Raw genomic sequence first — 57,038 nt, forward strand, 5'->3', positions numbered from 1 at the left:
TAATAAAACGAAGTCTGTCATCTTCACCGAAGAAGGATTACGTGAGTCCGAGCGGCTCTTTAAGCAGCACTTCGTCATCGCTGACAGTACAGGACGTTAATACAACGAACTTCCAACTCACGACACTAGATAAGTACATGAAAATGCTATGACAGCATTCTAATAGAGCCAGGTAGTCGTCGAAATACGCTTGCGCCCGAATGCGCCCGAAGAAAAGCCAGCGGCGCTGCAACGCCCGCTGGCTGTCACCTCGAACCTCCACCAACACACTTTCAATGTGTTGATTAATTTTTTTAAAAACAAAGACTTGAGTCGTTTTCCATGCCGAGATATATTCCGCTCAATGAGGCGCGCCGGCCGACCAGCACGAGCCAGCAAATAACGGATTGATACTCGGAATATTTGATGAAAGGACAACCAACTACTACGACAGACGAACAGGAAATCGGCGACCTTCAGAACTCCATTATCAGCGCGTTCAGCTATGCCGGCTTCGCCATCACTACAGCGAGCGGCGAAACCGCCACACTGGCCGTACTCGACAAAGACGGCAACGTGATCGACTCAGGCGCAAGCGTGTCGATCGCGGCCTGGAACGTAGCGATCAAGGCGTATCGAAACTTTCTGCAGGGGCAGTCACATCTACGCGTACACTCGAGCCCACCAGCCGGAGTCAAACCATAAAGCATCTGTACTTGACGCAAAAGACTGAGAGCCCACAAATGACGTGGGCATTTTTGTTTTGGGCGAACACGTACGTAGGGATTCGATGTTTTATTTCGAATTAGCGCAGGCGTCAGCGCCTACGCTGAAGTATCATCGCGGGCCGCCCCCATTGACGTTCAGAAGCACCCGCCAATGACCGACCAGAACTATCAAGCGATCCTCGAACAGATTCATCGCGACATCAAACCGTGGCGCACCGCAGGCCGCGTCGCCGATTACATTCCCGAACTCGCGAAGGTGCCCGCCGAACGCTTCGGCATGGCGGTCGTCACGCTCGACGGCCGCGTGTTCTCGGTCGGCGATGCGCAAACGCGCTTTTCGATCCAGAGCATCTCGAAGCTCTTCGCGTGCACGCTCGCGTTCCAATTGCTTGGCGACGCATTGTGGGAACGCGTCGGCCGAGAGCCGGCGGGCACCGCGTTCAATTCGCTCGTCCAGCTCGAAAGCGAGCGCGGCAAACCGCGCAACCCGTTCATCAACGCGGGCGCGCTGATCGTCACCGACGTGTTGTGCCGCCGTTTCGTGCAGGCTGAAACGGCACTGGTCGAATTCATGCGGCGGCTGACCGGCGAATCCAGCATCGACTACGATTTGCGCGTTGCGCAATCGGAGTTGCAGCATGCTCACCGCAACCGCGCGATGGCGCATTTCATGGCGAGCTTCGGCAACATGGAAATGCCCGTTGAGGCGGTGGTCGACGCGTATTGCCGGCAATGCGCAATCTCCATGAGCTGCGTCGAGCTGGCGAAGGCGGCGCTATTTCTGACCAATCACGGTGTGGTGCCGGCCACCGGCGAGCGGATTCTCGACACCAGTTCCGCCAAACGCCTTTCCGCGCTGATGCTGACCTGCGGCACCTATGACGCGGCGGGCGATTTTGTCTACCGGGTCGGCTTGCCGGCGAAAAGCGGTGTGGGCGGCGGCATCGTCGCAGTGCTGCCGGGCGAGATGGCGGTCTGCGTGTGGTCGCCCGGGCTCGACGCGAACGGCAACTCACTTGCCGGCGCCCAGTCATTGGAATGGTTGACCACGCTTACAGGGCAGTCGATTTTCTGATAGCACTTGCTGCGCACACCTCAAAAGGTTGATTTTCACTTAGTTCAAGCGTCCTCGTGCGCGAATTGAAGGCCATGTACAGGCTCTAGAACCGACCCGTTAAATCGACGCTTGAGCCCCGCCCCGCGCGGGGCTTTTGTTTTCCGCGCCAACTCAACGCAGTTTATTTCGAGTGACTTTCGGGCAGCCGAGAGAGACGAAGCCGACTTTCGGCGTGGCGCCCGGCACGGCCGGAGCGTTCGAGGGGCTGGAAGACATGGGGAACCGCTTGAAGACGTTAAACCCTGAATTGTAGCGGTTCGCCACCGCCACCGCTCGTAAGTCTTTGAATTCTAGTCTTCAACCGGGGATGGGTTCGGCAGGATCGGGTTGATTCAGCTCGCTATTTTCGTCGCTGGAAACGTGCTGACGCGTCGGCGCCGACGCGGCTCCGGCCGCCAGCGCCTGGCCGATTACCGTAAGAATTTCGTCAGAGTCCTGCACTCGCCGGATCGCCGCATGCAGTTCGGCGGCTTGCGGCCAGGTCCGCTGCAGGTAGCTGAGCCACTTCTTGACGCGGCCGTGCTCATGGGTCAGCGTGCCATGCGCCCGCAGCTTGTTCATGTAGCCGACGATCGAACCCAGCACCTGCTGCCATTCGTCGGCAGATGGACACGGGTCGAGGAGCCCGCGGATTCGCTGCGCGAGGAACGGATCCGACACGGCGCCGCGCCCGATCATCACGTCCGCGCAGCCGCTGACCGAGCGGCAACGCTGCCAGTCCGCCACCGTCCAGACTTCGCCGTTCGCGATGACGGGCACGTCGACGGCGTCGTCGATGCGCGCGATCCACTCCCAGTGCGCAGGCGGCCGATAGCGGTCGTCGCGCGTGCGCGCATGCACGACGAGCGAGGCCGCGCCGCCGTCCGCGAGCGCCTGCGCACATTCGATCGCCCGCGACGTGTCGGACACGCCGAGGCGCATTTTTGCCGTCACCGCGATATCGGCAGGCACCGCGGCGCGCACGGCCGAGACGATCTGGTTCAGCAACTTCGGGTTCGCGAGCAGCATCGCGCCGCCGCCGTGGTGATTGACGACTTTGGCGGGACAGCCGAAGTTCAGGTCGATACCGTAGGGCGATAGCATGGCCGCGTACGCGGCATTGCGTGCCATCCACTCGGGATCGCTGCCGAGCAGCTGGATCACCATCGGCGTGCCGCTGGCGGTCACGCTCGCGTGCAGGATTTCGGGCGCCTCGCGCTCGTAGACGCGGGTTGGCAGCAGCGAGCCTGTGATGCGGATGAACTCGGACACGCAGCCGTCGAAAGCGCCCGCGCTCGTCAGCACGTCGCGCAGCACATAGTCAGCGAGCCCTTCCATTGGGGCGAGAAACAGCCGGCTCATGAGCGGTGTGGGTGAACGGCGGGTCAGAGCAGAATGATCCGCGCGGCCTTCGCAACGGAAGACGCTGACGCGATCAGGGAGACGGTCTGAAACATAGGACGGGCCCAGCGGAAGAAAAACGGTAACGGCGCAAGCAGCGGTGTGCCGGCAGTGGACGCAACGGATATCGAGCCGCGGCCGGAATCCGGTTCCGACGGAAAAGCGTCCCCACGCGCGGGCCGCCATTGTAGCGCGTCGGCGGCTGCACTCCCGCGAGCTCGCCGCCATTCAATCCTTCACTTCTTCTCCGTCTCCGGATTGGCCTGCGGCGTGGCCGGCGCATTGCTCGCATTGCTCGCATTGACCGCGCCGCCCGGCGTAAACGGGAACGTGGCGAACATGGTCTTCGCCTGATTCTGCATCTGCTCCTGCATCTGCACGAACATGTTCTTCGATTGCTCGATGTAGCTGGTCATCATGCCCTGCATCATCGGCGCCTGCATGTTCATGAACTGCGACCAGACTTCGGGGTTCATCGCCTTGCCTTCATAGAGATTCTTCGACTGGTCGGCAAGCTTCGCCTGAATGTCGATGAAGGCCTGGATGTTCTTTTCCAGATACGTGCCCATCATGCCTTGCATCGCATGACCGTAGAACCGGATGATCTGCGACAACATCGACGACGAGAACATCGGCAGGCCGCCGCTCTCTTCTTCGAGAATGATCTGCAGCAGGATCGAGCGCGTCAGGTCCTCGTTGCTTTTGGCATCGATCACCTTGAAATCTTCCTGATCGAGCACGAGTTGCTTCACATCAGTCAGCGTGATGTAGGTACTCGTCTCGGTGTCGTAGAGCCGACGATTCGGATATTTCTTGATCAGTCGTTCGGCCGTTTTCTTTGTAGTAGTAGTCATGTAACGCCTTTAAGCTCGAGTTAAGCAAACGCGGAAACGGCGTCCGGGCTGTGCAACGGAATCCATTGCGCAGCCGGGACGCCGGCGAAACCATCTGAGCCGAAGCGCGCCGCCTTCCGGTCCGGCGCGCCGATGGCTCAGCCCATATGCAAGCCGCCGTTCAGCGAAAAATCGGCGCCCGTGGCGAAGCCCGATTCTTCCGACGCAAGCCACGCGACGATCGAGCCGATTTCGTCCGGCTGACCGAGGCGGCGCACCGGAATCGTCGCGACGATTTTTTCCAGCACGTCCGGGCGGATCGCCTTGACCATGTCGGTGCCGATGTAGCCCGGCGACACGGTGTTGACCGTCACGCCCTTGGTCGCCACTTCCTGCGCGAGCGACATCGTAAAGCCATGAATGCCGGCCTTCGCGGTCGAATAATTGGTCTGGCCGAACTGGCCCTTCTGGCCGTTCACCGACGAAATGTTGATCACCCGGCCAAAGCCCCGCTCGACCATGCCGTCGATCACCTGCTTGGTGACGTTGAACAGGCTGGTCAGATTGGTGTCGATCACCGCCGTCCAGTCTTCGTGCGTCATCTTGCGGAACACGACGTCGCGCGTGATGCCGGCATTGTTGACCAGCACGTCGATCTCGCCGACTTCGGCCTTGACCTTGTCGAATGCGTCCTTGGTCGATTGCCAGTCACCGACGTTACCCTCGGAGGCGACGAAGTCGTAGCCGAGTACCTTCTGCTCGTCGAGCCACTTCGCACGGCGCGGCGAATTCGGGCCGCAGCCGGCGATCACCCTGAAGCCTTCCTTGTGCAGACGCTGGCAGATGCTGGTGCCGATGCCGCCCATGCCGCCCGTTACGTACGCAATTCGCTGTGTCATAAACCACACTCCGTTATCGTTGTCGAGGCGCCTGCCGGCGGCCTCGTGCCTCGCCTGATGCTGGTTCGCGTTGCCGCCGGGCGACCGTCTGGCAACGCGCACTGCCGACACGAGTCACCTGTTGCAACGCGCCGCACCGCCAGTTGACGTGCCGCGCGGCCAGATGCCTGTGCCGGCGAAGACCGCGCGCGACCGGTCGCGAGTGCGCGCGGCGTACCCAGCGTACTTTAAACGCGCTCGACCGCGAGCGCGACACCCATGCCGCCGCCGATACACAGCGACGCCAGACCCTTCTTCGCATCGCGCTTCTGCATTTCGTGCAGCAGCGTGACGAGAATCCGGCAACCGGACGCGCCGATCGGGTGGCCGATCGCGATCGCGCCGCCGTTCACGTTGATCTTCGACGTGTCCCAGCCCATCTGCTTGTGCACGGCGAGCGCCTGCGCGGCAAACGCTTCGTTGATTTCCATCAGGTCGAGGTCGGCCGGCGTCCAGCCCGCGCGCTCGAGGCAACGGCGCGAAGACGGTACCGGGCCCATGCCCATCACCTTCGGATCGACACCCGCGTTCGCGTATGCCTTGATGCGCGCGAGCGGTGTGAGGCCGAGCGCTTCCGCTTTTTTCAGCGACATCACGAGCACCGCGGCTGCGCCGTCGTTCAGACCCGATGCGTTGGCCGCCGTGACCGTGCCTTCCTTCGAGAACGCCGGCTTCAGGCTCGCGAGTGATTCGGCCGTCACGCCATGACGCACGAATTCGTCGGTGGTGAAGCGCAGCGGCTCGCCCTTGCGTTGCGGAATCTCGACCGGCACGATTTCGTCGTTGAAGCGCCCCGCCTTCTGCGCGGCTTCCGCCTTGTTCTGCGACAGCGCCGCGAACGCGTCCTGCTGTTCGCGCGTGATGCCGTGCTCCTTCGCGACGTTCTCGGCCGTCACGCCCATGTGGTACTGGTTGTAGACGTCCCACAGGCCGTCGACGATCATCGAGTCGATCAGCTTCGCGTCGCCCATGCGGAAACCGTCGCGCGAACCCGGCAGCACGTGCGGCGCGGCGCTCATGTTTTCCTGGCCGCCTGCCACGACGATGTCCGCGTCACCGGCGATGATCGCGTTGGCCGCGAGCATCACGGCCTTCAGACCTGAGCCGCAGACCTTGTTGATCGTCATGCCCGGCACGGCCGCCGGCAAACCCGCCTTGATCAGCGCCTGACGCGCGGGGTTCTGACCGGAGCCCGCCGTCAGCACCTGGCCCAGAATAACTTCGCTCACCTGTTCCGGCTTCACGCCTGCCCGTTCGAGCACGGCGCGCACCGCGATCGCGCCGAGTTCAGGTGCGGCAATCTTCGCCAGCGACCCACCAAACTTGCCCACTGCAGTACGAGCGGCCGATACGATCACAACATCAGTCATTTCCATATCCTCCGGGCATCCCGGCCAACTGCGCCACAGCCCGTTACGTTAAAAATTGCGTTGCAACTTGCGTTGCTCTCACGCCTTCATCAACCAGACGCTCATTCACCTGCCAAACACCTATGCACCGGCCGACTGCGCACTATGCCGACGTCGACAGCAATGCCGTCCGCGCGCGTCGAGCCTGTGCGTGAACCTACTCCCGTTGCCGCACGTAGCGGCCCGGCGCCGGCTCGATGACCGGGAATTCGTCGGAGCCCAAATTGGCGCGCGGCTTCACTTTCTTGCCGCCGTACTGATCGAGCCAGTCGGTCCATTCCGGCCACCAGCTGCCGGGCACTTCGGTCGCCGCGTCGAACCATTCGTCCGCGCTTTCGGGCAGCGTGTTCGCGTCGGTATCGAGCTTCCAGAAGCTGCGCTTTTTCTTCGCGGGCGGATTGATCACGCCGGCGATATGGCCCGACGCGCCGAGCACGAACTTCAGCGGCCCGGTGAGCAGCGGCGCCGACGCATACGCGGTTTGCCACGGCACGATATGGTCTTCGCGCGAACCGTAGATGAAGGTCGGCACGTCGATCTTCGACAGATCGATCGGCTCGCCGCAGGTGGTCAGCGCACCGGGCTCGCGCAGCTTGTTCTCGAGATACGTGTTGCGCAGATACCAGACGTACATCGGCCCAGGCAGACTGGTCGAGTCGCTGTTCCAGTACAGCAGGTCGAACGGTACCGGCGTGCGGCCCTTCAGGTAACTGTCGACGACGTAGTTCCACACGAGGTCGTTCGGGCGCAGGAACGAGAACGTGTTCGCGAACTCGACGCCGCGCATCAGTCCCGGCGGCGCGCCGTTCTTGCCGCCGATGCTCTGCTCGCGCATCTGCACGTGCGCCTCGTCGACGAACACGTCGAGCACGCCCGTGTCGGAGAAGTCGAGCATCGCGGTGAGCAGCGTCATCGACGCGGCCGGATGTTCGCCGCGCGCCGCAGCCACCGCGAGCGCGGTGGCGAGCATCGTGCCGCCGACGCAAAAGCCGAGCGTATTGATCTGCTCGCGGCCGCTGATCTTGCGCACGGTGTCGATCGAGGTGAGCACACCCTCGCCGATGTAGTCGTCCCACGTCTTGTGCGCGATGGACTGATCCGCGTTGCGCCACGAAATCAGGAACACCTGATGGCCCGAATCAAGCCCGTGCGCGACGAGCGAGTTTTCGGGTTGCAGGTCGAGAATGTAGTACTTGTTGATGCACGGCGGCACGATCAGGAGCGGCCGCTCGCGCACGGTCGCCGTGCGCGGCTTGTACTGGATCAGCTGCAGCAGATCGTTCTCGAACACGACCGAGCCTTCGGTGTTCGCGAGGTTCTCGCCGACCGCGAAACGCGATTCGTCGGTTTGGGAAATCTTGCCGCGCTGCATGTCGGCGAGCAGGTTCATCACGCCCTGGCGCAAGCTCTCGCCTTTGCTGTCGAGCAGCGTTTTCTGCGCTTCGGGATTCAGCGCGAAGAAGTTGCTCGGCGAGGCCGCCGCGGTCCACTGCTGGACCGCGAAGCGAATGCGCTCGCGGGTTTTCGGCTGGGTGTCGAGCGCGTCGACCAGCTGCTGCAGATAGCGCGCGTTCAGCAGATACCACGCGGCGGTGAACGCGTAGGCGGGCGCCGCGCTCCAGGCGTCTGCGCTAAAGCGCCGGTCCTTGAGCTCGGGCGCCTTGATCGCCGACGTGGTGGCCTGCTGGATCAGCTCCATCGCCTCGCGCGAATAGTCGGTCTGCAGCTTCTGCAAACGCTCGGGCGGAATCGCGGCGGTGGGAATGCTCAGCCCCGGCAACGACGGCAACGCACCGGCGGCCAGCTTGCTGAAGTCGGGCATACCGGGAAACGCCGGTATTTGCGGGAAGCCCGCCGTTATCTGTGCGAGGTCCGGCATCTGCGGCATTAAGGGCATCTGAAATGCCGTGCCATCGGGCTGCGCACCGAACGAACGCCAGGCGTTCATCCAGGCGTCGAGAAATTGCTGCATGCCTGCGGCTGACGATACACCGCTCGTACCGGCCTGCTGCGTCTGCTCCTTCGAGGAGTCGGTGCTGGGGGAAGCTGAGGAATGAGATGCTGCCATACCTGCTTTTGACCGGTAAGTCCTTGCGGACGGGTTGAGAGGCAGGTCCGTGCGCACGTGGCGATTGCTCGCGACTTCGTCACGCCCTGTCCCATGAACGACGAGGAGCTTAGAAGGAACATTCTTGCTCCCCATCACAAGGCATGTCAATGCTTGCTCCCGATTTTGCCGCAGTGCGATAGTTTTTTAATTATCGTTTTCCCTGTATGGCAAATCGCGCTTTAACGAATCAAATGATGCCTGCCTCGGGTAAATCCGAAAAACTCCTAGGGCGCATGGCACTTAAGCATATTTATTCGTTCGGTCGCCCACACAGCCGGCGGGCGATTCGCGCTATCGGCGGGCCTTCCGGCAGCGCAACAAAAAATGCGTGTGAAGGCCGGGGAACGGGCCCGTCAGCGACGGGTCGGCAGTGGGATTCGCGAATAACGACCCGGTGCGCATTCACGCGAAATAAAACCACGGCTCGATTTTAAAAGTATGACGAGATGCGCCCGCGCGCCATCCCGAATTAATCGGCAATTGATTGCGCCTGTTCGTCGATCCAGATCAACGCGGCCATGCGACCGGTCTCGCGATCACGGCGATACGAATAAAAACGCTCGCGCAACGTGACCGTGCACAGATCGCCGCCGCTGATGCGCGTAAGGCCGAGCCGCTGCAGGCGCAGGCGCGCCAGCGCCGGCAGATCGGCGAGATATTTGCCGGCATTCGCGGGATGCGCGACGAATGCCTGCCCGGTCGCGTCGCGTTGTGCATCGTCGGCACCGGTCATGAAGGCGTCACGCACGTCTGCGCCGACTTCGAACGCGGTGGGTCCGATCGACGGCCCGAGGTACGCATGCAGCTCGCTCGCCCGCGCACCCGCCAGCGCCGCGACCCGCGCGGCGGTCTGCTCGACGATGCCCGCCGCGAGTCCGCGCCACCCGGCATGCGCGGCGCCGACCGCGCGCCCCGCTTCGTCGCACAACAGCACCGGCATGCAATCGGCGACCATGACGACGCACGCGATGCCCGCGCCATCGGTGACGCTCGCGTCGGCGCGCGCCGGCGCACCATGCTCGCGCGCGTGCGCGATCGCATCCTCGGCGCGGACGATGCCGGCGCCATGGATCTGTTCGAGCCACGCGGCCTCGCGAACACCGGCAAGCGCGACGAGCCGTGCGCGATTGCTCGCGACCGCGGCGGGATCGTCGCCGGTCTTCATGCCCAGATTCAGCCCGCCAGGCTGGTCGGCTCCCTCGCGCCAGCGGCCGAACGGCGCGTCGCTGACGCCGCCGTCGCGGGTGGTCACGAGCGCGCGCACGCGCGGCGACACGTTCCATGCGGGTTGCACGACATCGGCAAAACCCAGCTCCGGGAGATTGGTGCTCATGCGTGATCGTCCTCGTCGTGGTCGCTGTCTTCATCGTACGCGCCGTCGTCGAACGATGCATCGTAGTCCTCGTCCTCGCCATACGCATCGTCGAACTTGCCCGCGTCGTCGCGACCCAGACCGAGCGCGGTCGACAACGCCTCGATGTCGGCCGGCACCTCGGCGCGCCATTGCATCGAGCGGCCGGTCTTCGGATGAATCAGGCCGAGCCGCCACGCGTGCAGCGCCTGGCGCGCGAAGCCGTCTGGCAGCGGCGTGACCGAGCGCTTGCCGCGCGCGCGTCCGTACACGGGATCGCCGAGCAACGGATGACCGATGTGCGCGCAATGCACGCGAATCTGATGCGTGCGCCCCGTCTCCAGATCGCAGTGAATCGCCGTGACCGGCTGACGCTGCCAGATCGCCGAGGCGACGCGCCGGAAATGCGTGCGCGCCGGCTTGCCGGCCGCGCCCGTCACCACGGCCATGCGCGTGCGCTCGCGCGGATCGCGGCCGATCGGCGCGTCGATCGTGCCTTCGTCGGGCAGGTTGCCCCACACGAGCGCGAGGTAGCGGCGCTTGACCGTGCGCGCCTGCAACTGGCGCACGAGGTCAGTCTGCGCCTCGAGCGTGCGCGCGACCACCATCAGCCCCGAGGTCTCCTTGTCGAGCCGATGCACGATGCCCGCGCGCGGCAGACCCGCCGCGGACTCTCCATAGCGGTAGAGCAGCCCGTTCAGCACGGTGCCGCTCCAGTTGCCAGCCGCCGGATGCACGACCATGCCGGCCGGCTTGTTGATGACGACGAGCGTGTCGTCCTCGTAGACGATGTCGAGCGGCACCGGCTCGGGCGTGAAGGCGAGCTGCTCGGGCAGCAGATCGGGCACGAGCTCGATCGTCGCGCCAAGCGGCACCGGCTGGCGGATCTTCGCCGCCTTGCCGTCGACGCGCACCCGCTGCGCCTCGATCCAGCTTTGCAGACGGCTGCGCGAGAACTCCGGGAATACTTTGGCGAGCACCTTGTCGAGGCGCTCGCCGGCCAGTTCGTCGGGTACCACGACGCTGCGCGGCGCTTCGTCGGCCGCGCGCACGGGCACGGGTGCCGCCGTGGCCGCAGAGCCTTGCGGGCTGCTTGCGGCGAGCGCGTCGCTGGAGAAATCGTCGTCGAGGGAATCGACGCCCAACGCGTCGGCCGGGTCGGCGCTTACGCTATAATCTTCGTTGCTATTCCCGGCGCCTGCGGCGCCTGCGGCACCTGGAGTATTTGAGCGGGTCATTGAATCTGGGTCACCTGGACGTAAAGCTAGACTGGAAAATGCGAGCCTTGAACACCATCACTGAAGCGGCGATCAATTTGGCGGCCATCAAGAAGGCGGCCCGGAAAGTGGCCGGATACATTGCGTGCGCCGCGGCCGTCGTCGCTGTTGCGGCTTGCCACGGCCTGCCGGAGAAGACCGACGAAACGGCAGCGTGGAACAACAACAAATTATATACGGAGGCGAACGACGCCCTGACCGGTGGTGACTGGGGCAAGTGCGCGAAGTATTTCGAGCTGCTCGAGGGCCGCGACCCGTTCGGCCACTTCGCCCAGCAGGCGCAGATCAACGTCGCGTACTGCAACTGGAAAGACAACGAAAACGCCGCCGCCGACCAGGCCATCGACCGCTTCATCCAGCTGCACCCCGATCATCCGGACATCGCCTACGCGTATTACCTGAAGGGCATGATCCACTTCAACGACGACCTCGGTCTGTTCGGCCGCTTCTCGGGCCAGGATATGAGCGAGCGCGATCCGAAGTCGCTGCGCGAGTCGTATGACGCGTTCAAGGTCGTGGTGGACCGCTTCCCGAACAGCAAGTACGCGGCGGACGCCGCGCAGCGCATGCGCTACATCGTGAATGCGCTTGCATCGCACGAAGTCCACGCCGCGGACTACTACTATCGCCGCGGCGCCTATGTCGCCGCCATCAACCGTGCGCAGCTCGCATTGCGCGAGTACAAGAACGCGCCGGCCATCGAAGACGCGCTGCACATCATGATCCTGTCGTACGAGAAGCTGAACAACCAGCAACTCGCCGACGACACTCGTCGCGTGCTGGCCGGCACCTTCCCCGACAGCCCGTACGTGACCGGCCACGCACGGCCCGGCACGGCGAAGTCGTGGTGGCAGTTCTGACGCCTCGCGCGCCGACGGCACTCTGATCGTCGCCTGAAAACGAAAACGCCACGACCTCGGTCGTGGCGTTTTCGTTTATGCGCGCCGCGAGACTCAATCGCGCTCGAACAGCGCAATCGATTCCACGTGCGACGTATGCGGGAACATATTGACGACGCCCGCGCCCACCAGCCGATAGCCGGCCTCATGCACGAGCAGCCCGGCATCGCGCGCGAGCGTGGCCGGCGCGCACGACACATAGACGATGCGCGTCGGCAGCGGCCCGTTGCCGCTCTGCGCGATCTCCGCGAGCGCCTTCGCGATCGCAAGCGCGCCTTCGCGCGGCGGATCGACGAGGAACTTGTCGAAGTGGCCGAGCGCGCGCAAGTCGTCGGCGGTGACTTCGAACAGGTTGCGGCACGCGAACGACGTATGCCCGGCGACGCCATTCAGCTCCGCATTCGCGAGCGCGCGCTGGGTCAGCACTTCGCTACCCTCGATGCCGACCACTTCCCGCGAGATTCGCGCGAGCGGCAGCGTGAAGTTGCCGATCCCGCAGAACAGGTCGAGCACGCGGTCGGTGCGTGCCGGCGCCAGCAGGCGCAGCGCGCGGCTCACCAGCACGCGGTTGATCGCGTGATTGACCTGGGTGAAATCAGTTGGCTTGAATGGCATACGGATGCCGTATTCGGGCAGCGTGTAGTCGAGCTGCACGTCGAGAGGATAAAGCGGCGTGACCGTGTCGGGACCGCCCGGCTGGATCCAGAACTGCACCTTGTGCTCGTCCGCGAACTCGCGCAGCACCTGCTCGTCCCCGGCCGTCAGCGGTTCGAGGTTGCGCACGACGAGCGCCGTGACCGACGAGCCGACCGCGAGCTCGAGCTGCGGCATGCGGTCGTAGATAGACAGCTTGCGGACCATGAAACGCAGCGGCATCAGCATCGCCGACACATGCGGCGGCAGCACCTCGCAGGTCTTCATGTCGGCGATATAGCTGCTCTTCTTCTCGTGAAAGCCGATGCGCATGCCGCCGCGCTCCGGCAGGTAGCGCACCGCGAGCCGCGCGCGATAGCGATAACCCCAGGACGGCCCGTGAATCGGCCGGAACACCGTTTCGGGGCGCAGCTTCGCCAGATGCTGCAGGCTGTCCTCGAGCACGCGCTGCTTGACCGCCACCTGCGCGCGCATGTCGAGATGCTGCATCGAGCAGCCGCCGCAGATGTTGAAGTACGTGCATTTCGGCGTCGTGCGGATCACGCTTTCGCGGAACACCTGGACGACTTCGGCCTGCTCGAATTTCGGCTTGCTGCGATGCGTCGAATAACTGACGAGTTCACCCGGCAGCGCGCCTTCGACGAACACCACCTTGCCTGGCGTGCCGTCTTCGCTCGTGGTGCGGCCCACGCCGCGCGCTTCCATATCGAGCGAAACGATTTCGATGAGCGGTTCGTTGCCGGTAATGACGGGCGCCGGCGCCGGGGCGTGCGCCCTGGCATGCTTCGATGAGCGCCGCGGCGAGCGACGTGGGGGGGCAGTTCGGGACACCTGCGGACTTCCTGACAAACTATGGGGGAAAGGCGAGATTGTAGACGAAGCGCCGGGCTTGCCTGCGATGCGGTGCGGACCACACGCGGAGCGAGTGCGGATCGCGGCCCGGATTGCGGCTCCCCGGCGCAGGCTCTGCTCGCGCGCGCTTACTGCACGAACGCCGCCAGATACTCGGCCCACTGCGGCGCGCTTTCCAGCGCGAGCGCGTTCTTCACGAGGTTGATCTCGTCAGCATACTCCGACGGCGAAAAGCCACCGCGCATCAGTTGGAAGCGGCAATACAGCAGGTACGTATTGACGACGTCGGTCTCGCAGTAATTGCGGATTTCCTCGATACGCCCTTGCTGGAACGCCTGCCACACCTGACTGCCGTCCATGCCCATCTTGCCCGGAAAGCCGCACATCTTCGCGAGCGCGTCGAGCGGCGCGTTCGCGCGCGCCTGGTACATCGCGAGCACGTCCATCAGATCGGTGTGTCGCGCGTGGTAGCGGCTGATGTAGTTGTTCCACTTGAAGTCGCGGTCGTCCTCGCCGAGATCCCAGAACCGGTAGGCGGGGATGCCGTTGACGAGCGCGCGGTAGTTGAGAACCGGCAGATCGAAACCGCCGCCGTTCCACGACACGAGTTGCGGCGTGTACTTTTCGATCACGCGATAGAACGACTGCACGAGCGTCGCCTCGCCGTCCTCGGGCGTACCGAGCGAGCGCACGCGAAAACCGTTGTTGTCACGGAACACGCAGGAAATCGCCGCGACCCGCTGGAGGTGATGCGGCAGAAAATCGCTGCCAGTTTTTTCGCGGCGTGCGGCGAACGCGTGCTCGGCGACGTCGGCGTCGCTCATCGACGCGGGCAAATCTTCAAGCCGGCGGATGCCGGCGACATCGGGAATCGTCTCGATGTCGAAAACAAGAATCGGTGTCATCAGGTCAGAGAACGGCGTCTTTGCGGACACCGTTTGAGGCAAAGAAGCGCTTCAGTCGCACCAGCGCTTCCTGTTGGATCTGGCGCACACGCTCGCGCGTGAGGCCCATTTCGTCGGCCAGCTCCTCGAGCGTGGCGGGCTCGATGTGATTCAGACCGAAGCGCCGCTCGATCACATGGCGGTGCTTGTCCGACAAACGCGCGAGCCATGCGCGTGTCAGTGTTTCGAGCTCGCGATGCTGCACTTCGGCGTCTGGCGACTGGCTCTGGTCGTCCGACAGCAGATCGAGCAGGCTGCTCGCCGGATCGAGATCGAGCGGCGCATCGAGCGAGGCGGTGTGCTCGTTCAGCGCGAGGATGTCGGTGACTTCGTCGGTGGTCTTGCCGGTCAGATAAGCGATGTCGTCGATGCTCGCGTCGCGGCGCTCGGCCGCCTCCCCCGAATTCATCGAGTTCTTTTCCAGATGGCGCTTCGCGCGCAACACCTGGTTGAGCTCACGAATCACATGGACGGGCAATCGCACCGTACGCGCCTGGTTCATGATCGCGCGCTCGATGCTCTGGCGGATCCACCACGTCGCGTAGGTCGAGAAACGGAAGCCGCGCGTCGGATCGAATTTTTCGATTGCGTGCATGAGGCCGAGGTTGCCCTCCTCGATCAGATCGAGCAGCGGCACGCCGCGATTCAGATAACCCTTGGCAATGCTGACGACCAGCCGCAGATTGCGCTCGATCATCACCTGCCGCGCTTCGAACTCGCCGGCCTTGGCAAGGCGCGAATATTTCTGCTCTTCCTCGACGGTGAGCAACGGCTTCACGCTGATGCGATTCAGATAATGCTGGATCGTGTCGGCCGTGAGCTCGGCCTGCAGCAGTGCGCGGAAATCGTCGGCGTCGGGCGGCGCCTCACTGGTGGTTTCGCGCGCGTCAGCGCTCTCGCTGTCGTCGAGGCCGCTCTGGCGTTCGTCGAGATCGCGCTCCTCCGCGACCTCTTCTTCCACTTCCGAAGCGCCGCTTTCGTCCACTGCGGCAGACGTGACTTCGCTGATCGTCTCAGACTCGGCTTGCGGCGGGCGGCGCTTCGATTTCGGCATGGTCGTATCGCTTATTGCGGCGGCAAATACTTCAGTGGGTCGACTGGTTTACCCTGTCGGCGAACTTCGAAATGCAACATCACACGGTCGGAATCGCTATTGCCCATCTCTGCGATCTTCTGCCCCTTCGTAACCGCGTCCCCCTCTTTTACCATCAAAGCGCGGTTGTGTGCATACGCGGTGAGATAAGTTGCATCATGCTTGATGATAATGAGATTGCCGTAACCACGCAGCCCATTTCCGGCATAGACGACGCGACCATCGGCTGACGCTTTAACCGGCTCGCCCGCGGAGCCGCCGATATTGACGCCCTTGTTGGTCGAGTCGTTGAACGTGTTGAGCAGCGGACCGCGCACCGGCCATGCAAATGCTACGTTGCCTGCCGCGGCGCTGCCGATGTCGGCGCTCGCCGCAGAGGGATTGGCCGGAGGCGCAGCTACCGCACCATTCGCGGGCGTACCATTCGTCGCGCCGCCGTAGAGCGGCGGCATCGCGGCGCCGACCACGGCCGGCGCGTTGTTGTTCAGCGGTGCGCTTTGCACCGCGCCCGTGCTGCCGATCGGCGCGGTCGACACGCCCGGCGTCATGGCCGCGGTATTCGCGCCCGGCGGCACGACGCGCAGCAGCTGGTCGACTTCGATCTGATTCGGGTTGGTCAGGTTGTTCCACGTCGAGATGTCGCGGTAATTCTGGCCGTTTTCGAGCGCAATGCGGTACAGCGTATCGCCCGGTTTCACGCGATAGTAGCCGGGCGGCGGCGGGCCGAGCGGCACCGCCGGTTGCGCTGCGCCCTGCGCGGTGGCGAGCGTGCCGCCGCCGGAGCGGTCGACGACGGGCGCCTGGTCGAGCCGGGATGCACAGGCCGTCATCAACAGGGACAAGGCGAGCACGCACACGCTGCGCTGGGTTACGGTCAGGGGGGTATTCGGGGTGGTTCTCTGCATCGCGCGCAACATACTCATCGGTGTCAAATCACTCCGGATTTTAAGGGTACAAAGAAAACGCGATCAAGCCGCGACTCGCGCCATTGCGCGGGGCCGAGGCGCTCGATCAGCGTCAGCACCTGGCTCTGTCCTTCCTGCGAGCCGACCGGCGCAACCAGACGTCCGCCGATCGCAAGCTGCTCGAGCAACGCCTGCGGCACGTCGAGCCCGGCCGCCGCGATCACGATCGCGTCGAACGGGGCCGCCGACGGCAAACCAAGCCGCCCGTCGCCGTAATGCAGCCGGATATTCGGAATGCGCAGCGGACGCAGATTCGTCTTCGCGCGCTCGGACAGCGGCTTGATGCGTTCGATCGAATAAACCTCGCGTGCGACCTGGCTCAGCACCGCCGCCTGATAGCCGCAACCGGTGCCGATTTCGAGCACCGTGTTCAGCGCGCGCCCGGCCGCCGCGAGTTCGATCATTCGCGCAACCACCGACGGCTTCGAGATAGTCTGGTGATGACCGATCGGCAGCGCGGCATCTTCGTACGCCTGGGCCGCAAGACCCGGATCGACGAACATGTGGCGCGGCACCGCCGCCATCGCGTTCAGCACACGCTGATCGCTGACGCCATTGGCTCGCACGCGTTCGACCATGCGTTCGCGAACCCGTTCCGAGGTCAGCGCCAAGGCGTTGTTCATCGCGCCGCTCATTGCACCGGCCAACGCGGCGTTCGGCGCGGGTTTCGCGCTTTGCTGCAGTTGCGACTGGAGTAATGGCGTCGCGCGTGCGCTGTGGCCAGACGCATGCGTCGAGTTTTTGCCTGGCTTGACCGACGACTTTGGTGCTTGCTTGACAGGCTGCCCCGCCAATGCACCAGCCAACGAGTTCGCCGTTGTCTTAGCGACTGGCGCGGCCTGCGGCTTTGGCGGCATTACACCGGTCGCCGCCGTTGACGTACCGAACGAAGCACTTTGCGTCTTCGCCTGGGGAATCACCTGGGGTCGCGTCGCCGGCGTAGATTGCGCAGCAGCTGAGGTCCTCGCTTGCGCCCGTGCGGCCGCGCCGCCCTGCGTCGGTTTCGCCGACTGCTGCCGTGCGTTCAACGCCGCGCTCGCCGCGAGCGCCGCCGCGCGCATCTCACCCGGACGTCCCTCGGGCCGGCGCGGTTCGCGCACCAGGTCCTCGAGACCTAACGGAAAGCGCTTCGCGCGCTCGCCGGTCATGAACTGCCGCTCCCGGCGCGCAGCCAGTCGCGCGCCGCGGGCAGCATTTGCGTGTAGGTCAGATCGAGCTGCAGCGGCGTGATCGACACGGCGCCGTTGGCCACCGCATGGAAGTCCGTGCCTTCGCTCGCGTCGCGCGCCTGGCCCGAGGCGCCGATCCAATAGATCGGTTCGCCGCGCGGATTGGTCTGGCGGATCACCGGCTGCGACGGATGACGTTTGCCGAGTCGCGTGATCTGCCAGTCGCGCAGTTCGTCATACGGCAGGTTAGGAATATTGACGTTCAGCAGCGGATGTCCCGGCAACGGCCGCGCGAGATAATGCGCGACGATTTCGGCGGCAACGCGGGCCGCGTCTTCGAGATGCGCCCAGTCCTTGTCGACGAGCGAGAACGCGATGGCCGGCACCCCGAACATGATGCCTTCGGTGGCGGCTGCGACGGTGCCGGAATACAGCGTGTCGTCGCCCATGTTCTGGCCGTTGTTGATACCCGACACGACGAGGTCCGGTGTATGGTCGAGCATGCCGGTCAGTGCGATGTGCACCGAGTCGGTCGGCGTGCCGTTCACGTAGTAGAAACCGTTCGCCGAACGCAGGACCGACAGCGGCCGCCACAGCGTCAGGGAATTCGACGCGGCGCTGCAGTTCTGTTCGGGAGCCATCACGGTGACGTTGGCGATCGGCTTCAGCGCTTCGTAAAGCGCGGCGAGGCCCGGCGCCAGATAACCGTCGTCGTTGCTGAGTAGGATTCGCATGCGCCGATTGTAACCGAGGAAAGATGGCACGCGAACGACATGGACGGCGTGTCCGCGTGGCGTGCACAAGCGTCGTGCGAGCCAGTATTTTCCAGTGCGCGGATGCTTGTATCGAACGCAAAGATGCAGCTTCGCACTGAACGCGCGGCCGTGCGCGCTCGTCGATGAATCGGCATCCTGTGCGTACTTCGCGCTGTGCAATGCAATACGGCTTGCGCGAGAAGCGCGCGCGACGCATCAAAAGCGCGCTGCACGTTGTAACCCGCAGCGCAATAAATCGCACGGTCGTGCGCTTTACTTTACACTCGAAAACAGTGCAAACCCTGAACAATACGGAGACACGATGCGCGCGATTCGCTGCAAGCAGTACGGGCCGCCCGAGAGCCTGGTCGTCGACAACCTGGCGGATCTCGAAGCGCCGCCTGGCCACGTCGTGATCGACGTGAAGGCCGCTGCCGTCAATTTTCCCGACGTGCTGATCATCGAGAACAAATACCAGTTCAAGCCGCCGTTGCCGTTCACGCCCGGTTCGGAAGCCGCGGGCATCGTGCGCGCGGTGGGCGAAGGCGTCACGCAGTTCAAGCCTGGTTCGCGCGTGGCCGCGTTCACCGGCTCCGGCGGTTTTGCCGAGCAGGCGCTTGCGCCCGCCGCGGCCTGCGTGCCGCTCGACGATGACGTGTCGTTCGAACTCGCGGCCGCGTTCACGCTCGCGTATGGCACCTCGCATCACGCGGTGGTCGATCGCGGCGCGCTGCAGCCGGGCGAGACGATGCTCGTGCTCGGCGCGGCCGGCGGAGTCGGGCTGGCGGCGGTCGAAATCGGCAAGGCGCTCGGCGCGCGCGTGATCGCGGCGGCATCGAGCGACGAAAAGCTCGCGACCTGCATGAAGCACGGCGCGGACGCGACGATCAACTACAACACCGAGGATCTGCGCGAGCGCATCAAGGCGCTCACCGACGGCAAGGGTCCGGACGTGATCTACGACCCGGTCGGCGGCATGTATGCGGAGCCGGCGTTTCGCAGCATCGGCTGGAGGGGGCGTTATCTGGTGGTCGGCTTTGCGAATGGCGAGATTCCAAGGCTGCCGCTGAACCTGATGTTGCTCAAGGGCGCAAGCGTGGTCGGCGTGTTCTGGGGCGACTTCGCAAAGCGTGAGCCGCAGCGCAATCGCGCGGCATTCGAGCAGATGACCGGCTGGATTCGTGAAGGCAAGCTCAAGCCCTACGTGTCGGCCCGCTACTCGCTCGACGACACCGGCCGCGCGTTGCGCGACATGGCCGAGCGCCGCGTGATCGGCAAGGTGGTCATCACGCCGTAGCACAACCAATAAAGCAGCATCAAAAACGGCGCGGCGGCCGACTGCGATTTCGGCCGCCGCGCCGCTTGCGATCCACGTTCACAACTTCTCTGTATCCCCGGTGCGCGGCTGCCACTTCATCAAACGCCGCTCCGCGGTCCCGACGATCGCATCGAGAATCAGCGCGAACGCGGTCAACACCAGAATCCCCGCGAACACCGTGTTGATATCGAAGGTGCCCTCGGCCTGCAGGATCAGATAGCCGACGCCGCGCGCCGAGCCCAGATACTCGCCCACCACCGAGCCGACGAACGCAAGCCCCACCGACGTATGCAGGCTCGAAAACACCCAGCTCATCGCGCTCGGCAGATAGACGAAACGCAGCAGCTGTTTGCGGTTCGCGCCGAGCATGCGCGCGTTCGCGAGCACGACCGGGCTCACTTCCTTCACGCCCTGGTAGACGTTGAAGAACACGATGAAGAACACCAGCGTGACGCCGAGTGCGACCTTCGACCAGATGCCGAGGCCGAACCACACGCCGAAGATCGGCGCGAGAATCACGCGCGGCATCGAGTTCGCGGCCTTCACGTACGGATCGAACAGCGCGCTCGCGGTCGGCGCGAGCGCGAGCCACAGGCCGACGCCGAGCCCGATCGTGGTGCCAAAGACGAACGCGAGCACGGTCTCGACGAGCGTGATCCACAGATGCAGATAGATCTCGCCGCCCGTGAACCATTCCCAGATCCGCTGCAGTACTTTCTGCGGCTCGCCAAAGAAAAACGCCGCCTTGTTCGGATCGTCGAAATAGAACGGCGGTATCAGCGTCGGGCTCGTCAGCACGTACCACAGCACGAAGCACAGCACGAGCAGCAGCCACTGCCAGATCACCAGATTCGCCCGGCTCGGGCGCAACGTCTTCCACATGACTTGGTTTGCCTTGGACGATTATTGAACACGTCTTCTTTTCGATGCGCAGGCGGGGATGCGCTGCACATTTAAACAGCGGTCAGTTGCTGCTGATAACCCTTGAGCACCTCGTCGCGCAGCACACCCCAGAGCTGCGCATGCAACTCGACGAAGCGCGGATGCGAACGGATTTCGGCGACATCGCGCGGCCGCGGCAGATCGATCCGGAACTCGCCGATCGGATGCGTCGCAGGCCCGGCCGACAGTACCACCACGCGGTCCGACATCGCGATCGCTTCGTCGAGATCGTGCGTAATGAACAGCACGGCCTTGCGCTTCGCGGCCCAGAGATCGAGCAGCTCGTTTTCCATCAGCTGCCGCGTTTGAATATCCAGCGCGGAAAACGGCTCGTCCATGAGGATGATGTCGGGGTCGAGGATTAGCGTCTGCGCCATCGCGACGCGCTTGCGCATGCCGCCCGACAGCTGATGCGGATAGCGGTCGCCGAAGCCGCCGAGACCGACACGCTTCAACCACTCTTCGGCCTTCGCGCGCGCTTCCGAGGCCGGCACGCGGTGAAACGACAGGCCGGCCATCACGTTGTCGAGCGCCGAGCGCCACGGCATCAGCGCATCTGCCTGGAACATATAGCCCGCTCGGCGATTCAGGCCGCTGAGCTGTTCGCCGAACACGCTGACGCCGCCCGTCGACGGCTGGAGCAGCCCCGCGCCGATGTTCAGCAGCGTGGACTTGCCGCAGCCAGTCGGCCCGACGACCGACACGAACTCGCCGGGCTCGATACGCAGCGTCGTGTCCTTAACTGCTGTGTAGCGCTGTGCGCGGTTGTCACGCGCGGCGAACGTGCAGGTGATGTTTTCGAACGCCAGGGCAGCAACGGTCATCGTACGTCTCGCTTCGGGAATCGGGTTAGCGGGGAGTTGTCGCGGCGACGCTGGGGCGACGGCTGTGGACGCGGCGAATCGCCCTGTCCACGTCCCATTCGATGCGCCTGTGCGCGCGCCGCGTCGTTTATGCCTTGACGGTCGCGAGTGCCTTCTTCACGAACTCGTTGGTCCACGTCTTCGACAGATCGATCTGCGCGTTCTGGATCACCGGATCGAACGCCTTCAGCGTCTTCAGCGACGTCGCGGGACCGTCGGCGGGCATCAGGCCGTCGGGCGACATCGCTTCGCGCACGTGCTGCCACGCGTCGAGATAGAGCGCGCGGTCGCCGAGCAGATAGCTCTCCGGCACCGTGTTGATCAGTTCGCTGCCGCTCGCGTTCTGCAGCCACTTGAGCGCGCGCACCATCGCATTGGTCAGCGCCTGCGTGGTGTTCGGGTTCTTCGTGATGAACGACTGCGATGCGTACAGGCAGCCCGCCGGCATGTCGCCGCCGAACACGATGTGCGTATCGGTGAGCGTGCGGGTATCCGACACGACGCGCACGTCGCCGGCGCGCTCGAGGCGCGTGACGACCGGATCGAGATTGGCGATCGCGTCGATCTGCCCGGACTGCAGCGCGGCGATCGCGCCGGCACCGGCGCCCACGCCGATGAACGCGACGTCCTTCGGACTGAGCCCCGCTTTCGCGAGGACGAAGCTCGCCATGATCGACGTCGACGAACCCGGCGCGGTCACGCCAATCTTCTTGCCCTTCAGATCGGCGATCGACCTGTAGTTCGGCATCGTCTTCTTCGACACCGCGAGCACGATCTGCGGCGCGCGGCCCTGCAGCACGAATTCGCGGAACATCTGCTTTTGCGCCTGCAACAGCAGCGTGTGTTCGAACGCGCCGGAGACCACGTCGGCGCTTCCGCCGACTGCCGCCTTCAACGCCTGCGAGCCGCCCGCGAAGTCGGAAATCTCGACTTCGAGCCCCTCGTCCCTGAAGTAGTTGCGGCGCTCGGCGATCGTCAGCGGCAGGTAGTAGAACAGGTTCTTGCCGCCGACCGCGATGGCGACCTTGGTGGTCTCGGGCTTGCCCTGCGCGAAAGCGAACGGCGTGGCCGCGAGCGAGGCGCCCGCGAGCGCCGCACCGCCGGCGAGGAAGGTTCTGCGTTGCATGGTCCGTTGTCTCCAGATTTTTTGTAGTCCGGCTTTTTGACCGCCCGTGTGCGCGTTGCGCGAGCGCATGGCCACGGTGTGGGGCTGCCGGTCGCAAGGCGCGAATCGTGCATCAGCGCCGCGCTTTACGCGCCTTTCTCTATGCGTTGCGCTGTGCGCATCAGACGATCTGTTGCGCCCGCAACCGCGCGATGCCGTCAGCATCATAACCTAGCGATTGCAGGACTTCATCGGTATGTTCACCCAGTTCTGGCCCCAGCCAGCGCGTCTCACCGGGCGTCGCCGACAGCTTCGGCGTAACCGCGGGCAACGTGATTTCCTTGCCGTCCTGCCACTTGAACCGCTGGATCATCTGCCGCGCGATGAACTGCGGATCGGTGAACATATCGGCGACGCTGTAGATGCGGCCCACCGGCACGTCGGCCGCGTTCAGCACCGCGAGCGCTTCGTCGATCGTGCGCGTGGACAGCCACGCGCCGATCGCGGCGTCGATTTCCTGCGTGCGCAGCACGCGGCCATCGTTATGCGCGAGCGCCGGATCGTTGGCGAGATCGTCGCGTTCGATCGCGATCATCAGGCGCCTGAAGATCGGATCGCTATTGCCGCCGATCACGATGCTGCCGTCGCGGCACGGATACGTATTCGACGGCACGATGCCCGGCAGAGACGCGCCGGTACGCTCGCGCACCATGCCGTAGACGCCGTATTCGGGCACCACGCTTTCCATCATGTTGAAGACGGCCTCGTACAGCGCGACGTCGACGACCTGCCCCTTGCCGCCGTTCACCTGCTTGTGATGCAGCGCCATCAGCGCGCCGATCACACCGTGCAGCGCGGCGATCGAATCGCCGATCGAAATGCCGATGCGCGGCGGCGGCAGATCCGGATAGCCGGTGATATGGCGCAGACCGCCCATCGACTCGGCGATCGCGCCGAAGCCGGGCCGGTCGCGATACGGGCCCGTCTGGCCGTAGCCCGACAGACGCACCATCACGAGGCCGGGGTTCTCGGCGGACAGCACGTCGTAGCCGAGCCCGAGCTTTTCGAGCAGACCGGGCCGGAAATTCTCGACGACGATATCGGCCTCTTTCGCGAGGCGCCGCACGATCTCCTTGCCCTCCTCGGCTTTCAGGTTGATCGTGACGGACTTCTTGTTGCGCGCCTGCACGGCCCACCACAGCGACGTACCGCCGACTTCCGGGTACAGCTTGCGCCATTTGCGCAGCGGGTCGCCGCCTTTGGGGTCTTCGATCTTGACGACGTCGGCGCCGAACTCGCCGAGAAAACGCGCGGCGAACGGCCCGGCAATCAGCGTGCCGAGTTCAAGCACCTTGACGCCGGCGAGCGGACCGCACGCGTCATGCGGTGCGGCGCTCGCGCCTGATTCGGGGGTGGCGCTCATGAGTCTCCCTGGTTCTGCATCGTTGTGTACCCGGTCTGTCTGGTTTGCAACGACTTGCGACGATGCGTGCCTGGACGGATATGGCGGCGGCCAACGAAAGCCGCCTGACTACATCGAACGACGGTCGAGCATCGCGCGCGCGATCGTGCCCGCGTCGACATACTCGAGCTCGCCGCCCACCGGCACGCCGCGCGCGAGACGCGTCACGGCAAGGCCGCGCGCCTTCAGCGTCTGTCCGAGGTAATGCGCGGTGGCCTCACCCTCGTTGGTGAAATTGGTGGCCAGCACGACTTCCTTGACGACGCCATCCGACGCGCGCTTCACGAGCCGGTCGAAATGGATTTCCTTCGGGCCGATGCCGTCGAGCGGACTCAACCGCCCCATCAGCACGAAATAGAGGCCGCGATAGGTCATCGTCTGTTCGAGCATGATCTGGTCGGCCGGCGTTTCGACGACGCACAGCAGCGACGGATCGCGCTCCTCATCGAGGCAGACCTCGCAGATCTGCGCTTCGGTAAATGTGTTGCACTTTTCGCAGTGACGCAGATGCTCGGTCGCGAACAACAGCGAGCGCCCGAGTTTTTCGGCGCCTTCGCGATCGTGCTGCATCAGGTGATACGCCATGCGCTGCGCGGACTTCGGCCCGACACCGGGCAGCGCGCGCAGCGCTTCGACGAGCGCCGACAGGGCGGAAGGTTGTTTCATGCGGATCGGCGTCGACGTGGGTGGTGCTCGGGTGGGCGAATCGGGATGCGGGGGTGTTGCTCGAACCGGGCCGCGCTTTCACGCCGTGACGACGCTTTCACGCGCGGCTGCAGGTTCGATGTTTCCAGCCTGCGCGCGGCGCGCGGCGGCGAGCGTCTGCGTTCGCACCGCGGCAATCAACCGCCGCGGCGCTCACCCGCTTCAGCCCGTTCTCAATCAGAACAGGTTCAGAACGGCAGCTTGAAACCCGGCGGCAGCGGCAGGCCGGCGGTCATGCCGCCCATCTTTTCCTGCGCGGTCGCCTCGGCCTTGCGCACGGCGTCGTTGAACGCGGCGGCGACGAGATCTTCCAGCATGTCCTTGTCGTCGGCGAGCAGGCTCGGGTCGATCGACACGCGGCGCACGTCGTTCTTGCAGGTCATCGTCACCTTGACGAGACCGGCACCCGACTGCCCCTCGACTTCGATCAGCGCGAGTTGCTCCTGCATCTTCTTCATGTTTTCCTGCATCTGCTGGGCTTGCTTCATCAGCCCGGCGAGTTGGCCTTTCATCATGGACGTGCTCCTTCTAGATAGCGTGGAATCTGGCATTCCGGCGCCGCGCCGCGACGACGCCGCGAACGATGGATCAGTGGGCCGGCGACGCGCCGTTCGGGGCGGCGTCCGGGGTAATCGGGCGGATCGAGCCCGGCACGATGCTCGCACCGAACTCGCGAATCAGCGACTGCACAAACGGATCGGCGCTGATCTCGCGCTCGGCTTCCTGCTGGCGCTGCGCGCGCAGCTTCGCGTCGTGCGCGGCGGCGGTACGGCGCGCCGGGCCGACTTCGACCTGCACGTCGACGTTCTGGCCGAGCCGCTCGACGAGCGCTGCCTTCAGTTTAGCGACCTGCGACGCTTCTGCGTATTGCGGCACCGGCACGTTGAGCTTCAGCGTGCTGCCGTCGAGCGCCATCAGTTCGCTGTTGAACGCAAGCTGATACGAGATGCCCTTCAGCGGCAGATCGACGGCGAGCGCCGGCCAGTCGCCGGTGAAACCTAGCGGATCGAGCGGCACGGCAGGCGGCCGCGGGCGCGTATCGGCGAGCGGCGTCGGCGCGGCGGCCTGCGCGGCCGCGCCGTCCATGCGGACGTCGTCGGGGCCGCGGTCGAACACCGGCACGAAGTCGTCGTCTGGCGGAATGAAGTACGCGTCGTCCGCGGCCGACAACGGCAGGTAGTCGTCGGGCGGCATGTCGTCCCATGGTGGGATCGACGGGCTGTTCTGCTGCGCATTGCTGCTCGCGCCGCTATTTGCGTCGCGAGTGGGCGCAGCCTGCGCGGCGGTGTCCTGCGACACGCGGCGTGACGCACCGGGCGTCGGCACCGGCACGACCACACGCGGCGCGGCGGGTTTCGGTGCGGCCGGCTTCGGTGCGGCCGGCTTCGGTGCGGCCGGCTTCGGTGTGGCGGGTGCGGCCGGCTTCGCGGACACGTCCGTGTTAGCGCGGCCACGGTCGGACGCTACTTTCATGCCGGCGTTGCGCAGCACGTCGAGCGCGGCGCTGGCGCCGCCCGCGCGGCGCGGTACGGAGTCGGCTGCGGCCGCCGGTGCCGCCGTTGAAGCGGGCGCCGCCAATTCCGGCCGCGCTTCCGGTTCCGGTGACGTGGCCCCTTGCGCGCGACCAGGAGCGGCAGTTGCAAGCGCGCTCGGTGCGGACGAAGGTGCGATGTCGGAAACTTCGTTCGAGACCGGCGCGCTCGAGCTGGCGATCGTGGCGACGGCATTCGCGGGCGCGTCTTCCCACGGCGCCAGCGGGGGTGCCGTAATGGCAGGCGCTTCTGTCACGCGGGCGACTTCGGCGTTGGGCGATTGCGGTGCTTCTTCAGATTGCGCGGAGTCGGCTGTGGGCTTCGCGATCGGCTGTGCAGTCGGCGCGGTCGATTTCATCGCGTCGCCCTGTTCGTCGCCGGCAACGCCTACCTGAGGTCCACGAACGGGCGCAGCAGTTGCCATGGCCGTCGCGGACGACGGTGACAGCGCGTGCAGCGCGGCAACCGTCGGTGCACCCGAGCGCTGCGCACCGGCGCCGGCTCCGCCCGCACCGCTCTGCGTGCCAGCGGCTCCCGCCGCTCCGCCACCGCCGCCTGTCGGCGCCGGCTCGAACGCGAGCATGCGCAGCAGCGTCATCGTGAAGCCCGCGTATTCGTCGGGCGCGAGGCCCAGTTCGCTTCGGCCGATCGTCGCGATCTGATAGAACAGTTGCACCTGCTCGGCGCTCAACGCGTCGGCGAAACGGCGCAAGTCGGCCGCCTCCGGCCATTCGTCGAGCACCGACGAAGGCGCGAACTGCGCCCACGCGATCCGATGCAGCAGGCTCGCCAGGTCTTGCAGCGCCGTCGAGAACGACAGGCTTCGCAAGGCCATCTCGTCGGCGACCGCCAGCACCGCCGCGCCGTCGCCCTGCGCGAGCGCGTCGAGCAGGCGGATCAGATAGCTTTGGTCGAGCGCGCCGAGCATGCCGCGCACCGCGTCTTCACTGACCTGGTTCGCCGAATAGGCGATCGCCTGATCGGTCAGCGATAGCGCGTCGCGCATCGAACCGTCGGCCGCGCGCGCGAGCAGGCGCAACGCCTGCGCCTCGTGAGGCACGCTCTCTTCGCCGAGAATGCGTTCGAGATGCGACACGATATGGCCGGCCGGCATCTGCTTCAGATTGAACTGCAGACAGCGCGACAGCACGGTGACCGGAATCTTCTGCGGGTCGGTGGTCGCGAGGATGAACTTGACGTGCGGTGGGGGCTCTTCGAGCGTCTTCAGCATTGCGTTGAACGCGTGGTTCGTCAGCATGTGCACTTCGTCGATCATGTAGACCTTGAAGCGCGCATCGACGGGCGCGTACACCGCGCGCTCGAGCAGCGCGGCCATTTCATCGACGCCACGATTACTCGCCGCGTCCATTTCGACGTAATCGACAAAGCGCCCTTCGTCGATCTCGCGACACGCACGGCATACGCCGCACGGCGTCGACGTCACGCCGGTCTCGCAATTGAGCGCCTTCGCGAAGATGCGCGACAGCGTGGTCTTGCCGACGCCGCGCGTACCTGTAAACAAATAGGCATGGTGCAGACGGCCGCCGTCGAGCGCATGGGTGAGCGCGCGCACCACGTGCTCCTGTCCGACGAGCGAAGCGAAATCCTTCGGCCGCCATTTGCGTGCGAGAACTTGATAGGTCATCCGGAAATTGTATCAGTAACAATGGCGCGCAAAACCGATTCGGGAAGACGCGTGAAATGAGCGAAACGGCCACGACGACGCTCCATCCGAAGACGGCGAACGATCAATACAAAAGCTGGGAATGACTGAGGAGAAACTGCGGAGAAGCCGTGAAAACGGCCGCGGAGAAAAAAGCAAGGAAAGGTGACGAGCCCGACCCTCGGCACTGGTGGAAAACGGCTGTGGCTGCTTCGTTCCCGACCTGACCAGGTTGACCATCCCTCCATGCGAGGAGGCCCGTCACGAAGGATTCTATCATTGCCGCGCGCATTGTGCGACTGTTGACATGAGCAAAACGCGAACGACGCTCCGCTTCGAACGGCTTCGCGCGGTTTGCGGCCGCTTTCTGCACGCCGCCAGACGCCCTCCCGGCCACCGCGGCGACGCCCGCCACGCGCGGCACTTGAGTTCGCCGCGCGCGACACCATTTAGATCGCAACGCGGTCGCCGTGAGCCGCAGAAACCGGCCGACGCTGCGGCGGCGGCCTATTAGCCCCACTGTCTTGATGAGTACTATCGCCATCGGCAACGCATAGCGAATTAAGCTACACTGCCAGTTGAAAGACCCGCATACGCGACTCTTTCCGCGCATTGCGTGAAAATCCGGCGTTTTTTCAGACGGTTTTTCTGATTTTCACAGGCATGCGCGGCGAGGCTCTGGATGCGGCAAAGCGAACGGAAGTTTTCCCAGTTTTTGACGTATCGTGGCGAGCAATTCAGGCGGGCCTCGAACCGACAGAGGTATTCATAAATGAGCGAACAAATCAAGCATATTAGCGACGCATCGTTCGAACAGGACGTCGTGAAATCCGATAAACCCGTGCTGCTCGATTTCTGGGCCGAATGGTGCGGTCCGTGCAAGATGATCGCGCCGATCCTCGACGAGGTCGCGAAGGACTACGCCGATCGCCTGCAAGTCGCGAAGATCAATGTCGACGAGCATCAGTCCACGCCGGTCAAGTTTGGCGTGCGCGGCATCCCCACATTGATCCTGTTCAAGAACGGCGCCGTTGCCGCTCAGAAGGTCGGAGCTCTGTCGAAGTCGCAACTCACCGCGTTCCTCGACGGCAACCTGTAAAGCAAGCAGTACGCCGCGGCGCTCGCGGGTCCATCGCGCGCCGCAGGCAGTTGGAGAATCGGGCGCATCGGGTGAGCAAACCGCCGCGCCCGCTGGTCAAGCGTGTTGTCAGCCGGCAACACGCTTTGCAACAAAGATGCCACGCTGCCGCACTGGCTTAAATTGGCGTGTGCTATGCTAGAATCCACAAAACGTCGAAAAGACGTGTAAGTCTTTGAGCGGTTCCGCTCACCCTCCTCCCAGATTTCATTTCGTCGCACCTTCTCCTGCGGGTTCTCCGTATGCATTTATCCGAGCTTAAGACTCTGCACGTGTCCCAATTGATCGAGATGGCCAATGGCCTCGAGATCGAAAGCGCGAACCGCCTGCGCAAGCAGGAATTGATGTTCGCCATTCTAAAAAAACGAGCCAGAGCGGGCGACACGATCTTCGGCGACGGCACCCTCGAAGTGCTGCCGGACGGTTTCGGCTTCCTGCGCTCGCCGGAGACCTCCTACCTCGCCAGCACGGACGACATCTACATCAGCCCGTCGCAAATCCGCCGCTTCAATCTGCATACGGGCGACACGATCGAAGGCGAAGTGCGCACGCCGAAAGACGGCGAACGCTATTTCGCGCTGGTGAAGGTGGACAAGGTCAACGGCCAGCCGCCGGAGGCCTCGAAGCACAAGATCATGTTCGAAAACCTGACGCCGCTGCACCCGAACAAGGTGCTGCTGCTCGAACGTGAAATGCGTGGCGAAGAGAACGTGACCGGCCGCATCATCGACATGATCGCGCCGATCGGCAAGGGCCAGCGCGGCCTGCTCGTCGCGTCGCCGAAGTCGGGCAAGACCGTGATGCTTCAGCACATCGCGCACGCGATCAAGCAGAACCATCCCGACGTCGTGCTGTTCGTGCTGCTGATCGACGAGCGTCCGGAGGAAGTGACGGAAATGCAGCGTTCGGTGGCCGGCGAAGTGATCGCCTCAACGTTCGACGAACCCGCCGCGCGTCACGTACAGGTCGCCGAAATGGTGATCGAGAAGGCCAAGCGCCTCGTCGAAATGAAGAACGACGTCGTGATTCTGCTCGACTCGATCACGCGTCTCGCGCGCGCTTACAACACGGTGGTCCCGGCCTCGGGCAAGGTGCTGACGGGCGGTGTCGACGCGAACGCGCTGCAGCGCCCGAAGCGGTTCTTCGGCGCGGCGCGCAACATCGAGGAAGGCGGATCGCTGACCATCATCGGCACGGCGCTGATCGAAACCGGCAGCCGCATGGACGATGTGATCTACGAAGAGTTCAAGGGCACCGGCAACATGGAAGTGCACCTCGAGCGCCGTCTCGCCGAGAAGCGCGTCTACCCGTCAATCAACCTGAACAAGTCGGGCACGCGCCGCGAAGAGCTGCTGATCAAGCCCGAAGCGCTGCAGAAGATCTGGGTACTGCGCAAGTTCATTCACGACATGGACGAAGTCGAGTCGATGGAATTTCTGCTGGACAAGATCCGCCAGACGAAGAGCAATTCCGAGTTCTTCGACATGATGCGTCGTGGCGGCGGCAGCTAACGCGCGACGTTCGTGCTGGCCGTATTAGTCGGCAACTGCAAGTCGGCAACTGCAACGCATGAAAAACCGCTCGCAAGCTGCGAGCGGTTTTTTTTCGTCCATCGTCCGCAGAGACAATGCGCCGCCTCAACATCAGCGTGAACGTACACGCGGTTTCTCGGAGGGGCCTCGGCTGTCCCGTCGAGAACACCGGGCGGCTCGTCGGCGCCACGTCGCTGATTTCGGCGAGCGCGCTGTTCGTCTATCTGCGTTTTGCGAAGCTGCTGCCGCGCAAGAAGTGGATCATCGTGCCGGGCTTCGGGGTGGCCGCGTTCGCCACCGGGTGGACGACACGCATGTCACCGGACGTCGGCGAGGCGGCGCTCGCCCTGCCGCTGCTGCTGCGCGGCCTGCTGTTGCTGTTCATCGTGCCGCCGGTCGCGAATCTGACGTGCCGCATCTGCTTGATCGAGGAGGGGTTCACGCACGGCTACCGGCTGAAAAACATCGTCCGGCAGTTGACCATCTCCTTCGCGACCGCCTCGGTGATCATCGTCGAGCAGCACCGGCTCGCGCTGCATCAAAGTCGCCTCGCGGAGTCCGTGAATCCGTACAATCCGGTCTACCAGAACACGCTCGCTACGCTGGCGCGCGGCTCCGCCGCCGCCGGTCATGCGGTGAGCGAAGCGCACGCGCTCGCGATCGCGTCGATCAGCCGGTCGATTGGGCAGCAGGCCAGTTTGCTCGCGTCGCTCGACGGTTTCTATTTTCTGATCGGCGTCGCGATATGCGGCGCCCCGTTCGCCGCGTAGCAAAAACAGATCGACTGAAGGTGGGCTCCAAGCATGCTGTCGAAACTCACGAACTGGCTGGGCGCACGGCGTCGCGAGCGCACGCTGCGCGACTACGCGATCGACGATTCCTTGTGGCAGGCGACACTCGCCGGCCTACCCTTTCTCACGCATCTGGAAGCGCCCGATCTCGCGCGACTGCGCGAGATGACGAGTCTCTTCCTCGCGCAGAAGGAGTTCTCGACCGCGCACGAGCTCGAGCTGACCGATGCGATGACGGTCGGCATCGCCGCGCAGGCATGCCTGCCGGTGCTGAACCTGAGCCTCGATCTGTATCGCGGCTGGGTCGGCGTGATCGTCTATCCGGGCGAGTTCGTGATCCGCAAGACCGTTGAGGACGAAGATGGCGTCGTGCACGAGATCGAACACGACGCCAGCGGCGAGGCGTGGGAAGGCGGCCCGGTGGTGCTGTCGTGGGAAGACGCGCAGATGACCGATGGCAGCGACGCATACAACGTCGTGATCCACGAGTTCGCGCACAAGATCGACATGCTCAACGGCGAAGCGGATGGCCACCCGCCGCTGATGCGCCGCTGGCACGCGCCGCTCGATGCGCAGGCATGGGCCGATGTGTTCGACCATGCATACGATCACTTCTGTGCGAAAGTCGACGCGGTGCCCGAGCGACGCTGGGCGCGTTTCGAACGCGAGTCGCTGATCGATCCGTATGCGGCGGACCATCCGTCGGAGTTTTTTGCCGTATGCAGCGAGGCGCTGTTCGTGCGGCCCCAAGCGTTCGAGGCGGAGTATCCGGAACTGTACCGACTGCTCGCGCGCTACTACCGGCAAGATCCAGCGCGCGTCGGTTTGACGTTCACGCCCATTTGAGACGCCGCGAATGGGCGCCGCTTGCGCCGCAATAGAATCCGCTGGCAGATAAATCGCCAAGCGACTGATTTTCTGGCATAATCGCGGTTTTTCGACCGTAGGCAAGTGGCTCGCGCCTGAAGGCAGTCCCATTCGAGGCTGCACGCGGGTTGGCTACCGCCAGATTAAAGGAAAGACCATGAAAGAAGGCATTCACCCGAATTACCGCGAAGTCCTGTTCGTCGACATGTCGAACGACTTCAGGTTCGTGACGCGCTCGACCATCCAGACGCGCGAAACCGCGGAATTCAACGGCAAGACCTACCCGCTCGCGAAGATCGAAGTGTCGTCGGAATCGCATCCGTTCTACACCGGCCAGCAAAAGATCATGGACACGGCCGGCCGCGTCGAGAAGTTCAACAAGAAGTTCGGCGCACGTGCTTCGGGCAAGGCAGTAAAGTAATACCGCCACGGTGCCGGCTTCCGGCCGGCAACGGAGCAAACAGAAAGGGCAGCGCGAGCTGCCCTTTTTTGTCGCCTGCGCATGTGCGCCCGCTGGGTCGCACGCCGCGCTTTCGCGACACTGTGTTAAAGCTTGTCCATTGACGTTGCCGGGCGTTACCGGCCGTGACGTGCATCGCACGGCACGACTACAATGCCGGATGCTCGAAACGGGCCCTCGCGCCCTGACCTGCCGGGCCGCTCCGGCTGCATCGTTTATCCAGACTCCACACACCGCATGAGACCTGTCGTTCGCCTCACCGCCTCTGCGACCAGTGCGTTGCCGCGCTGGCTGCTGCTGGCCATCTGTATCGTCTACGCCTCGTTCGGCCTGTTCGGCCGCGATCCGTGGAAGAACGAGGACGCAGCCGGCTTTGGTGTGATGTGGACGATGGCGAACGGCGGCGCGCACGATTGGCTGCTGCCGAATCTGGTCGGCAAATATCTGACCGAGGACGGCCCGCTCGGCTACTGGCTCGGCGCGAGTGCGATCCGCATCCTCGCACCGTGGGTCGACGCGAGCAACGCGTCGCGCGTGTTCACGGGCCTGCTGTTCTGCGCGGGCTGTGCGTTCGTCTGGTACGCGGCGTATCTGCTCGGCCGGCGTGCTGAAGTACAGCCATTCAAATATGCGTTCGGCGGCGAGCCGGAACCGCGCGACTATGGCCGCACGCTCGCCGATGGCGCACTGCTGATCCTGCTCGCGTGCTTCGGCCTCGCCGAGCGCGGTCACGAGACCACGCCGCAGCTCGCGCAGTTCGTCTGCATCGCGATGCTCGTGTACGGCCTCGTGCGCATGATCGACAAGCCGATTCAGGGCGCGCTGATCTGGGGTCTCGCGATCGGCCTCGTCACACTCGCGAGCAGCCCGGTGCTGGTCGGCGCGCTGCTGCTCGGCACGCTCGCGATGACGCTGATCGTACGCGAAACGCGATCGCGCTGGCTGCTGCTCGCGGGTCTGCCCGTGGCGCTCGTGCTCGCGGTGTCGTGGCCGATCATCGCGCTCACCGCGTTCCCGGACGACGCTGTCTGGTATCTGAACCAGTGGCTGCACGTGAGTCTGAGTTCGTTCGCGGGCCCGCCCGGCTCGGTCGCCGCGTATGCGCTGAAAAACCTGCCGCTCTTCACATGGCCCGCCTGGCCACTCGCGCTGTGGTCGTGGTTCAGCTGGCAGGGACTGCGGCGCGCGCCGCACGTGGCGATTCCGCTGTCGGTGATCGGGCCACTGTTCGTGCTCGTCGTGCTGCAAAGCCATCAGTCGAACCGACTCTACATGCTGCTGCTGCCGCCGCTCGCGGTGCTCGCCACTTTCGCGCTGCCGACGCTCAAGCGCGGCGCGATCAACGCGATCGACTGGTTCGCGCTGCTGAGCTTCACGATCCTCGGCAGCTTCGTATGGCTCGTGTATGTGGCAGGCCTGACCGGCTTTCCGCATCCGCTCGCGCGCAATCTCGCGCGACTGGCGCCCGGCTTCGTGCCGCAGTTCAAGATTCTGTCGTTCGTGTGCGCGGTCGCGGTGACCGTGTGCTGGTTCCTGCTGGTGCGCTGGCGCCTCGCGCGTCATCCGAAGGTGCTGTGGCGCAGCGTCGTGCTGTCGAGCGCCGGCACCACGCTGATGTGGGTGTTGCTGATGACGCTGTGGCTGCCGGTCGTCAACTACAGCCGGACCTATCGCGACGTCGCGCAGCAGATCGCCGCCCACTTGCCCGATGACTACACGTGCATCGCGCCGGTGCGCCTGGGCAATGCGCAGATCGCGACATTCGCGTATTTCGGCGACATGCATTTCTCGTTCGACCAGGACTGCGACGTAATCCTGCGTCAGGACTCGCAGGACTACGGCAACCCGAGCGCGATGCCCGACTACATCTGGAAGCTCGTGTGGGAAGGCCGCCGCGCGGCGGACCGCGACGAACGCTTCCGCCTGTACGTGCGCATCGACCGTCCCAAGCCGCCGCCCGGCAAGCGCCGCAACTGGCACAAGAAGCGCGACTGACGATGTTCGCCGACGTACGGAAGATCGCCGCGCTCGCGTGGCCCGTATTGATCGGCCAGTTGGCCATCATCGCGTTCGGCGTGATCGACACGGCGATGGTCGGGCGCTACTCGGCCGTCGATCTGGCCGCGCTCGGCCTCGGCTCGTCGATCTACGTCTCGGTCTATATCGGCCTGACCGGCATCCTGACCGCGCTGCAGCCGATCACCGCGCAACTGTACGGCGCGCGTCGCTACGGCGAGATCGGCGAAGAGGTCCGCCAGTCATGGTGGCTTGCCGCCGCGCTGACCGTGATCGGCTTTCTGATCCTGTTCTTCCCCGGACCGCTGCTGGCGTTGTCGCGGGTGCCCGACGCGCTGCACGAGCGCACGCTCGCGTACCTGCGGATTCTCGCGTTCGGGCTGCCCGCCGGCCTCGCCTTCCGGGTCTACGGCTCCGTTGCCAATGCGCTCGCCAAACCGCGGCTCGTGATGTTCCTGCAGATCGCCGCGCTGCTGCTGAAAATTCCGCTCAATACCTGGTTCATTTTCGGCGGCCTCGGCGTGCCCGCGCTGGGCGGTCCGGGCTGCGCGCTCGCGAGCACGCTGCTCAACTGGGCACTCGCGGCGCTCGGCATGCTGCTGCTCGCGCGCGTCGACGATTTCAAGGCACTCGGCATCTTCACGCACTTCTGCTGGCCGGTCTGGAAGCGCCAGGCCGCGCAACTGCGGCTCGGTATTCCAATGGGGCTGTCGTATCTGATCGAGGTCACGTCGTACACCTTCATGGCGCTTTTCATCGCGCGTTTCGGCACGACGACGCTCGCCGGACATCAGATCGCCGGCAACGTCGGCGCGGTGCTCTATATGACGCCACTGTCGATCGGCATCGCGTCGTCGACGCTGGTCGCGCAGGCGCTCGGCGCGCATCGGCCGCAGGCGGCGCGCACGCTGTCGCGTCACGGCATCGCGATGGCGGTTGCGATCGCGTGCTGCTATGGCGCGCTCGTGCTCGTGCTGCGGCCATATATCGTCGCGGGCTATACGACGAACGCGCAGGTCGCGGCGAAGGCGTTGCCGCTGGTGCTGATCGTCGCCTGCTACCACCTGTTCGACGCGTTGCAGATCTCGACCGCGTTCGTGCTGCGCGCCTACAAGGTCGCGGTCGTGCCGACCATCATCTATGCGGTGGCGCTGTGGGGAGTCGGGCTCGGCGGCGGCTATGCGCTCGGCTTCGATACGACCGGCCTCACGCCGCCCTGGCTGACTGGCGCGCGCGGCTTCTGGGTCGCGAATACCGCAAGTCTCGCGATTGCCGGGCTCGGCTTGCTCGTGTACTGGCGAATCGTGAGCCAGCGCTATTCGCGCGAGGCTGCGGCGGCGCGGGTCGATTCGGCTGTTTGAAGGGATGGGGAGTTGGGAAGGCCACGAATAGCACCGACCGGACCGTCAGTTGCGCCCAAGCCGGGGTGAGAGACGACCTGTTCTGCATCCGCCTTTCCGTTCCCCCCGCAGCTCAGCCCGCTCACGCCGCGTATGCGGCCTCCCCCTCCCGATCCTTGGCCTCGAAAATTTCCCCCGCCGCGAACAGCGCATTGAGCGCGGCCGGAAAGCCCGCATAAAGCGCCATCTGCATGAACACCTCGACGATCTGCTCGCGCGTGCAGCCGACGTTCAGCGCCGCCTCGATATGTACCTTCAGCTGCGGCTGCGCGCAGCCGAGGGTCGCGAGCGATGCGATCGTCGCAATCTCACGCGTGCGCAGATCGAGCTGCGGCCGGCTGTAGATGTCGCCGAAGCCGAATTCAATCAACAGGCGTCCGAATTCCGGCGCGACGGGCGCGAGCGCGGCGATTACCTGCTCGCCCGCCGAACCGTCGATTTCCCTGAGCTTGTCCCAGCCCCGCGCGTAGCGGTCGTTGTGTGCGTAGTCCATTGCGAGTCCTTATCGGGGTGTGAGGGCGACGAGGCTTCGTCGTCCTGTCGTGCCGGGTCGGGCTCAAGCGCGCCGCTCGTGGCCGCCTCGTAGTACGCGATCTTGTCGTCGATCGCGCCGAGGTTGCTCTGCAGATCGGCGATCCGCGCGAGCAGCGCGGTGCGATGCGCAACCAGCAGGTCGCGGCGTGCGCGCATCGTCGGATGGCCTTGCGCGCGCAGCGCGGCGATCTGCTGCATGCCGGAGATCGACATGCCCGTTGCCTTCAGACGCATCACGAAGCGCAACCAGTCGAGATCGGCGGGCGAGTACAGCCGGTGCCCCGTCTGCGTGCGTCCGACCGGCCTGATCAGGCCGGCCTGTTCGTAATAGCGCAGCGTGTGCGTGGACACGCCGATCGTTCCGGCGACCTGACCGATGGTGAGCGCGGTTGAGTGTTTCGACATGACGGACTCAGGTTAGGACTTCGAGTGCACTCTAAGTCAAGCGTCGGACGCTGTCATTCCTTTGCGTTGCTCATTCTTTATCGCAGACGAGTTATCGCGACCGATATCGACCGATAAATTCACCGGCGCTGCATGCCGCTAAAAGCTTTAAATATTGTGTGGCGGATTTACTTGTCATCAATCGATCGGTATAAATCGTCCGCTATCTCAAATCGGGCCTGCGATTTGTCCTATGCTTAAACGCAGCGCCCGCTGACAGGATAGGTCGTCCGTTCCCGGCTAACTTTTTGCCCTCAATGGAGTGCTTGCCATGCTGAAGAAGCTTTTCATGCTTTGCCTCGCTGTGGCTTTGTCGCTGTCGGCCGGATTTGCCGCGGCCGTGGAAGTGAATACCGCCGATCAGGCCGCGCTCGAATCGGTCAAGGGCATCGGCCCCGTGCATGCGAAAGCGATTCTCGACGAACGCGCCAAAAACGGCCCGTTCAAGAACGCCGACGATCTCGCCGCGCGTGTGAAGGGCATCGGCCAGAAATCGGTCGAGAACCTCGAAGCGGCCGGACTGACCATCAACGGCTCGTCGGCACCGCCGACCGGCGCGAAGACGTCCACCAAGTCGGCCACGAAGACCACACCGGCGGCTCCCGCGGCAACCGCCGCCGCGCCCGCTGCCACGACGGCAGCGCCGGCCGCGGCTGCCCCTGCCTCGGCCGCGAAGCCGTCGAAGTCGAAGAAGAAGGACAAGGCCGCAGCAGCCGAAGCGGCAGCTGCTTCGGCTCCGGCCGTCGCGGCTAGCGCACCGGCCGACGCGTCCGGCACCAAGGCTTCGAAGAAGAAAGCGAAGAAGAGCAAGGCGGCATCCGCCGCGGCTGCGTCCGGCGCATGATGCCGGCGGGGCTGCCGCCCTGCGTTTCACCGCGACGCGCAACCGCGCGTCGACGTCAACCGCCCGGCCGTCATACGCGCCGGCATTGAAGAGAGACCGTCATGAGCCTACTCGACACCATCGGTTCCCTGCTTGGCAAATCGCCAGAAGGCGGCGGCCAGCAAGCGCTGATCACCGCCGCGCTCGAATTCGTCAACAACCAGCCTGGTGGCCTGAACGGCCTGATCCAGCGCTTCCAGGAAAAGGGCCTCGGCGACGTCGTGTCGTCGTGGGTCGGCAATGGCGAAAACCAGCCGATCGCACCCGACGCGCTGCATAACGTGCTGGGCTCGGAAGCCGTGACCGGTCTCGCCGCCAAGGCCGGCGTCCAGCCGGATCAGGTGACGGGTCTGCTGTCGCAGATCCTGCCGCACGTCGTCAACGCGGCCACGCCGGAAGGCGAAGTGCCGGCCGATGGCAAGCTGAACGCGACCACGGTGCTCGGCGCGCTCGGCGGCCTGTCGGCGCTGCTCGGCAACAAGGGCAACGCTTAAGCACGCTGTGCGCCATGCGCTGGCGGCTCGCAGAGACCTTCGCTCCACGGTGATGCCACCGGTTTGAAATCGGCGGGCAAAAGAAAACCGGCAACGAAGTCACCTTCGTTGCCGGTTTCTTAACGTTGGCGGGAACGACTCGCCTGCCGTCGTCCCTTCGCATCATCAAGCCATCGCCTTCAGTGCACGACGCGCTCGAACAGCAGCTTGCCGTCGTCCACTTCGACCGGAATCACATCCTTCGGACCGAACTTGCCGGCCAGAATCAGCTTCGCGATCGGGTTCTCGATCTCCTGCTGGATCGCGCGCTTCAGCGGCCGCGCACCGAACAGCGGGTCGTAGCCGACCTTGCCGATGTGCTCGAGCGCCGCGTCCGACACCACCAGCTGCATGTCGAGCTTCGCGAGCCGATCGTGCAGACGCTGCAGCTGGATCCGCGCGATCGACTGGATGTTCGAGCGATCGAGCGCATGGAACACGACGACGTCGTCGATCCGGTTCAGGAACTCGGGCCGGAAGTGCAGCTTCACCTCTTCCCACACGGCGTCCTTCACGGCTTCCTGCGGCTCGCCGACCATCGCCTGGATTACCTGCGAACCGAGGTTCGAGGTCATCACGATCACCGTGTTCTTGAAGTCGACGGTGCGGCCCTGGCCATCGGTCATGCGGCCGTCGTCGAGCACCTGCAGCAGCACGTTGAACACGTCCGGATGCGCCTTCTCGATTTCGTCGAGCAGGATCACGCTATACGGCTTGCGGCGCACGGCCTCGGTCAGATAACCGCCCTCCTCGTAACCGACGTAACCCGGCGGCGCGCCGATCAGACGCGCGACGCTGTGCTTCTCCATGAACTCGCTCATGTCGATACGGATGAGATGCTCTTCCGAATCGAACAGGAACGACGCCAACGCCTTGCACAGCTCGGTCTTGCCGACGCCGGTCGGCCCGAGGAACAGGAACGAGCCATACGGACGGTTCGGGTCCGACAGACCCGCGCGCGAGCGGCGAATCGCATCGGCGACCGCGCTGATCGCCTCGTCCTGGCCGACCACGCGCTCATGCAGCTTCGACTCGATCTGCAGCAGCTTTTCGCGCTCGCCCTGCATCATGCGCGACACCGGAATGCCGGTGGCCCGCGACACGACCTCGGCGATTTCTTCCGCGCCGACCTGCGTGCGCAACAGACGCGGACGCTTCGGACTGTTCTGCTCCTCGGCCTCGGCGCGCGTGACTTCCTTCAGCTGCGCCTCGAGACCCGGCAGCTTGCCGTACTGCAACTCGGCCACCTTCTCGAGCTTGCCCTCACGCTGCAGACGCACGATTTCCGCACGCGTCTTCTCGATCTCTTCCTTCAGCTGCGCGCTGCCTTGCACCGCCGCTTTTTCCGCGGTCCAGATTTCATCGAGGTCCGAATATTCGCGGTTGAGCCGCTCGATTTCCTCTTCGATCAGCTGCAGACGCTTCTGCGACGCTTCATCCTTCTCCTTCTTCACCGCTTCGCGTTCGATCTTCAGCTGGATCAGACGACGGTCGAGCCGATCCATCTCCTCCGGCTTCGAGTCGATTTCCATCTTGATCTTCGACGCCGCTTCGTCGATCAGATCGATCGCCTTGTCGGGCAGGAAGCGGTCCGTGATGTAACGATGCGACAGCTCGGCGGCCGCGACGATCGCCGGGTCGGTGATGTCGACGCCGTGGTGCAGCTCATAGCGCTCCTGCAGACCGCGCAGGATCGCGATGGTCGCCTCGACCGACGGCTCGTCCACCAGCACCTTCTGGAAACGGCGCTCGAGCGCGGCATCCTTTTCGATGTACTTGCGGTATTCGTCGAGCGTGGTCGCGCCGACGCAATGCAGCTCGCCGCGCGAGAGCGCCGGCTTCAGCATGTTGCCCGCGTCCATCGCGCCTTCGGCCTTGCCGGCGCCGACCATCGTGTGAATCTCGTCGATGAAGACGATGGTTTGCCCTTCGTCCTTCGCGATGTCGTTGAGCACCGCCTTCAGGCGCTCCTCGAACTCGCCGCGATACTTGGCGCCCGCGAGCAGCGCGGCCATGTCGAGCGACAGCACGCGCTTGTTCTTCAGCGTTTCCGGCACTTCGCCGTTGACGATGCGCTGCGCGAGCCCCTCGACGATCGCGGTCTTGCCGACGCCCGGCTCGCCGATCAGCACCGGGTTGTTCTTGGTGCGGCGCTGCAGGATCTGAATGGAACGGCGGATTTCGTCGTCGCGGCCGATCACGGGGTCGAGCTTGCCTGCGCGGGCGCGCTCGGTCAGGTCGATCGTGTATTTCTTCAGCGCTTCGCGCTGGCTTTCGGCGTCCTGGCTATGCACCTGCGAGCCGCCGCGCACCGCCGCGATCGCGGTTTCGAGCGCCTTGCGCGACAACCCATGCTCGCGCGCGAGACGGCCGGCCTCGCCTTTGTCGTCGGCGACCGCGAGCAGGAACATTTCGCTCGCGACGAACGTGTCGTTGAGCTTCTGCGCTTCCTTGTCGGCCTGGTTCAACAGACCGGTCAGTTCGCGGCCGATCTGCACGTTGCCATCGGTGCCTTGCACTTGGGGCAGCCGCGTGACCGCGTCGTTCAGCGCGGTTTGTAGAGGTTGTACATGCACGCCGGCGCGCGACAGCAGCGAGCGAGCGGAGCCGTCCTGCTGCGCGACGAGTGCCGCGAGCACGTGGACGGGTTCGATGTACTGATTGTCGTGGCCAACCGCCAGACTCTGGGCGTCCGCGAGCGCTTCCTGGAATTTAGTGGTGAGTTTGTCGATTCTCATCAAGAGACCTCCAATTTCGATTACCACCAAAATGAGGCGTTTTATTAGGGTTTCAAGCGCTTTTTTGGCCTCGGTCGCAACTATTTAACATTTGAGCGCAAGAACTGCCGCGATCCTTCCCCAGTGGCGCGGCCGGGCGGGTTTGCGCACCCGGGAGCCGGCCGGATGTTCTAGTTCTTGTGGCCCAGCGTCGCCGGACTGCCGCCGCGCGTGCTATCCGATCGTAATCGGCAGCGGCACCATCTGAATCGTGGAGCCTAACCCGAGCAACGCCGCGAGCGGACTTTTCGGTTGCGCGACTTCGCCGATCGTAAAACGATCGAGCTCGGCGAGAAAAGCGAGGTTCGCCGCCTGTAACGCGCCACGCAGCCGGCACTGCGTGGTGATGACGCAAGGCCGCTGTTGGCCCTGCCGGTCCGGCAGACAGCCGACCAGCGCAAAGTCGCTTTCCGTGACCCGCACCACGTCGCCGACGGTCAGCGACAGCGATTGCGCGCCGAGCCGCAAGCCGCCGTTGCGGCCGCGCACGGTTTCGACCCAGCCGAGCTCGCCCAGCTGCTGCACGACCTTCATCAGATGGTTCTTCGAGATGCCGTAGGCTTGCGAAATGTCCTGAATCGTCGATAATCCGTCGCCCCGCACCGCTAGGTACAGCAGCACGCGCAGCGCGTAATCCGTATAGTCGGTAAGTCTCATAGGTCCCGGTATAGCTTGAAAGGCTGCGAGCAAGTGCCTTGAACGTCCCGATAACCGCGTCGACGCAAGAGTTGCCGGGAACGAGCGCTACGCCCTAACATGACTGGCTGGCATGACTGGCTGGCGGGCGACGTTCCGCGAATCGCGTTGCAAAGCTGTTTCGGATAGCAATAGTAGCTTTTTCCGCATCAACCGTTTGTTAGAAAAACGGGGGGTTCAAGGTTCAGTTCAGCCGTCATCGGCAACCGCAATTTTCTGGAATCCGCATGAATCCGTCTTTCCCCGCCGCGCCGCCGGTCGAACGCGCGGCCGAACCCACCGACGCCAATATCGGCGACCTCGTCTATGGCTTTTACGATCGCGTGCGTGCCGACCCGCTGCTCGGTCCGGTCTTCGACGCGAAGCTCGCGGGCCGCTGGGACGACCATCTGCCGAAGATGTGCACATTCTGGAGCAGCCTCGTGCTCGGCGCGAAGCAGTATCGCGGCAACGTGCAGCAGGCGCATCAGCCGCTCGAAGGCATCGAGCCGCAGCATTTCAGCCGCTGGCTGTATCTGTTCCTCGATACGGTCGAATCGCGCTATCAGCCGGCCGCGGCGGTCCGTTTCATGGAGCCGGCGCTGCGGATTGCGCAGAGTCTGCAGCTGAGCCGTTTCGGCTGGGATTACAAGATCCCGCCGGAGCAGCAGGCGCTGCTCGAGCGGGTGGCGCCGAAGCGTCGGCCGCGAGTTGGCGACGTTGACGACGATGGCGAGCATCCGTCGCGGCCGGCTGGGGAGCCGTTTCCGGTGCCAATCATCGGACGCTCGCGGGACGAGTGAACGTCGGCCGGCGCCGACGCCCCTCGCACAAAGACGCCGCGTGCGCCGTCGCAACTCCGCGGCCCGCGACTCGTTTACTCCGGAGTCCGATTTCCCGAATCGATTCCCCAGCGCGCGAGCGCGGCATCGTCGGTCACGCGCGCGTCGACCCAGCGCTCGCCCGCGTCGGTTTTCTCCTTCTTCCAGAATGGCGCTTCGGTCTTCAGATAGTCCATCACGAATTCACACGACGCGAACGCGTCGCCGCGATGCGCGGCCGTCGTCGCAACGAGCACGATCTGATCGAGCGGATACAGCTTGCCGACGCGATGCACGATCAGCACCTCGATGCCCGGCCAGCGTTCGCGCGCACGCTCGACGATCGCCTCGAGCGACTTCTCCGTCATGCCCGGATAATGCTCGAGCTCCATCGTCTCGACCGCGCTGCCCTCGTTGAGATCGCGCACGGTGCCGACGAAGCATGCGACCGCGCCGATCCTCGGATTGCGCGCGCGCAGCGCGGCCACCTCGGCGCTGAGGTCGAAGTCTTCGGTCTGGACGCGAACGGGCATGGACGGCTCCTGAGGGCTTTTGTCGCTGGCGTGAACGTGATGTGCGAAAGCCGGTTCAGCCGCCGGTGACGGGCGGAAAGAACGCGACCTCGCAGCCCTCGGTGATGCGGGTGCTCGCGCCGGTCATCACGTGGTTGCAGGCCATGCGCAGCGCGCGGCCTTCGGCGAGCGTCTCGGCCCAGATGCCGCCACGCACGCGCAGCCACGCGCGCACGTCGCCGACGGTCGCGATGCCGTCGGGCACCTCGACGCTTTCGTCGGACGTATTGAGCGCTTCACGCACGCTCGCAAAATATCGGAGTTCAATCTTCATCGGGATACCGCCGGTCTACGCCGCGCATGCCGCGGACGACCGGCCTCAGTTCAACAGTTCGGAAAACGGAATGAAGCGCACGGTTTCACCGGCGCTGATCGCGTGGTTCGGCGGATTGTCGATCAGACCGTCGCCCCACACGGTCGACGTCAACACGGCCGAACTCTGATTGGCAAACAGATCGAGCCCTCCCGCCACGTTGACGCGCGCGCGCAGGAACTCGTTGCGGCGATCGGCCTTGCCCTGCGTGAAGTCCGCGCGCAGCGACAGCGCGCGCGGCGCGACCGCCTGCACGCCGGCCAGCCGCAGTACGAACGGACGCACGAACAGCAGGAACGTCACGAAGCTCGACACCGGATTGCCGGGCAGGCCGATGAAAAACGTTTCGGCCGGCTCGCCCCCATTTGCACCACCCGCACCACCCGCACCACGCCGCACCGCGCCGAACGCGAGCGGCTTGCCCGGCTTCATGGCGATCTGCCACATCGACAGACGCCCTTCGGCCTCCACCGCCGGCTTCACGTGATCCTCCTCGCCGACCGACACGCCGCCGCAGGTGAGAATCAGATCGTGCGCCTCGGCGGCTTCTCGCAGCGTCGCGCGGGTCGCGTCGAGTTGATCGGCGACGATGCCATAGTCGGTCACGTCGCAGCCGAGCTTCTCGAGCAGGCCGCGCAGCGTGAAGCGATTCGAGTTGTAGATCGCGCCGGGCTTCAGCGGCTCACCGGGCATCGTCAGTTCGTCGCCGGTGAAGAATACGGCGACTTTCACGCGGCGGCGCACCTCGAGCCGCGCGCATCCGACCGACGCGGCAAGCCCCAGCGCCTGCGGCGTGAGCCGCGTGCCGGCCGGCAGGATCACCGAGCCCGCGCGAATATCGGCGCCCTGTGCGGTGATCCACTCGCCCGCCTGCGGACGATGCACGATCGTCACCTCGTCGCCAGCCGCCTCGGTCTGCTCCTGCATCACGACCGCGTCCGCGCCGGCGGGCACCGTCGCGCCGGTGAAGATGCGTGCCGCGCTGTTGGGCGCGAGCGGCGTCGGCGCATGGCCGGCCGGAATGCGTTGCGAGACCGGCAGGCGGCTGCCGTGCGCGAGATCGGCGATGCGGACCGCGTAGCCGTCCATCGCGCTCGTGTTCATCGGCGGCACGTCGAGCGGCGACGTGACGTCGGTGGCGAGCACGCGATTCAGCGCGTCGAGCGTCGGCAGCGTTTCGATACCGTCGAGCGCGCGCGCGGCGTCGAGCAGGATCGCCAGCGCATCGGCAGTGGCGAGCATCGGGGCGCGGGGCGTGGGTGTGGACATCCGGGGGGGGGAAACCGCAGTTTAAAAGAACATTGTAGCGGCCGATGCCGTTAGCCTGGGCGGCCGGGCGTTATGGGGAGCTTTTGGTGTTTTGTCGATGCGTGGCCGCGGAGGGTGCGGCCAGCGTTTTCTCGTAGTGCGGGCGTGAGCGTCGATCAACGTGAAGCGACGCGGCATCCCGCGTGAGCCGTAAAACGGCTCACGCGGCCCGCTCGCCCTTATTCGCCGGTATTCGCGACGATGAAGTCCTTCACCCGCTGCGCATCGGCGGGCACGACCTCGAAGCGCTGCGGCAGCGACTCGAGGCCCGAGAACGCCGCCGGGCGCTCCGGCTCGCGCAGCAGCGCCTCGCGGATCGTCTCGCCGAACTTGATCGGCTGCGCGGTCTCGAGCACGATCATCGGAATGCCGGGCTGCAGATGCTCGCGCGCGACCTTCACGCCGTCGGCCGTGTGCGTGTCGATCATCGTGTCGTAACGCTGGAACACGTCGCGGATCGTGTCGACGCGGGTGTCGTGGCTGCTGCTGCCCGACACGAAACCGAACTCCCTTACGCGCGCGAAGTCGCCACTTGCCGCGAGATCGAAACCGCCCTTCTCCTCGACGTCGCGGAACAATTGCAGCACGCGCGCCGGATCGCGGCCGAGCAGGTCGTACACGAAGCGCTCGAAGTTCGATGCCTTCGAGATGTCCATGCTCGGGCTGCTCGTGTGATACGTCTCGGCCGCCTTGCGTACGCGGTAAATACCAGTGCGGAAGAACTCGTCGAGCACGTCGTTCTCGTTGGTCGCGACGACGAGCTTCTCGATCGGCAGACCCATCATGCGCGCGATATGACCCGCGCACACGTTGCCGAAGTTGCCCGACGGCACCGTGAACGACACGCGCTCGGCGTTCGACTTCGTCGCGGCAAAGTAGCCCTTGAAGTAGTAGACGACCTGTGCGACGACACGCGCCCAGTTGATCGAATTGACCGTGCCGATCTTGTACTTCGCCTTGAACGCGTGATCGTTCGACACCGCCTTCACGATGTCCTGCGCGTCGTCGAACACGCCTTGCACCGCGAGGTTGAAGATGTTCGGGTCTTGCAGGCTGTACATCTGCGCGGTCTGGAACGCGCTCATCTTTTTGTGCGGCGACAGCATGAACACGCGGATGCCCTTCTTGCCGCGCATCGCGTATTCAGCGGCGCTGCCGGTGTCGCCCGACGTCGCGCCGAGAATGTTCAGCGTTTCGCCATGCTTCGCGAGCGCGTACTCGAACAGGTTGCCGATCAGCTGCATTGCCATGTCCTTGAACGCGAGCGTCGGACCGTTCGACAGTTCGAGCAGCGACAGCGGCGCGCCGTCTTCGACGCCGAGCGTCTTCAGCGGCGTGATCTGCGCGGCGCTTTCGTCGTCGCGCACGTTGCAGTAGGTCGCGGCCGTATAGGTCTTGCGCGTCAGTGCGCGCAGGTGGTCGGCGGGAATGTCGTCGCAGAACTTCGACAGGATCTCGAAGGCGAGATCCGCGTACGGCAGCGTGCGCCAGCGCGTGAGTTCGTCCGCGGTGACCCGCGGATAGTCGGCCGGCAGATACAGGCCACCGTCTTTCGCGAGACCGCCGAGCAGGATCTCGGAGAAGGTATGGCGCTCGCCGGCTCCGGCGCCGCGCGTGGAGAGGTAGTTCATAGTTCGGCCTAGTTCAGCGCTTCCATGCGCAGCTTCGTGACTTGCGAGACGACGGTCTCGAGCGCCTCGATCGACCTGATCGCGGCATTGACCTGCTTTTCGACCGTCTCGTGCGTGATCAGCAGAATGTCGGTTTCGCCCTTGCCGTTCGCGTCGACGAGCTCCGATTCCTTTTGCAGCAGCGCGTCGATCGAAATGCCGGTGTCCGCCAGAATGCGCGTGATGTCGGCGAGCACGCCGGTCACGTCGGCGACGCGCAGACGCAGGTAGTAGCCGCTCGTGACTTCTTCGATCGGCAGGATCGGGGTGTTCGACAGGCTGTCCGGCTGGAATGCCAGATGCGGCACGCGGTGCTCGGGGTCGGCCGTGTGCAGACGCGTCACGTCGACGAGATCTGCGACCACGGCGGAAGCCGTCGGCTCGGCGCCCGCGCCCTTGCCGTAGTACAGCGTCGTGCCGACCGCGTCGCCATGCACGACGACCGCGTTCATCGCGCCTTCCACATTCGCGAGCAGGCGCTTTTCCGGAATCAACGTAGGGTGCACGCGCAGCTCGATGCCCTTGTCGGTGCGGCGCGTGATGCCGAGCAGCTTGATGCGGTAGCCGAGCTCCTCGGCGTATCTGATGTCGATCGCGGCGAGCTTGCTGATGCCTTCGACGTACGCGCGGTCGAACTGCACCGGCACGCCGAACGCGATCGCGCTCATGATCGTCGCTTTGTGCGCCGCGTCGACGCCCTCGATGTCGAAGGTCGGGTCGGCTTCCGCGTAGCCGAGCTCCTGCGCGGCCTTCAGCGCGGTCGCGAAATCGAGCCCACGGTCACGCATCTCCGACAGGATGTAGTTCGTCGTGCCGTTGATGATGCCCGCGATGTACTGGATGCGGTTCGCCGTCAGCCCTTCGCGCAGTGCCTTGATGATCGGAATGCCACCCGCCACCGCCGACTCGAACGCGACCATCACGCCGTTCGCGCGCGCCGCCTCGAAAATCTCCGTGCCATGCACCGCGAGCAGCGCCTTGTTGGCGGTGACCACGTGCTTGCCGTTGTTGATCGCGCGCAGCACGAGGTCGCGCGCGATGCCGGTGCCGCCGATCATTTCCGCGACGATCGCGATCGAAGGATCGTCGACGACCGCGTTGAAGTCATCGGTCAGCGCCACGCTGCCGGCTTCGCCGCCGAGCGCCGCGGTCGCCTTGGCCGGGTTGCGCACGGCAATGCGCGCAATCTCGATGCCGCGACCCGCGCGACGTTTGATTTCTTCCTGATTGCGGCGCAGTACCGTGAAGGTCCCGCTGCCTACCGTGCCGAAGCCCAGCAGTCCAACTTTGATCGGTTCCATGCAGCGTGTGTTTCTAGTAGAGGTTTGAAAAGGGTGTCGGGGGTGGCACGAGCGACGCGCCTCATTTGACACATCAGGCGCCACATCGTACGCGACCCCGGCTCAGGCCGTGTGACGTTTGCGGTAGCCGTCGAGGAAGCGCGCGATCCGGTTGATCGAATCCGCGAGGTCGTCGACGTTCGGCAGGAACACGACACGGAAGTGATCCGGCGTCTTCCAGTTGAAGCCGGTGCCCTGCACGAGCAGCACGCGCTCTTCGAGCAGCAGGTCGAGGATGAACTGCTGGTCGTTCTGGATCGGATACACCTTCGGGTCGAGGCGCGGGAACATGTACAGCGCCGCCTCGGGCTTCACGCAGCTCACGCCGGGGATCGCCGTCAGCATGTCGTAGGCGAGCTCGCGCTGCTTGTACAGGCGCCCGCCCGGCACGATCAGGTCGTTGATGCTCTGATAGCCGCCGAGCGCGGTCTGGATCGCGTACTGGCCGGGCACGTTCGGACACAGCCGCATCGACGCAAGAATGCCGAGCCCTTCCAGATAGTCTTTCGCGAGCCGGCGGTTCTCGCCGGTCAGGCCCGAAATGGCCATCCAGCCGGCGCGATAGCCGCACGAGCGGTAGCTCTTCGACAGGCTGTTGAACGTGACGGTCAGCACGTCTTCGGACAGCGACGCCATCGACGTGTGCGTCTTGCCGTCGTAGACGATCTTGTCGTACACCTCGTCGGCGAAGATCACGAGGCCGTGCTGGCGCGCGATCTCGATCAGGCCGAGCAGCAGTTCGTCCGAGTACAGCGCGCCGGTCGGGTTGTTCGGGTTGATCACGACCAGCGCGCGCGTGTTCGGCGTGATTTTCGCGCGGATGTCATCGAGGTCGGGCATCCAGCTATTCGACTCGTCGCAGATGTAGTGCACCGGCGTGCCGCCCGCGAGGCTTACGCCGGCGGTCCACAGCGGGTAATCGGGCGCGGGCAGCAGCACTTCGTCGCCGTCGTTGACGAGACCCTGGAGCGCCATCACGATCAGCTCGGACGCGCCGTTGCCGATGTAGACGTCGTCCAGTTCGACGCCGTGCACGCCCTTTTTCTGCGTGTAGTGCATGATCGCCTTGCGCGCGGCGAACACGCCCTTCGAGTCGGAGTAGCCCGACGAGCTGGGCAGGTTCAGGATCATGTCCTGAATGATCTCGTCCGGCGCCTCGAAGCCGAACGGTGCCAGATTGCCGATGTTCAGCTTGATGATGCGGTGACCCTCTTCTTCGAGCCGCTTCGCATGTTCGAGGACGGGCCCGCGAATGTCGTAGCAGACATTCAACAACTTGTTGGATTTGAGAATTGGTTTCACGGCGGGCACTTCATCCTGGTTGATGGCTGGGGCAAACCTTGGGCAAACGGGGCCTGGCTGACGACGCCGGGCCGCTCAGATTCACCGCTACGGGGAATTCGGACGCGGCGGCGACCGCGACGGCGGCCAGTCGCGAAATGGGGTCGAACTGTCGAGCGGCCGCGGCTTTTCGTGTTCCGGCGTGAAAAAAAACGCAGCGAAAGCGGGCGATGCCAACCCAGGTAGCCGGTGGGCCACGGCGATGCGCCCAGCGCGGCTTGTGGCGGCACTTGAGCGAGGGGCGCCGCAAGGCGGCTAAAAAGTTATAATTTAGCGGATTTTGGCCGACTTCCGCAATGCACCACCCGCATCGGCAAGCCTTTTCGGCCTTCTCGTGTGTCACACGCGTCGAACCGCGCGGCCTGTGCGACGTGCAGCCAGGCCGGCAACACGCATGACGTCTCACGACGACTTCGGAAAACCAATTTGAAATTACATCAGGATTCCAGCGGCGCGCTCAATACCGTTACCGGCTACGGCGCCGACTACGTCGAAATCAATCTGGTGCGTCACGCGGGCAGTATTCTCGTGCTGCCGGACGCGCCGGTCATTCCCTGGCCCGTCTCGTCGTTCGAGCAGTTGAGCGCCGAGCATTTCGCGATGCTGGTCGACGCCGCGCCCGAAGTGGTCGTGTTCGGCAGCGGCGAGCGGCTGCGCTTCCCGCACCCGCGCCTGACCGCCGCGCTGACCGCGAAACGCATCGGCGTAGAAACGATGGACTTCAAGGCCGCCTGCCGCACCTACAACATTCTGATGGCCGAGGGCCGCAAGGTCGCGGCCGCGTTGCTGATCGAGGCCTGAGCGTGCCTGGCGCCGGCGCGCCCGGCCGGCCCGTTCTGGCCCCCCGCGTCGCGCCCGTGCGCGCGCCGTCGATAACAAGAAGGGTTGATATTTCATGAACGATACGCCGTCGAGGCTACCGCTCAATCGCACCGCGATCCTGTTGCTGGTGCTGGTTCTCGCCGTGATCTGGTTCGTGCCGCTCGGCTGGCGCCATCTGCTGCCGAGCGACGAAGGCCGCTACGCCGAAATGGCGCGCGAAATGTTCCTGACCGGCGACTGGATCACGCCGCGCTACAACGCCTACAAGTACTTCGAGAAGCCGCCGCTGCAAACCTGGGCGAACGCGCTGACGTTCGCGTGGTTCGGCATCGGCGAATGGCAGGCGCGCCTCTATACCGCGCTGACGGGCTTCGCCGGCGTGCTGCTGATCGGCTTTACCGGCGCCCGCGTGTTCAACGCGGCGACCGGTGTGTTCGCGGCACTCGTGCTCGCCTGTTCGCCGTACTGGAACCTGATGGGCCACTTCAATACGCTCGACATGGGCCTGTCGCTCTGGATGGCGCTCACGCTGTGCGCGCTGCTGCTCGCCCAGCGCCCGAACCTGCGGCCCCCTTGCGTGCGCGGCTGGATGTGGGTGTGCTGGGCGTCGATGGCGCTGGCGGTGCTCTCGAAGGGCCTGGTCGGGCTGATCCTGCCGGGCGCGGTGCTGGTGCTCTACACGCTGATCGCGCGCGATTGGGCGCTGTGGAAGCGTCTGCATCTGGTGAGCGGTCTGATCGTTTTTTTCGCGATCGTGACGCCGTGGTTCGTCCTCGTGCAGCAGCGCAATCCGGAATTCCTGAACTTCTTCTTCGTCGTTCAGCAGTTCAAGCGCTATCTGACGCCCGAGCAGAATCGCCCCGGCGCGTTCTACTACTTCGTGCCAGTACTGCTGGTGGGCTTCCTGCCGTGGCTGTCGGTAACCGTGCAAAGCGTGCGCCACGCGTGGCGCCAGCCGCGTCAGCCGAACGGCTTCGCGCCGGTCACGCTGATGCTCACGTGGATCGTCTTCATTTTCCTGTTCTTCAGCGCGTCGCACTCGAAGCTGCTGTCCTACACGCTGCCGATCGCGCCGCCGATCGCGATGCTGATCGGCATGTATCTGCCGCTCGTCACGCGCGAGCAGCTGCGCCGGCATCTGGCGGGCTACGCGCTGTTTTTCGTGGTCGCCGCGTTCGCGGCGCTGTTCCTGCCGCGCTTCGGCACTGCGCGCAATCCGGCCGAGCTGTATGCCGAATACCGCGTGTGGGTGCTCGCCGCGCTAGCCGTCGCGTTCGTGCTCACGCTGTTCGCGCTGTGGCTGAACCGCCGCGGCCAGGGCGGCGTGGGCGCCAACGCGCGAGTCGGTCTCGGCAGCCTCGCCGCGTTCGGCGCGGGCTGGCTGCTGCTCGGCACCATCGCGGGCACCGGCCACGACGTGTTCGGGCGCCTGAGCTCCGGCGCGCCGCTCGCGCCCGCGATCAAGGCCGAGCTCGCGAAGCTGCCGCCCGACACGCCGTTCTACTCGGTCGGCGTGCTCGACCACACGCTGCCGTTCTACATCGGCCACACGATGATCATGGTCGCGCACCCGGACGAGCTCGCATTCGGCGTGTCCGTCGAGCCGCAGAAATGGGTGCCGACGGTCGACGCGTGGATCGAGCGCTGGAAGGCCGATCGCTACGCGCTCGCGCTGATCCCGCCGCCGACCTACGAGCGCCTCGTCAAGCAAGGCGTGCCGATGCAGGTGATCGCGCGCGATCCGCGCCGCGTGGTGGTGATGAAGCCGCTCGCCGACGCGGCTCCCGCCGCCGCCCCGGCCGCAGCGGCGGCAGCAGCACCCGCTACCCCCGCTAACGCCGCCTCGGCAGTCGTGGAAGTGAGGCCCGCGGCATCGGCCACGCCGGCCCCCACCTCCACGCCCGCGGCAAAGCCCTAACCCTTTCGAGAACCAGACCGTTCGATGAACCCGATTTCCCTGTTCTGCATCCTGGCCGGCGTCACGCTGAATGCCGGCGCGCAGTTGCTGCTCAAGGCCGGCACGAATGCCGTTGGACACTTCGAATTCACCCGTGCGAACATCCTGCCCATCGGCTTCAAGCTGGCAACCCAGCCGCCGATCATCGGCGGGCTCGCCTGCTACGTGATCAGCGTGGCGGTGTGGATCATCGGGCTCTCGCGCGTGGACGTGTCGATCGCCTATCCGATGCTGTCACTGGGCTACGTCGTCAACGCGATCGCCGCGTGGTACCTGTTCGGCGAAGTGATGTCGGTGCAGAAGCTGGTCGGCATCGGCATCATTCTCGTCGGCGTGGTCGTGCTCGCGCGCAGCTAGGCGCGGCGCCCCGCGCAGGAGCCCGCGCGGCACACGCGCCGCCTAAGCGTGACGTAAGGTAGGCCGCGGTAAGCTGAGCGGTTGCGTTTTTTAAGCCGCGGCCTTGGGTTTGCGGGTAGTTTGTGGTTTACTTCGCGCCCGTCGGGCCGCGCCCCTTTCAATCGAGCGATGCATTCATGAGCCAGTCACAAGTCCCGTTTTTGCCGTTTGTCAAACCCGAGATCGACGAGGAAACGATCCAGGGCGTCGCCGACGTGCTGCGTTCCGGCTGGATCACCACCGGCCCGCAGAACCAGAAGTTCGAGGCCGCCCTGTCCGAGTTCTGCGGCGGCCGCCCGGTGCGCACGTTCAATTCCGGTACCGCGACGCTCGAAATCGGCCTGCGCATCGCCGGCGTCGGTCCCGGCGACGAAGTGATCACGACGCCGGCCACCTGGGTGTCGACCTGCAACGTGATCCTCGAAACCGGCGCGACACCAGTGTTCGCCGACATCGACCCGATCACGCGCAACATCGATCTCGACCTGCTCGAAAAAGCGATCACGCCGCGCACCAAGGCGTTGCTGCCGGTGTACCTGGCGGGCCTGCCGGTCGACATGGACCGTCTGTACGGGATCGCCCGCGCGCACGAGCTGCGCGTGATCGAAGACGCCGCGCAGGCATTCGGCTCCACCTGGAACGGCGAGCGCATCGGCAAGCTCGGCGACATCGTGTCGTTCAGCTTCCACGCGAACAAGAACCTGACCTCGGTCGAAGGCGGCGCGCTGGTGCTGAACAACGAGGAAGAAGCGGTGCTCGCGCAGAAGTACCGGCTGCAGGGCATCACGCGCACCGGCTTCGACGGCATGGACTGCGACGTGCTCGGCGGCAAGTACAACCTGACCGACGTCGCCGCGCGTGTCGGCCTCGGCCAGCTGCCGCATCTCGAGCGCTTCATCGCGCAGCGCAAGAAGCTCGTGCGCGCGTACTTCGCGCAACTCGAAGGCGGCGCGGCCGTTCGGCTCGGCGTCGGCCTGCCGCCCGCGGACTTCGAAAACAGCAACTGGCACATGTTCCAGATCACGCTGCCGCTCGAAAGACTGTCGATCGACCGCGCCGGCTTCATGGGCGAGCTGAAGGAGCGCGGCATCGGCTCGGGCGTGCACTACCCGGCGCTGCACCTGTTTTCCCTGTACCGCGCGCGCGGCTTCAAGGAAGGCATGTTCCCGCACGCGGAGCGCTTCGGCGCCACCACCGTCACGCTGCCACTCTTCACGCTGATGAACGAAGGCGACGTCGAGCGCGTGTGCCGCGCGGTCAACGAAATTTGCGAACACTACGGAAAATAAGCGGACATGACTTATTCGGAACATCGCGCCGTCGCACCGGAAGTGTCGATCATCATTCCGGTGTACAACGAGGAAGCCGGACTGGCCGCGCTGTTCGCGCGCCTCTATCCGGCGCTCGACGCGCTCGGCACCGGTTATGAAGTGATCTTCATCAACGACGGCAGCCGCGACAAATCCGCGGCGCTGCTCGCCGGGCAGTTCCGCGCGCGCCCCGACACCACGCGCGTGATCCTGCTGAACGGCAACTACGGCCAGCACATGGCGATTCTCGCGGGCTTCGAGCAGTCGCGCGGCGACATCGTGATCACGCTCGACGCCGACCTGCAGAATCCGCCCGAGGAAATCGGCAAGCTCGTCGCGAAGATGCGCGAAGGTTTCGACTACGTCGGCACGATCCGTCGGCAGCGCCAGGACAGCCTGTGGCGCCGCAAGGCGTCGCGCGCGATGAATCATCTGCGCGAGCGCATCACTCGCATCAAGATGACCGACCAGGGCTGCATGCTGCGCGCCTACAGCCGCCATATCGTCGATACGATCAACCGCTGCGGCGAAATCAACACGTTCATCCCGGCGCTCGCGTACACGTTCGCGCAGAATCCGGTGGAAATCGAGGTCGCGCACGAGGAACGCTTCGCCGGTGAGTCGAAGTACTCGCTGTACTCGCTGATCCGTCTGAATTTCGACCTCGTCACCGGCTTCTCGGTGGTGCCGCTGCAATGGCTGTCGTTCATCGGCGTGATCCTGTCGCTAGGGTCTGCGGCGCTGTTCGTCCTGCTGCTGATTCGCCGTTTCATCATCGGCGCGGAAGTGCAAGGTGTGTTCACGCTGTTCGCCATCACGTTCTTCCTGCTCGGCGTGATCATCTTCGCGCTCGGCCTGCTCGGTGAATACATCGGCCGGATCTATCAGCAGGTGCGTGCGCGGCCGCGTTATCTGGTGCAGACCATTCTCGAGCAACGCGACGGCGGGGCCGTCGCCGAAGCGCCGCGTCAGACCGTCGTGCAAGGCGTGCAGCCGGTGCCGGTCGCCGACCAGGGACACCATCCATGAAGCCGCGCGCCGTCGTATTCGCGTATCACAACGTCGGCGTGCGCTGCCTGCAGGTGCTGCTCGCGCGCGGCGTCGAGGTCGCGCTCGTCGTGACCCACGAAGACAACCCGAGCGAGAACATCTGGTTCGGCAGCGTCGCATCGGTGGCGGCCGAACACGGCATTGCCGTCGTCACGCCGGCCGATCCGAAGAGCCCCGAACTGCGCGCTGCGGTGAGCGCCGCGCGGCCGGACTTCATCTTCTCGTTCTACTACCGCCACATGTTGCCGCTCGACCTGCTCGCGATCGCCGCACGGGGTGCTTACAACATGCACGGCTCGCTGTTGCCGAAGTATCGCGGCCGCGTGCCGACCAACTGGGCGGTGCTCAACGGCGAAAACGAAACCGGCGCAACGCTGCACGAAATGGCCGCGAAGCCCGACGCCGGCGCGATCCTTGCGCAAACACCGGTGCCGATCCTGCCCGACGACACCGCCGCGCAGGTCTTCGACAAGGTTACGGTCGCCGCCGAGCAAACGCTGTGGCGCGTGCTGCCGGCACTGCTCGCGGGCGAGGCGCCGCATCTGCCGAACGATCTCGCGCATGGCAGCTACTACGGCGGTCGCAAACCGGAAGACGGCCGCATCGACTGGAGCCGGTCCGCGCAGCAGGTCTACAACCTGATCCGCGCGGTCGCGCCGCCCTATCCGGGCGCTTTCACCGAGCTGAACGGGCACCGTTTCATCGTCGCGCGCGCGCGTCTGGCCGCGCCCGGCGCGCTCCGCTCGGATTTGCCCCCGGGCCTGCACGTAAGCGATAATGCCGTTTTCGCGATCTGCGGCGACGGCCGCGCGATCAACATCCACGAATTGCGGCACCAGCACGACGGCGGCGAGTCTGCCGTCAGTCCGGCGGAATTCGCCCAGCTCATCCAATCTCATTCATGAAAAAAGTCCTGATTCTGGGTGTGAATGGCTTCATCGGCCATCACCTGTCCAAACGCATTCTCGAAACCACCGACTGGGAAGTGTTCGGGATGGACATGCAGACCGAACGTCTCGGCGACCTCGTCAATCATGAGCGGATGCACTTCTTCGAAGGCGACATCACGATCAACAAGGAATGGGTCGAATATCACGTCAAGAAGTGCGATGTGATTCTGCCGCTCGTCGCGATCGCCACGCCCGCAACGTATGTGAAGCAGCCGCTGCGCGTGTTCGAACTCGACTTCGAGGCGAACCTGCCGATCGTGCGTTCAGCCGTCAAGTACGGCAAGCATCTGGTGTTTCCGTCGACCTCCGAGGTCTACGGCATGTGCACGGACGAGCAGTTCGATCCGGAAGAATCGCAGCTGTCGTACGGCCCGATCAACAAGCCGCGCTGGATCTACGCGTGCTCGAAGCAGCTGATGGACCGCGTGATCTGGGGCTACGGCATGGAAGGCCTGAACTTCACGCTGTTCCGTCCGTTCAACTGGATCGGCCCGGGCCTCGACTCGATCTACACGCCGAAGGAAGGTAGCTCGCGCGTGGTCACGCAGTTCCTCGGCCACATCGTGCGCGGCGAGAACATCAGCCTCGTCGATGGCGGCGCGCAGAAGCGCGCGTTCACGGACATCGACGACGGCATCAGCGCGCTGATGAAGATCATCGAGAACAGGAACGGCATCGCCACCGGCAAGATCTACAACATCGGCAACCCGATCAACAACTTCTCGGTGCGTGAGCTCGCGCACAAGATGCTGGCACTCGCGGCCGAATTCCCCGAATACGCGGACTCGGCCAGGAAGGTGCAACTGGTCGAAACGTCGTCGGGCGCGTACTACGGCAACGGCTATCAGGACGTGCAGAACCGCGTGCCGAAGATCGACAACACGAAGCAGGAACTCAGCTGGGCACCCACGTCGACTTTCGACGAAGCGCTGCGCAAGATTTTCGAAGCGTATCGCGGCCACGTCGCGGAAGCCCGCGCACTCGTCGAACAGCAATAAGGGCGCGTCCTTGGCTCGCATCGTCCTGAAGATCGACGTCGACACGCTGCGCGGCACCCGCGAAGGCGTGCCGAATCTCGCGCGCATCTTCGACCGC

The 57,038-nt window shown here is 64.6% G+C and carries 52 protein-coding genes, 1 other RNA gene and 1 pseudogene (1 of these 54 running past the window's edge); 23 read left to right on the plus strand and 31 right to left on the minus strand.

All coding sequences use genetic code 11. The features are described from left to right. The 3 genes from HDG33_RS36950 to HDG33_RS14590 form a co-directional block, all read left to right on the plus strand. A partial coding sequence (locus HDG33_RS36950) for a DUF6429 family protein (protein WP_221311425.1) occupies nt 1-100 on the plus strand: 100 nt, incomplete at its 5' end. 305 nt (nt 101-405) lie between these two features. Then, nucleotides 406-684, plus strand: a complete 279-nt coding sequence (locus HDG33_RS14585) for a hypothetical protein (protein WP_184028790.1) — start codon at nt 406-408, stop codon at nt 682-684. A 174-nt stretch (nt 685-858) separates the two neighbouring features. After that, nucleotides 859-1,782 carry a glutaminase gene (locus tag HDG33_RS14590; protein ID WP_184028793.1) on the plus strand — a complete coding sequence of 308 codons (924 nt, stop codon included), beginning with the start codon at nt 859-861 and terminating at the stop codon, nt 1,780-1,782. Between the two features lie 339 nt (nt 1,783-2,121). On the opposite strand, the gene HDG33_RS14595 is transcribed toward HDG33_RS14590, so the two are convergent. The 7 genes from HDG33_RS14595 to HDG33_RS14625 all read right to left on the minus strand — a co-directional run bounded on the left by HDG33_RS14595 (nt 2,122) and on the right by HDG33_RS14625 (nt 11,083). Next, nucleotides 2,122-3,165 carry a tRNA-dihydrouridine synthase gene (locus HDG33_RS14595; protein ID WP_184028798.1) on the minus strand — a complete coding sequence of 348 codons (1,044 nt, stop codon included), beginning with the start codon at nt 3,163-3,165 and terminating at the stop codon, nt 2,122-2,124. Between the two features lie 275 nt (nt 3,166-3,440). Beyond that, complete coding sequence (gene phaR, locus HDG33_RS14600) at nt 3,441-4,058, minus strand: polyhydroxyalkanoate synthesis repressor PhaR (protein WP_184028813.1); 618 nt, start codon at nt 4,056-4,058, stop codon at nt 3,441-3,443. A gap of 137 nt (nt 4,059-4,195) precedes the next feature. Then, the gene (locus HDG33_RS14605; RefSeq protein WP_090805746.1) at nt 4,196-4,936 is read right to left on the minus strand and encodes a 3-ketoacyl-ACP reductase; all 741 of its coding nucleotides are present in this window, start codon (nt 4,934-4,936) and stop codon (nt 4,196-4,198) included. A 227-nt stretch (nt 4,937-5,163) separates the two neighbouring features. Then, nucleotides 5,164-6,345, minus strand: coding sequence for an acetyl-CoA C-acetyltransferase (locus HDG33_RS14610; protein WP_184028823.1), 1,182 nt, complete (start codon nt 6,343-6,345; stop codon nt 5,164-5,166). A gap of 196 nt (nt 6,346-6,541) precedes the next feature. Continuing rightward, complete coding sequence (gene phaC / locus HDG33_RS14615) at nt 6,542-8,356, minus strand: class I poly(R)-hydroxyalkanoic acid synthase (protein ID WP_184028850.1); 1,815 nt, start codon at nt 8,354-8,356, stop codon at nt 6,542-6,544. Between the two features lie 607 nt (nt 8,357-8,963). Beyond that, the gene (gene pgeF / locus HDG33_RS14620; RefSeq protein ID WP_184028866.1) at nt 8,964-9,827 is read right to left on the minus strand and encodes a peptidoglycan editing factor PgeF; all 864 of its coding nucleotides are present in this window, start codon (nt 9,825-9,827) and stop codon (nt 8,964-8,966) included. Then, nucleotides 9,824-11,083 carry an RluA family pseudouridine synthase gene (locus HDG33_RS14625; protein ID WP_184028880.1) on the minus strand — a complete coding sequence of 420 codons (1,260 nt, stop codon included), beginning with the start codon at nt 11,081-11,083 and terminating at the stop codon, nt 9,824-9,826. Before HDG33_RS14625 ends, pgeF begins: the two co-directional genes overlap by 4 nt. 38 nt (nt 11,084-11,121) lie before the next feature. On the opposite strand from HDG33_RS14625, the gene HDG33_RS14630 reads away from it, so the two are divergent. Beyond that, entirely contained in the window at nt 11,122-11,982 is an 861-nt protein-coding gene (locus HDG33_RS14630) for an outer membrane protein assembly factor BamD (protein ID WP_090804648.1), read from the plus strand. 93 nt (nt 11,983-12,075) lie between these two features. On the opposite strand, the gene rlmD is transcribed toward HDG33_RS14630, so the two are convergent. The 6 genes from rlmD to surE form a co-directional block, all read right to left on the minus strand. Further along, nucleotides 12,076-13,506, minus strand: a complete 1,431-nt coding sequence (gene rlmD / locus HDG33_RS14635; RefSeq protein WP_184028916.1) for a 23S rRNA (uracil(1939)-C(5))-methyltransferase RlmD — start codon at nt 13,504-13,506, stop codon at nt 12,076-12,078. A 149-nt stretch (nt 13,507-13,655) separates the two neighbouring features. Beyond that, a complete protein-coding gene (locus HDG33_RS14640) occupies nt 13,656-14,432 on the minus strand; it encodes a 3'-5' exonuclease (protein WP_184028919.1) in 777 nt (258 codons plus the stop codon). Between the two features lie 4 nt (nt 14,433-14,436). After that, nucleotides 14,437-15,525 carry an RNA polymerase sigma factor RpoS gene (rpoS, locus tag HDG33_RS14645; RefSeq protein ID WP_184028930.1) on the minus strand — a complete coding sequence of 363 codons (1,089 nt, stop codon included), beginning with the start codon at nt 15,523-15,525 and terminating at the stop codon, nt 14,437-14,439. An 11-nt stretch (nt 15,526-15,536) separates the two neighbouring features. Then, nucleotides 15,537-16,487: a peptidoglycan DD-metalloendopeptidase family protein gene (locus tag HDG33_RS14650; protein ID WP_184028933.1), complete on the minus strand. Its 951-nt coding sequence runs from the start codon at nt 16,485-16,487 to the stop codon at nt 15,537-15,539. Between the two features lie 5 nt (nt 16,488-16,492). Next, a complete protein-coding gene (locus HDG33_RS14655; RefSeq protein ID WP_184028936.1) occupies nt 16,493-17,677 on the minus strand; it encodes a protein-L-isoaspartate(D-aspartate) O-methyltransferase in 1,185 nt (394 codons plus the stop codon). Continuing rightward, nucleotides 17,674-18,432, minus strand: a complete 759-nt coding sequence (gene surE / locus HDG33_RS14660) for a 5'/3'-nucleotidase SurE (RefSeq protein ID WP_184028939.1) — start codon at nt 18,430-18,432, stop codon at nt 17,674-17,676. Before surE ends, HDG33_RS14655 begins: the two co-directional genes overlap by 4 nt. A 343-nt stretch (nt 18,433-18,775) precedes the next feature. Here surE and HDG33_RS14665 point away from each other — a divergent pair, with 343 nt between their 5' ends. After that, nucleotides 18,776-19,750, plus strand: a complete 975-nt coding sequence (locus HDG33_RS14665) for an NADPH:quinone oxidoreductase family protein (protein ID WP_184028942.1) — start codon at nt 18,776-18,778, stop codon at nt 19,748-19,750. 78 nt (nt 19,751-19,828) lie between these two features. Here HDG33_RS14665 and HDG33_RS14670 read toward each other — a convergent pair whose 3' ends face one another. The 8 genes from HDG33_RS14670 to ffs all read right to left on the minus strand — a co-directional run bounded on the left by HDG33_RS14670 (nt 19,829) and on the right by ffs (nt 28,306). Continuing rightward, nucleotides 19,829-20,653, minus strand: coding sequence for an ABC transporter permease (locus HDG33_RS14670; protein ID WP_090804632.1), 825 nt, complete (start codon nt 20,651-20,653; stop codon nt 19,829-19,831). 71 nt (nt 20,654-20,724) lie between these two features. Next, a complete protein-coding gene (locus HDG33_RS14675; RefSeq protein ID WP_184028945.1) occupies nt 20,725-21,537 on the minus strand; it encodes an ABC transporter ATP-binding protein in 813 nt (270 codons plus the stop codon). 127 nt (nt 21,538-21,664) lie between these two features. After that, nucleotides 21,665-22,702, minus strand: a complete 1,038-nt coding sequence (locus HDG33_RS14680) for an ABC transporter substrate-binding protein (protein WP_184028949.1) — start codon at nt 22,700-22,702, stop codon at nt 21,665-21,667. Nucleotides 22,703-22,862: 160 nt separating this feature from the next. Beyond that, on the minus strand, nt 22,863-24,104 hold the full coding sequence (locus HDG33_RS14685) for a CaiB/BaiF CoA-transferase family protein (protein ID WP_184028952.1): 1,242 nt from the start codon (nt 24,102-24,104) through the stop codon (nt 22,863-22,865). 108 nt (nt 24,105-24,212) lie between these two features. Continuing rightward, entirely contained in the window at nt 24,213-24,809 is a 597-nt protein-coding gene (gene recR, locus HDG33_RS14690; RefSeq protein WP_018418135.1) for a recombination mediator RecR, read from the minus strand. A gap of 227 nt (nt 24,810-25,036) precedes the next feature. Then, nucleotides 25,037-25,363: a YbaB/EbfC family nucleoid-associated protein gene (locus HDG33_RS14695; RefSeq protein ID WP_027197578.1), complete on the minus strand. Its 327-nt coding sequence runs from the start codon at nt 25,361-25,363 to the stop codon at nt 25,037-25,039. A gap of 73 nt (nt 25,364-25,436) precedes the next feature. Beyond that, entirely contained in the window at nt 25,437-28,025 is a 2,589-nt protein-coding gene (locus tag HDG33_RS14700; protein ID WP_184028955.1) for a DNA polymerase III subunit gamma/tau, read from the minus strand. Between the two features lie 182 nt (nt 28,026-28,207). After that, nucleotides 28,208-28,306, minus strand: an RNA gene (ffs, locus tag HDG33_RS14705) — signal recognition particle sRNA small type. A gap of 509 nt (nt 28,307-28,815) precedes the next feature. Here ffs and trxA point away from each other — a divergent pair. The 7 genes and pseudogenes from trxA (at nt 28,816) to HDG33_RS14740 (ending at nt 36,208) form a co-directional block, all read left to right on the plus strand. After that, a complete protein-coding gene (trxA, locus tag HDG33_RS14710) occupies nt 28,816-29,142 on the plus strand; it encodes a thioredoxin TrxA (protein ID WP_013089343.1) in 327 nt (108 codons plus the stop codon). A 281-nt stretch (nt 29,143-29,423) separates the two neighbouring features. Continuing rightward, nucleotides 29,424-30,692, plus strand: coding sequence for a transcription termination factor Rho (rho, locus tag HDG33_RS14715; RefSeq protein ID WP_184028958.1), 1,269 nt, complete (start codon nt 29,424-29,426; stop codon nt 30,690-30,692). Between the two features lie 164 nt (nt 30,693-30,856). Further along, a pseudogene (locus tag HDG33_RS14720) lies at nt 30,857-31,483 on the plus strand (MFS transporter); the annotation flags it as partial. 33 nt (nt 31,484-31,516) lie between these two features. Further along, complete coding sequence (locus tag HDG33_RS14725) at nt 31,517-32,350, plus strand: zinc-dependent peptidase (protein WP_184028960.1); 834 nt, start codon at nt 31,517-31,519, stop codon at nt 32,348-32,350. A gap of 178 nt (nt 32,351-32,528) precedes the next feature. Next, nucleotides 32,529-32,792, plus strand: coding sequence for a type B 50S ribosomal protein L31 (locus tag HDG33_RS14730; RefSeq protein ID WP_090804621.1), 264 nt, complete (start codon nt 32,529-32,531; stop codon nt 32,790-32,792). A gap of 276 nt (nt 32,793-33,068) precedes the next feature. Beyond that, complete coding sequence (locus HDG33_RS14735) at nt 33,069-34,826, plus strand: glycosyltransferase family 39 protein (RefSeq protein WP_184028963.1); 1,758 nt, start codon at nt 33,069-33,071, stop codon at nt 34,824-34,826. Between the two features lie 2 nt (nt 34,827-34,828). Continuing rightward, complete coding sequence (locus HDG33_RS14740) at nt 34,829-36,208, plus strand: MATE family efflux transporter (RefSeq protein WP_184028966.1); 1,380 nt, start codon at nt 34,829-34,831, stop codon at nt 36,206-36,208. A gap of 121 nt (nt 36,209-36,329) precedes the next feature. Here HDG33_RS14740 and HDG33_RS14745 read toward each other — a convergent pair whose 3' ends face one another. Together HDG33_RS14745 and HDG33_RS14750 are read right to left on the minus strand one after the other, a co-directional pair. Further along, the gene (locus HDG33_RS14745) at nt 36,330-36,740 is read right to left on the minus strand and encodes a carboxymuconolactone decarboxylase family protein (protein ID WP_184028969.1); all 411 of its coding nucleotides are present in this window, start codon (nt 36,738-36,740) and stop codon (nt 36,330-36,332) included. After that, the gene (locus tag HDG33_RS14750) at nt 36,659-37,186 is read right to left on the minus strand and encodes a MerR family transcriptional regulator (protein ID WP_184028972.1); all 528 of its coding nucleotides are present in this window, start codon (nt 37,184-37,186) and stop codon (nt 36,659-36,661) included. The genes HDG33_RS14745 and HDG33_RS14750 overlap by 82 nt, the downstream gene beginning before the upstream one ends. A gap of 310 nt (nt 37,187-37,496) precedes the next feature. Here HDG33_RS14750 and HDG33_RS14755 point away from each other — a divergent pair, with 310 nt between their 5' ends. After that, a complete protein-coding gene (locus HDG33_RS14755) occupies nt 37,497-38,069 on the plus strand; it encodes a helix-hairpin-helix domain-containing protein (protein WP_184028975.1) in 573 nt (190 codons plus the stop codon). Between the two features lie 101 nt (nt 38,070-38,170). Continuing rightward, nucleotides 38,171-38,602, plus strand: coding sequence for a YidB family protein (locus tag HDG33_RS14760; RefSeq protein ID WP_184028978.1), 432 nt, complete (start codon nt 38,171-38,173; stop codon nt 38,600-38,602). Between the two features lie 179 nt (nt 38,603-38,781). Here HDG33_RS14760 and clpB read toward each other — a convergent pair whose 3' ends face one another. Further along, nucleotides 38,782-41,379: an ATP-dependent chaperone ClpB gene (gene clpB / locus HDG33_RS14765; RefSeq protein WP_184028980.1), complete on the minus strand. Its 2,598-nt coding sequence runs from the start codon at nt 41,377-41,379 to the stop codon at nt 38,782-38,784. A gap of 213 nt (nt 41,380-41,592) precedes the next feature. Next, complete coding sequence (locus HDG33_RS14770; protein WP_184028982.1) at nt 41,593-42,075, minus strand: Rrf2 family transcriptional regulator; 483 nt, start codon at nt 42,073-42,075, stop codon at nt 41,593-41,595. A 266-nt stretch (nt 42,076-42,341) separates the two neighbouring features. Between HDG33_RS14770 and HDG33_RS14775 the strand changes: the two genes are divergently transcribed. Beyond that, entirely contained in the window at nt 42,342-42,896 is a 555-nt protein-coding gene (locus HDG33_RS14775; protein ID WP_184028984.1) for a group III truncated hemoglobin, read from the plus strand. A gap of 74 nt (nt 42,897-42,970) precedes the next feature. Here the strand turns inward: HDG33_RS14775 and moaE are convergent, their stop codons facing one another. The 6 genes from moaE to HDG33_RS14805 form a co-directional block, all read right to left on the minus strand. Continuing rightward, the gene (gene moaE / locus HDG33_RS14780; RefSeq protein WP_184028986.1) at nt 42,971-43,447 is read right to left on the minus strand and encodes a molybdopterin synthase catalytic subunit MoaE; all 477 of its coding nucleotides are present in this window, start codon (nt 43,445-43,447) and stop codon (nt 42,971-42,973) included. Nucleotides 43,448-43,502: 55 nt separating this feature from the next. Beyond that, the gene (gene moaD, locus HDG33_RS14785; RefSeq protein ID WP_090804599.1) at nt 43,503-43,760 is read right to left on the minus strand and encodes a molybdopterin converting factor subunit 1; all 258 of its coding nucleotides are present in this window, start codon (nt 43,758-43,760) and stop codon (nt 43,503-43,505) included. A gap of 45 nt (nt 43,761-43,805) precedes the next feature. Further along, nucleotides 43,806-45,041 carry a gephyrin-like molybdotransferase Glp gene (glp, locus tag HDG33_RS14790; protein WP_184028988.1) on the minus strand — a complete coding sequence of 412 codons (1,236 nt, stop codon included), beginning with the start codon at nt 45,039-45,041 and terminating at the stop codon, nt 43,806-43,808. 245 nt (nt 45,042-45,286) lie between these two features. Then, nucleotides 45,287-46,738 carry a threonine synthase gene (gene thrC / locus HDG33_RS14795; RefSeq protein ID WP_184029008.1) on the minus strand — a complete coding sequence of 484 codons (1,452 nt, stop codon included), beginning with the start codon at nt 46,736-46,738 and terminating at the stop codon, nt 45,287-45,289. Nucleotides 46,739-46,746: 8 nt separating this feature from the next. After that, a complete protein-coding gene (locus HDG33_RS14800) occupies nt 46,747-48,078 on the minus strand; it encodes a homoserine dehydrogenase (RefSeq protein WP_184029020.1) in 1,332 nt (443 codons plus the stop codon). A gap of 102 nt (nt 48,079-48,180) precedes the next feature. Further along, on the minus strand, nt 48,181-49,428 hold the full coding sequence (locus tag HDG33_RS14805) for a pyridoxal phosphate-dependent aminotransferase (protein ID WP_311548303.1): 1,248 nt from the start codon (nt 49,426-49,428) through the stop codon (nt 48,181-48,183). A gap of 456 nt (nt 49,429-49,884) precedes the next feature. Between HDG33_RS14805 and HDG33_RS14810 the strand changes: the two genes are divergently transcribed. The 8 genes from HDG33_RS14810 to HDG33_RS14845 all read left to right on the plus strand — a co-directional run. Then, entirely contained in the window at nt 49,885-50,259 is a 375-nt protein-coding gene (locus tag HDG33_RS14810) for an Mth938-like domain-containing protein (protein ID WP_090804589.1), read from the plus strand. Nucleotides 50,260-50,353: 94 nt separating this feature from the next. Beyond that, complete coding sequence (locus HDG33_RS14815; protein WP_184029049.1) at nt 50,354-52,198, plus strand: glycosyltransferase family 39 protein; 1,845 nt, start codon at nt 50,354-50,356, stop codon at nt 52,196-52,198. A gap of 24 nt (nt 52,199-52,222) precedes the next feature. After that, a complete protein-coding gene (locus HDG33_RS14820) occupies nt 52,223-52,594 on the plus strand; it encodes an SMR family transporter (protein ID WP_013089326.1) in 372 nt (123 codons plus the stop codon). A 176-nt stretch (nt 52,595-52,770) separates the two neighbouring features. Then, a complete protein-coding gene (locus tag HDG33_RS14825) occupies nt 52,771-53,922 on the plus strand; it encodes a DegT/DnrJ/EryC1/StrS aminotransferase family protein (protein ID WP_184029063.1) in 1,152 nt (383 codons plus the stop codon). Nucleotides 53,923-53,928: 6 nt separating this feature from the next. After that, complete coding sequence (locus HDG33_RS14830) at nt 53,929-54,972, plus strand: glycosyltransferase (RefSeq protein WP_184029067.1); 1,044 nt, start codon at nt 53,929-53,931, stop codon at nt 54,970-54,972. Continuing rightward, nucleotides 54,969-55,898: a formyltransferase gene (locus HDG33_RS14835; protein WP_184029071.1), complete on the plus strand. Its 930-nt coding sequence runs from the start codon at nt 54,969-54,971 to the stop codon at nt 55,896-55,898. Before HDG33_RS14830 ends, HDG33_RS14835 begins: the two co-directional genes overlap by 4 nt. Beyond that, the gene (locus HDG33_RS14840) at nt 55,895-56,941 is read left to right on the plus strand and encodes a bifunctional UDP-4-keto-pentose/UDP-xylose synthase (protein ID WP_184029074.1); all 1,047 of its coding nucleotides are present in this window, start codon (nt 55,895-55,897) and stop codon (nt 56,939-56,941) included. Before HDG33_RS14835 ends, HDG33_RS14840 begins: the two co-directional genes overlap by 4 nt. A 10-nt stretch (nt 56,942-56,951) precedes the next feature. Further along, nucleotides 56,952-57,038: the 5' portion of a polysaccharide deacetylase family protein gene (locus HDG33_RS14845; protein ID WP_184029077.1), read on the plus strand. 807 nt of this gene lie beyond the right edge of the window; 87 of the gene's 894 nt are visible here — the first part of the coding sequence; its start codon is at nt 56,952-56,954; the stop codon falls past the right edge of the window.

The organism is Paraburkholderia sp. Cpub6 (genome assembly GCF_014201065.1).
Classification (GTDB): Bacteria; Pseudomonadota; Gammaproteobacteria; order Burkholderiales; family Burkholderiaceae; genus Paraburkholderia; species Paraburkholderia tuberum.

Excerpts from the sequence above, each read along its gene's own strand:
- clpB (WP_184028980.1), bottom strand. The coding sequence starts at position 41,379 with ATGAGAATCGACAAACTCACCACTAAATTCCAGGAAGCGCTCGCGGAC.
- glp (WP_184028988.1), bottom strand. The coding sequence starts at position 45,041 with ATGCTCGCCACTGCCGATGCGCTGGCGATCCTGCTCGACGCCGCGCGC.
- HDG33_RS14665 (WP_184028942.1), top strand. The coding sequence starts at position 18,776 with ATGCGCGCGATTCGCTGCAAGCAGTACGGGCCGCCCGAGAGCCTGGTC.
- HDG33_RS14625 (WP_184028880.1), bottom strand. The coding sequence starts at position 11,083 with ATGACCCGCTCAAATACTCCAGGTGCCGCAGGCGCCGCAGGCGCCGGG.
- HDG33_RS14680 (WP_184028949.1), bottom strand. The coding sequence starts at position 22,702 with ATGCAACGCAGAACCTTCCTCGCCGGCGGTGCGGCGCTCGCGGGCGCC.
- HDG33_RS14730 (WP_090804621.1), top strand. The coding sequence starts at position 32,529 with ATGAAAGAAGGCATTCACCCGAATTACCGCGAAGTCCTGTTCGTCGAC.
- HDG33_RS14770 (WP_184028982.1), bottom strand. The coding sequence starts at position 42,075 with ATGAGACTTACCGACTATACGGATTACGCGCTGCGCGTGCTGCTGTAC.
- HDG33_RS14590 (WP_184028793.1), top strand. The coding sequence starts at position 859 with ATGACCGACCAGAACTATCAAGCGATCCTCGAACAGATTCATCGCGAC.
- HDG33_RS14695 (WP_027197578.1), bottom strand. The coding sequence starts at position 25,363 with ATGATGAAAGGCCAACTCGCCGGGCTGATGAAGCAAGCCCAGCAGATG.
- moaE (WP_184028986.1), bottom strand. The coding sequence starts at position 43,447 with ATGCCCGTTCGCGTCCAGACCGAAGACTTCGACCTCAGCGCCGAGGTG.
- HDG33_RS14775 (WP_184028984.1), top strand. The coding sequence starts at position 42,342 with ATGAATCCGTCTTTCCCCGCCGCGCCGCCGGTCGAACGCGCGGCCGAA.
- trxA (WP_013089343.1), top strand. The coding sequence starts at position 28,816 with ATGAGCGAACAAATCAAGCATATTAGCGACGCATCGTTCGAACAGGAC.
- HDG33_RS14800 (WP_184029020.1), bottom strand. The coding sequence starts at position 48,078 with ATGGAACCGATCAAAGTTGGACTGCTGGGCTTCGGCACGGTAGGCAGC.
- thrC (WP_184029008.1), bottom strand. The coding sequence starts at position 46,738 with ATGAACTACCTCTCCACGCGCGGCGCCGGAGCCGGCGAGCGCCATACC.
- HDG33_RS14735 (WP_184028963.1), top strand. The coding sequence starts at position 33,069 with ATGAGACCTGTCGTTCGCCTCACCGCCTCTGCGACCAGTGCGTTGCCG.
- HDG33_RS14595 (WP_184028798.1), bottom strand. The coding sequence starts at position 3,165 with ATGAGCCGGCTGTTTCTCGCCCCAATGGAAGGGCTCGCTGACTATGTG.
- HDG33_RS14585 (WP_184028790.1), top strand. The coding sequence starts at position 406 with ATGAAAGGACAACCAACTACTACGACAGACGAACAGGAAATCGGCGAC.
- phaR (WP_184028813.1), bottom strand. The coding sequence starts at position 4,058 with ATGACTACTACTACAAAGAAAACGGCCGAACGACTGATCAAGAAATAT.
- HDG33_RS14825 (WP_184029063.1), top strand. The coding sequence starts at position 52,771 with ATGAGCCAGTCACAAGTCCCGTTTTTGCCGTTTGTCAAACCCGAGATC.
- HDG33_RS14835 (WP_184029071.1), top strand. The coding sequence starts at position 54,969 with ATGAAGCCGCGCGCCGTCGTATTCGCGTATCACAACGTCGGCGTGCGC.
- HDG33_RS14700 (WP_184028955.1), bottom strand. The coding sequence starts at position 28,025 with ATGACCTATCAAGTTCTCGCACGCAAATGGCGGCCGAAGGATTTCGCT.
- HDG33_RS14655 (WP_184028936.1), bottom strand. The coding sequence starts at position 17,677 with ATGACCGGCGAGCGCGCGAAGCGCTTTCCGTTAGGTCTCGAGGACCTG.
- HDG33_RS14750 (WP_184028972.1), bottom strand. The coding sequence starts at position 37,186 with ATGTCGAAACACTCAACCGCGCTCACCATCGGTCAGGTCGCCGGAACG.
- HDG33_RS14820 (WP_013089326.1), top strand. The coding sequence starts at position 52,223 with ATGAACCCGATTTCCCTGTTCTGCATCCTGGCCGGCGTCACGCTGAAT.
- HDG33_RS14760 (WP_184028978.1), top strand. The coding sequence starts at position 38,171 with ATGAGCCTACTCGACACCATCGGTTCCCTGCTTGGCAAATCGCCAGAA.
- HDG33_RS14755 (WP_184028975.1), top strand. The coding sequence starts at position 37,497 with ATGCTGAAGAAGCTTTTCATGCTTTGCCTCGCTGTGGCTTTGTCGCTG.
- HDG33_RS14830 (WP_184029067.1), top strand. The coding sequence starts at position 53,929 with ATGACTTATTCGGAACATCGCGCCGTCGCACCGGAAGTGTCGATCATC.
- phaC (WP_184028850.1), bottom strand. The coding sequence starts at position 8,356 with ATGCAGCAATTTCTCGACGCCTGGATGAACGCCTGGCGTTCGTTCGGT.
- HDG33_RS14745 (WP_184028969.1), bottom strand. The coding sequence starts at position 36,740 with ATGGACTACGCACACAACGACCGCTACGCGCGGGGCTGGGACAAGCTC.
- HDG33_RS14740 (WP_184028966.1), top strand. The coding sequence starts at position 34,829 with ATGTTCGCCGACGTACGGAAGATCGCCGCGCTCGCGTGGCCCGTATTG.
- HDG33_RS14650 (WP_184028933.1), bottom strand. The coding sequence starts at position 16,487 with ATGAGTATGTTGCGCGCGATGCAGAGAACCACCCCGAATACCCCCCTG.
- HDG33_RS14675 (WP_184028945.1), bottom strand. The coding sequence starts at position 21,537 with ATGACCGTTGCTGCCCTGGCGTTCGAAAACATCACCTGCACGTTCGCC.
- HDG33_RS14815 (WP_184029049.1), top strand. The coding sequence starts at position 50,354 with ATGAACGATACGCCGTCGAGGCTACCGCTCAATCGCACCGCGATCCTG.
- HDG33_RS14630 (WP_090804648.1), top strand. The coding sequence starts at position 11,122 with ATGCGAGCCTTGAACACCATCACTGAAGCGGCGATCAATTTGGCGGCC.
- pgeF (WP_184028866.1), bottom strand. The coding sequence starts at position 9,827 with ATGAGCACCAATCTCCCGGAGCTGGGTTTTGCCGATGTCGTGCAACCC.
- surE (WP_184028939.1), bottom strand. The coding sequence starts at position 18,432 with ATGCGAATCCTACTCAGCAACGACGACGGTTATCTGGCGCCGGGCCTC.
- HDG33_RS14640 (WP_184028919.1), bottom strand. The coding sequence starts at position 14,432 with ATGACACCGATTCTTGTTTTCGACATCGAGACGATTCCCGATGTCGCC.
- recR (WP_018418135.1), bottom strand. The coding sequence starts at position 24,809 with ATGAAACAACCTTCCGCCCTGTCGGCGCTCGTCGAAGCGCTGCGCGCG.
- HDG33_RS14610 (WP_184028823.1), bottom strand. The coding sequence starts at position 6,345 with ATGACTGATGTTGTGATCGTATCGGCCGCTCGTACTGCAGTGGGCAAG.
- moaD (WP_090804599.1), bottom strand. The coding sequence starts at position 43,760 with ATGAAGATTGAACTCCGATATTTTGCGAGCGTGCGTGAAGCGCTCAAT.
- HDG33_RS14725 (WP_184028960.1), top strand. The coding sequence starts at position 31,517 with ATGCTGTCGAAACTCACGAACTGGCTGGGCGCACGGCGTCGCGAGCGC.
- rho (WP_184028958.1), top strand. The coding sequence starts at position 29,424 with ATGCATTTATCCGAGCTTAAGACTCTGCACGTGTCCCAATTGATCGAG.
- HDG33_RS14670 (WP_090804632.1), bottom strand. The coding sequence starts at position 20,653 with ATGTGGAAGACGTTGCGCCCGAGCCGGGCGAATCTGGTGATCTGGCAG.
- HDG33_RS14685 (WP_184028952.1), bottom strand. The coding sequence starts at position 24,104 with ATGAGCGCCACCCCCGAATCAGGCGCGAGCGCCGCACCGCATGACGCG.
- HDG33_RS14840 (WP_184029074.1), top strand. The coding sequence starts at position 55,895 with ATGAAAAAAGTCCTGATTCTGGGTGTGAATGGCTTCATCGGCCATCAC.
- HDG33_RS14605 (WP_090805746.1), bottom strand. The coding sequence starts at position 4,936 with ATGACACAGCGAATTGCGTACGTAACGGGCGGCATGGGCGGCATCGGC.
- rpoS (WP_184028930.1), bottom strand. The coding sequence starts at position 15,525 with ATGCCGAAATCGAAGCGCCGCCCGCCGCAAGCCGAGTCTGAGACGATC.